The 40,421-nt window shown below is 71.2% G+C and carries 31 protein-coding genes and 1 pseudogene (1 of these 32 only partly in view); 18 read left to right on the top strand and 14 right to left on the bottom strand.

Annotation, left to right across the window (positions count from 1 at the left end; genetic code table 11):
• On the top strand, positions 1–192 hold a 192-nt coding region (locus tag N5079_RS29915; protein WP_261587508.1), incomplete at its 5' end, for a hypothetical protein.
• Positions 193–234: 42 nt separating this feature from the next.
• On the opposite strand, the gene N5079_RS29910 is transcribed toward N5079_RS29915, so the two are convergent.
• On the bottom strand, positions 235–1,308 hold the full coding sequence (locus N5079_RS29910; RefSeq protein ID WP_261587507.1) for a DUF3866 family protein: 1,074 nt from the start codon (positions 1,306–1,308) through the stop codon (positions 235–237).
• Between the two features lie 39 nt (positions 1,309–1,347).
• On the opposite strand from N5079_RS29910, the gene N5079_RS29905 reads away from it, so the two are divergent.
• From N5079_RS29905 to N5079_RS29885, 5 genes are all read left to right on the top strand, one after another.
• Positions 1,348–2,289, top strand: a complete 942-nt coding sequence (locus N5079_RS29905; RefSeq protein ID WP_261587506.1) for a helix-turn-helix transcriptional regulator — start codon at positions 1,348–1,350, stop codon at positions 2,287–2,289.
• Between the two features lie 44 nt (positions 2,290–2,333).
• Positions 2,334–3,287, top strand: coding sequence for a helix-turn-helix transcriptional regulator (locus N5079_RS29900; RefSeq protein WP_261587505.1), 954 nt, complete (start codon positions 2,334–2,336; stop codon positions 3,285–3,287).
• 306 nt (positions 3,288–3,593) lie between these two features.
• Entirely contained in the window at positions 3,594–3,929 is a 336-nt protein-coding gene (tatA, locus tag N5079_RS29895; protein WP_261587504.1) for a Sec-independent protein translocase subunit TatA, read from the top strand.
• A gap of 47 nt (positions 3,930–3,976) precedes the next feature.
• Positions 3,977–4,849 (top strand): twin-arginine translocase subunit TatC, encoded by an 873-nt coding sequence (gene tatC, locus N5079_RS29890; protein ID WP_261587503.1) that lies wholly within the window; start codon positions 3,977–3,979, stop codon positions 4,847–4,849.
• Between the two features lie 62 nt (positions 4,850–4,911).
• Positions 4,912–5,790, top strand: coding sequence for a diacylglycerol/lipid kinase family protein (locus N5079_RS29885; protein ID WP_261587502.1), 879 nt, complete (start codon positions 4,912–4,914; stop codon positions 5,788–5,790).
• 18 nt (positions 5,791–5,808) lie between these two features.
• Here the strand turns inward: N5079_RS29885 and N5079_RS29880 are convergent, their stop codons facing one another.
• Entirely contained in the window at positions 5,809–7,287 is a 1,479-nt protein-coding gene (locus tag N5079_RS29880) for an MFS transporter (RefSeq protein ID WP_261587501.1), read from the bottom strand.
• A 78-nt stretch (positions 7,288–7,365) separates the two neighbouring features.
• Between N5079_RS29880 and N5079_RS29875 the strand changes: the two genes are divergently transcribed.
• Positions 7,366–8,070 (top strand): TetR/AcrR family transcriptional regulator, encoded by a 705-nt coding sequence (locus N5079_RS29875; RefSeq protein ID WP_261587500.1) that lies wholly within the window; start codon positions 7,366–7,368, stop codon positions 8,068–8,070.
• Between the two features lie 52 nt (positions 8,071–8,122).
• Complete coding sequence (locus N5079_RS29870) at positions 8,123–10,837, top strand: DEAD/DEAH box helicase (protein ID WP_261587499.1); 2,715 nt, start codon at positions 8,123–8,125, stop codon at positions 10,835–10,837.
• 22 nt (positions 10,838–10,859) lie between these two features.
• Here N5079_RS29870 and N5079_RS29865 read toward each other — a convergent pair whose 3' ends face one another.
• Positions 10,860–11,525: a DsbA family protein gene (locus tag N5079_RS29865; protein WP_261587498.1), complete on the bottom strand. Its 666-nt coding sequence runs from the start codon at positions 11,523–11,525 to the stop codon at positions 10,860–10,862.
• 134 nt (positions 11,526–11,659) lie between these two features.
• Here N5079_RS29865 and N5079_RS29860 point away from each other — a divergent pair, with 134 nt between their 5' ends.
• Positions 11,660–12,346 (top strand): DUF429 domain-containing protein, encoded by a 687-nt coding sequence (locus tag N5079_RS29860; RefSeq protein WP_261587497.1) that lies wholly within the window; start codon positions 11,660–11,662, stop codon positions 12,344–12,346.
• Between the two features lie 96 nt (positions 12,347–12,442).
• Here N5079_RS29860 and N5079_RS29855 read toward each other — a convergent pair whose 3' ends face one another.
• The 3 genes from N5079_RS29855 to N5079_RS29845 all read right to left on the bottom strand — a co-directional run bounded on the left by N5079_RS29855 (position 12,443) and on the right by N5079_RS29845 (position 16,474).
• A complete protein-coding gene (locus N5079_RS29855; protein ID WP_261587496.1) occupies positions 12,443–13,954 on the bottom strand; it encodes an RNB domain-containing ribonuclease in 1,512 nt (503 codons plus the stop codon).
• A 182-nt stretch (positions 13,955–14,136) separates the two neighbouring features.
• Positions 14,137–15,039, bottom strand: coding sequence for a 5'-3' exonuclease (locus tag N5079_RS29850; protein ID WP_261587495.1), 903 nt, complete (start codon positions 15,037–15,039; stop codon positions 14,137–14,139).
• Positions 15,040–15,091: 52 nt separating this feature from the next.
• Complete coding sequence (locus N5079_RS29845; protein WP_261587494.1) at positions 15,092–16,474, bottom strand: PP2C family protein-serine/threonine phosphatase; 1,383 nt, start codon at positions 16,472–16,474, stop codon at positions 15,092–15,094.
• A gap of 349 nt (positions 16,475–16,823) precedes the next feature.
• Between N5079_RS29845 and N5079_RS29840 the strand changes: the two genes are divergently transcribed.
• Entirely contained in the window at positions 16,824–17,939 is a 1,116-nt protein-coding gene (locus N5079_RS29840) for a M24 family metallopeptidase (RefSeq protein ID WP_261587493.1), read from the top strand.
• A gap of 124 nt (positions 17,940–18,063) precedes the next feature.
• A complete protein-coding gene (locus tag N5079_RS29835) occupies positions 18,064–19,218 on the top strand; it encodes an acyl-CoA dehydrogenase family protein (protein WP_261587492.1) in 1,155 nt (384 codons plus the stop codon).
• Positions 19,219–19,637: 419 nt separating this feature from the next.
• Here N5079_RS29835 and N5079_RS29830 read toward each other — a convergent pair whose 3' ends face one another.
• Positions 19,638–20,507, bottom strand: coding sequence for an alpha/beta fold hydrolase (locus tag N5079_RS29830; protein WP_261587491.1), 870 nt, complete (start codon positions 20,505–20,507; stop codon positions 19,638–19,640).
• Between the two features lie 674 nt (positions 20,508–21,181).
• Between N5079_RS29830 and N5079_RS29825 the strand changes: the two are divergent.
• Positions 21,182–21,298 (top strand): annotated as a pseudogene (locus tag N5079_RS29825) (aquaporin family protein); the annotation flags it as partial.
• 146 nt (positions 21,299–21,444) lie between these two features.
• On the opposite strand, the gene N5079_RS29820 reads toward N5079_RS29825, so the two are convergent.
• Positions 21,445–22,290, bottom strand: a complete 846-nt coding sequence (locus tag N5079_RS29820; protein WP_261587490.1) for a helix-turn-helix domain-containing protein — start codon at positions 22,288–22,290, stop codon at positions 21,445–21,447.
• A 177-nt stretch (positions 22,291–22,467) separates the two neighbouring features.
• On the opposite strand from N5079_RS29820, the gene N5079_RS29815 reads away from it, so the two are divergent.
• The 4 genes from N5079_RS29815 to N5079_RS29800 all read left to right on the top strand — a co-directional run bounded on the left by N5079_RS29815 (position 22,468) and on the right by N5079_RS29800 (position 29,225).
• Positions 22,468–23,244: an SDR family oxidoreductase gene (locus N5079_RS29815; RefSeq protein ID WP_261587489.1), complete on the top strand. Its 777-nt coding sequence runs from the start codon at positions 22,468–22,470 to the stop codon at positions 23,242–23,244.
• 233 nt (positions 23,245–23,477) lie between these two features.
• A complete protein-coding gene (locus tag N5079_RS29810) occupies positions 23,478–27,575 on the top strand; it encodes a WD40 repeat domain-containing serine/threonine protein kinase (RefSeq protein WP_261587488.1) in 4,098 nt (1,365 codons plus the stop codon).
• Positions 27,576–27,581: 6 nt separating this feature from the next.
• On the top strand, positions 27,582–28,634 hold the full coding sequence (locus tag N5079_RS29805) for a hypothetical protein (RefSeq protein WP_261587487.1): 1,053 nt from the start codon (positions 27,582–27,584) through the stop codon (positions 28,632–28,634).
• Positions 28,635–28,709: 75 nt separating this feature from the next.
• Positions 28,710–29,225, top strand: a complete 516-nt coding sequence (locus N5079_RS29800; protein ID WP_261587486.1) for an Lrp/AsnC family transcriptional regulator — start codon at positions 28,710–28,712, stop codon at positions 29,223–29,225.
• 158 nt (positions 29,226–29,383) lie between these two features.
• On the opposite strand, the gene N5079_RS29795 is transcribed toward N5079_RS29800, so the two are convergent.
• From N5079_RS29795 to N5079_RS29770, 6 genes are all read right to left on the bottom strand, one after another.
• Positions 29,384–30,565 (bottom strand): N-acetylglucosamine kinase, encoded by a 1,182-nt coding sequence (locus tag N5079_RS29795; protein ID WP_261587485.1) that lies wholly within the window; start codon positions 30,563–30,565, stop codon positions 29,384–29,386.
• Positions 30,562–31,824: a 6-phospho-beta-glucosidase gene (locus tag N5079_RS29790; protein ID WP_261587484.1), complete on the bottom strand. Its 1,263-nt coding sequence runs from the start codon at positions 31,822–31,824 to the stop codon at positions 30,562–30,564. Before N5079_RS29790 ends, N5079_RS29795 begins: the two co-directional genes overlap by 4 nt.
• 112 nt (positions 31,825–31,936) lie before the next feature.
• Positions 31,937–32,821 (bottom strand): carbohydrate ABC transporter permease, encoded by an 885-nt coding sequence (locus N5079_RS29785; protein ID WP_261587483.1) that lies wholly within the window; start codon positions 32,819–32,821, stop codon positions 31,937–31,939.
• Positions 32,818–33,750 (bottom strand): carbohydrate ABC transporter permease, encoded by a 933-nt coding sequence (locus N5079_RS29780; protein ID WP_261587482.1) that lies wholly within the window; start codon positions 33,748–33,750, stop codon positions 32,818–32,820. The genes N5079_RS29785 and N5079_RS29780 overlap by 4 nt, the downstream gene beginning before the upstream one ends.
• Before the next feature lie 39 nt (positions 33,751–33,789).
• Positions 33,790–35,115 carry an extracellular solute-binding protein gene (locus N5079_RS29775; protein ID WP_261587481.1) on the bottom strand — a complete coding sequence of 442 codons (1,326 nt, stop codon included), beginning with the start codon at positions 35,113–35,115 and terminating at the stop codon, positions 33,790–33,792.
• Positions 35,116–35,145: 30 nt separating this feature from the next.
• Positions 35,146–36,426 carry an ROK family transcriptional regulator gene (locus tag N5079_RS29770; protein ID WP_261587480.1) on the bottom strand — a complete coding sequence of 427 codons (1,281 nt, stop codon included), beginning with the start codon at positions 36,424–36,426 and terminating at the stop codon, positions 35,146–35,148.
• A 348-nt stretch (positions 36,427–36,774) separates the two neighbouring features.
• Here N5079_RS29770 and N5079_RS29765 point away from each other — a divergent pair, with 348 nt between their 5' ends.
• Both N5079_RS29765 and lnt read left to right on the top strand, forming a co-directional pair.
• A complete protein-coding gene (locus N5079_RS29765; RefSeq protein ID WP_261587479.1) occupies positions 36,775–39,024 on the top strand; it encodes a HelD family protein in 2,250 nt (749 codons plus the stop codon).
• A gap of 850 nt (positions 39,025–39,874) precedes the next feature.
• Positions 39,875–40,421, top strand: the 5' portion of a protein-coding gene (lnt, locus tag N5079_RS29760) for an apolipoprotein N-acyltransferase (RefSeq protein ID WP_261587478.1). Its footprint extends 1,025 nt past the window's final position; 547 of the gene's 1,572 nt are visible here — the first part of the coding sequence; its start codon is at positions 39,875–39,877; the stop codon falls past the right edge of the window.

Here is a 40,421-nt window from a genome sequence, read left to right as displayed (position 1 = left end):
GGCACCGGATCCACGGCACCGGATCCACGGCACCGGATCCACGGCACCGGATCCAGGGCACGAGGGTCCACGGCGCAAGGTCGTGGTCGCGCAGGGCGGGCCGAGGGCCCGAGCCACGAAGCATTCACCTTCAAGGACTTCTACGAGCCCGCCGGGACCGGAGCTCAGGATCCCGCCGCGATCCTCGCGTAGGGCCCTCCTTGACCGGAGACCAAGGTCCGCCGGGATCGTCGCTCAGGCTCGCAACGCGGCCGCGTGCCTGCCGGCCGCGGCCGAGGCGAGGAAGTAGGCGAGGTCCTCGTCCAGGCCGCGGCCCATGGTGGACAGCCGCACGGGCGATTCGCGGAGCGCCTCCACCAGCCCGTCCACCGGCACGCCGACGAGCTCGTGCCGTACGGCCAGGGCCCGGGCCTGCTCGCGGACCAGCGCGCCGAACGCGCCGGGCAGCTCGGGCACCACGACCTGCGCCGGGGCGAGCGCGACCCGGCCGTAGGCCGTGAGCGAGTGGTGTGAGACCCCGATGTGCCGCTCGCGCTTGTCGCCCTCGCTGACCCGGAGCGCGGCGACCGGCCGCCCGGCCAGCACGGCCGCGGCGTTCACCGCCTCTCCGGCGGACACGCCCGAGAAGCCCCAGCGGGTGCCGGTGCCGAGGTTGCCCGGCCCCTGCGTGACGATCGCGACGTCGGCGCGCAGCACGTGCCTGGCGGCCAGCAGGCCGGTGTGGAGGGTGACCGCCTCGACGTCCCCGCCGAAGGCCTGGCCGACCGTCACGACGCCGCACAGCCAGTCGCGCGCCCGCAGTTCGGCGCACGACATGGAGAACCAGGCCGGGAGTGCCCCGCCGTCGAGCATCACGTACGCCACGCGAGGGCGCTCGCCGGGAGCCGAGGCGTAGAGGCCGCAGAGGATCGCGGGCAGCGCGGAGTGCAGGTCGGCGATGACGACGGGCATGCCGTCTATCGAGTCGGCGTCCTTCAGCAGCGCGTGGTGCGGAGAGTCCTGCTCGTCCGCGCCGAGCACGGTGGCCTGCAGCGGCGTGTAGCGGGCCTTCACCAGGTGGCCCGGCCCGGTCGGATCTTCCGGCAAACGGTCCGGAACGGCCACCACCATGGCGTACCCTCCCGTACCGAGGCCCATGGCGAGCGCGGTCGTGTTGAGCAGCACGGCGTCGCCCGGCTCCGGGCGGCCCACCAGCGAGGGGTAGGCCAGTGCTCGGCACTCGCCCTCCGGGAGGGTGACGTCCAGCTCCATCGCGCCCGGCCATTCGCGCCGGACCCGCGCCACCTCGCCCTTGCGCCATCTGATCACGCCGAAAAGGGTAGCGTTCTCGATTGGAGGGGAGGCCCGATGTCGCGGCGGAAGACCGAGCGGCTGCTCAATCTGGTGATCTGCCTGCTCGCGACCCACAGGCCGCTGAGCGCCGAGCAGATCCGGCAGGCCGTCCCCGGGTACGACCCGGACAACGACGAGGCCTTCCAGCGCATGTTCGAGCGGGACAAGAACGAGCTGCGCGAGATCGGCATCCCCATCGAGGTGCACAAGGACCCGTGGGAGGACGACCCCGGCTACCGGATCGTACGGCAGGCCTACGAGCTGCCCGAGATCACCCTGGAGCCCGACGAGGCGGCCGTGATCGGCCTGGCCGCCCAGGTGTGGCAGCGGGCCAGCCTGGCCGAGGCGGCCAGCGGCGCCCTGCTCAAGCTCCAAGCCGGGGGAGTGCGGACCGACCTCGCCGAGAGCCCCCTGGAGCTGCGGGTGGACACCCGCGACCCGGCCTTCCCGGCGCTGTGGGAGGCCGTCCGCGACCGGCGGCCGGTCACCTTCCCCTACCGGTCGGCGGGCAGCGAGTCGGTCCTGACGCGAGTCATCGAGCCGTGGGGCGTGGTGAGCCGCCGCGGCCGGTGGTATGTCGTGGGGCACGACCGCGACCGCGACGACGTCCGGGTCTTCCGGCTGAGCAGGATCACCGGCCCGGTGACCAGCGTCGGACGGCCGGGCACGGTCACCGTGCCGGAGGGCGTGGACCTGCGGTCCATGGTCGGTTTCCAGGAGCTGCCCAGCGAGAGGACCGCCCTCGTCAGGATCCGCCAGGGCTCCTGCCAGGGGCTCCGGCATGCCGCGCAGGCCGTGCGGACCGGGACCGACGGGTGGGATGAGGCCGAGGTCGCGTTCGCCGACCCCGAGCGGCTCGCGGGGTGGATCGCCAGCCTCGGGCCCGACGCCAAGGTCATCGACCCGCCGGACGCCCGCGAGGCCGTCATCCGCCGGCTGAAGGGCGCGCTGCAGTGACCTCCACGACGAGCACACCGCCCCGCGCGAGAGGGGACCGCCCGATGAGATCCGACCGGCTGCCGAGGCTCCTCGCGCTCGTGCCGTACCTGATGTCCCACCCGGGGGCGGAGGTGCCGGAGGTGGCGCGGCTGTTCGGCCTGTCCGAGAAGCAGCTCATCGACGACCTCCAGCTCGTGTGGATGTGCGGCCTCCCCGGGCACACCCCCGGCGACCTCATCGACGTGTCGTGGGACGGCGGCGAGATCACGATCGACAACGCCGACGCGATCGCCCGGCCGCTGAAGCTGGGCGTGGACGAGGCGAGCGCGCTGCTCGTGGCGCTGCGCATGCTCGACGAGCTGCCCGAGTTCAAGGGCCGCGACGTGCTGGCGAGGGTGATCGCCAAGCTGGAGCAGGCCGCGGGCGACGGGGCGGCGACGGTCAGCAGCCAGGTCCAGGTGGAGATCGGCGCGGCGCCGGACGCCCACGCCGTGATCACAGACGCCACCCGCCGGGGGAGGCGGCTGTCGCTGCGCTACTACGTGCCCGGCCGCGACGAGGTCACCCCGCGCGAGGTCGACCCGCTGCGCGTGGTGCTCGTGGACGGGCGGCACTACCTGGAGGGCTGGTGCTACCGGGCCGAGGCGATGCGGATGTTCCGCCTCGACCGGATCCTGGAGGTCGAGGTCCTCGACGTGCCCGCCGACCCTCCGGCCGAGGCCGAGCCGATGGACGTCGCCGAGGGCGTGTTCCGGCCGTCCGACAGCGACGAGCTCGTCGAGCTGGAGCTCACCCCGGCGGGCCGCTGGGTCGCCGAGTACTACCCCTGCGAAGAGGTCGCCGAGCTGGGCGAGGGCCGCCTGCGGGTGTCCCTTCGCGCCCGCGACCAGTCCTGGCTCGTACGGCTCGCGCTCCGGCTGGGCGACAGCGGCCGGGTCCTCACCCCGGCATCGCTGGCCGACCGGGTGGCCGCCACGGCCAAGGAGGCCCTGGCGAACTACGATTCGGTCTCGTGATCCGGTCTCCTGATCCGGGTCCGCTCCACGCGGACGGGGGTTAGCATGGCCGGTATGACGTGGATCTTCGCGGCCGTCGGCCTGGCCGTCGCCGGGCTCGCCGTTCTGGCGGTCCTGACGGCCCGGGTGTTCGCCGCCGCACGGGATCTCGGCCAGGAGGTCGACAGAACCCGGAAGCGCCTGAATCAGACAGGTGATGAACATCCTGTGAGGATTGGGGCGTTCCGAGACCGTGATGGGTAACACTGCCTCCAAGTGCGCGTACGATCGGCACTGAGGTACTCCACTGCGTGGTAAGGATGCATTATGGGCAACTTGGGCCCCACTGAGCTGATCATCATCGGCCTGATCGTCGTACTGCTCTTCGGCGCCAAGAAGCTGCCGGACACCGCCAAGGCTCTGGGGCAGTCCCTTCGCCTGTTCAAGAGGGAAACCTCCAAGCTGCGCGAGGAGGACGAGGAGGCGACCGTCGTCAAGGCGCAGGCCGAGTCCGTCCCCCCGCCACAGGTGACCGCGGCGTCGTCCGTCGAGGACCGGCTGCGCGCCCTGGAGGAGGAGAACCGGCGGCTCAAGGCCACGGCCGAGCCGACCGTCAACGGTGTGCCGCTGTCTCAGGCGCAGAACGAGCAGAGGCCCAGCTGACCCGTCAGGGGTCGCACAAGCCCCCATCCCGGAGCAGGATCACTTAGATGGCGCTGCTGAAGCGGTCGAGCCCGAAGGCTCCCATGGACGACGACGGGCGCATGTCGCTCATCGACCACATCCGTGAGCTGCGAAACCGCCTCGTCAAGATGATCTTGGCTGTCGTGCTGGGCACGGCCGTCGGATTCATCTTCTTCACGCCGATCTGGAACTTCATGGTGAAGCCGTTCTGCCGGCTCCCCGCGGCGTACCGGCTCGATCCCACGCACAAGAGCTGCCAGCTCGTCGTGCACGGCGTGCTCGACGGTTTCATGCTGAACCTGCAGGTCGCGCTCATATTCGGCGCGGTGGTCTCCGCGCCCATCTGGATCTACCAGATCTGGGCCTTCGTCACCCCGGGCCTCTACCAGAACGAGAAGCGCTACACCCTCGGCTTCCTCGGCATGTCCGTGCCTCTGTTCGCCGCAGGCGCCACCCTGGCGTACCTGACGATGGACCGGGGACTGGCCATCCTGTTCAACTTCGTCCCGGACAACACGGTGCCGTTGCTGGACGTGGGCGACTACGTGTCGTTCCTGACGCTGATGGTAGTGATCTTCGGCATCTCGTTCCTCATGCCTCTGCTGATGGCCTTCCTCAACGTCATCGGCGTGCTGAAGTTCTCCACCGTGGCCAAGCACCAGCGGACGGTCGTCTTCCTGCTGTTCGTCTTCGCGGCGGTCGCGACGCCGAGCCAGGACCCGTTCACCATGCTGGCGCTCGCCATGCCCATGGTCATCCTGTTCTTCGTCGCCGAGATCTTCATGTACTTCCACGACAAGAGGCGGGCGGCTGCGGACGCGGCGCATGCGCGGGCGATCGAGGAGGAGCTGGACGGGCCGTCGGCAAGCACGCTCGACTCGTTCGACACCAGGGACTGACCAGGGACCGATTCGCCGGGCATGCCTAGCCTGCCGGTGATATGTGCCGGTAGGTTCCGGGTGTGCCCGATGAGCTCGTCGTCTTGGTCAATCCCGCCGCCCGTGGTGGCCGTGCCCTGCGGCTGCTCGACCCCGTCATCCGGCGGTTGAAGCAGGGCGGGCGGCCCGTGTCTGTGATCGTCGGCACCTCGGCGCAGGACGCGCTCGAACGGGCCTGTACGGCTGTCGCGGAGGGGCCCGGCGCGCTGGTCGCCTTCGGCGGCGACGGCTTGGTCCACCTGGCCGTGCAGGCCGTCGCCGGGACCGGCGTGCCGCTGGGGATCATCCCCGCCGGCACGGGCAACGACATCGCCGACGCCCTGGGCATTCCCCGCAGAGACCCCCTCGCCGCCGCGGCCATCGTGGCCGAGGGAAGGTCTCGCGTGATCGACGCGGCCCGGGCCGGGGCCCACGAATGGTTCGCCGGAGTCCTCGCGTGCGGCTTCGACTCCCGGGTCAACGAGCGGGCCAACGGGATGACCCGCCCTCCGGGCATGGCGAAATACGTCGTCGCGCTCGTGGAGGAGCTGCGCTCGTACGCGCCGATCGGCTTCCGGATCACCCTCGACGGCGAGGTGATCGAACAGGAGGCGATGCTGGTCGCCGTGGCCAACACCCGGTCCTACGGCGCCGGCATGCGGGTCTGTCCCGACGCCAGCCCCGACGACGGCCTGCTCGACGTGTTCGTCCTCGGCGCGATGTCCAAGGGCGAGTTTCTCCGTACGTTCCCGAGGGTCTATCGCGGCAGCCACGTCAACCATCCCGCCGCGACGGTCCGGCGGGCCAGGAGCGTGACCCTGGAGGCCGACGGCGTCATCGCGTACGCCGACGGGGAGCGCGTCGGCCCGGCCCCGGTGACCTGTGTCGTCGAGCCGGGCGCGCTGCGCGTCCTCACTCCGTAATCTACGTTGTAAAGGCGCTCAGCCGGACGTGACCAGCTCCGCCACCCCTTCCGTGGGCTGCTCCCGATCGGCCTTCAACAGCGTGGCGAGAACCAGCGACACGAGCATGACGCCCGCGGCCGCGAGGAACACCGTGTCGATACCGGACACGAGGGCGTCGACGGCGCGGCGCCTGACGCCCTCGGGAAGGGACCTGAGCGCCCCCACGCCGATGGAGCCGCCGCCCAGCTTGGCCGACACCACCCGGGTGAGGACCACACCGAACACCGCCGTGCCGAAGGCGGACCCGAGCGTCTGGGCGAAGCGGATCGAGGTCGTGGCCACCCCGAGCTGGGAGACCGGCACCGCGTTCTGCGCCATCATGATCACGATGCCGAGCACCATGCCGAAGCCGGCACCGAGCAGGAACAGGTCCAGGCCGAGGATCAGACGGGAGGTGTCCGCGGCGAGGGTGGCCAGCAGCGCCATGGCGAGGGTGGCCAGGCCCATGCCGATCAGCAGCAAGGTCTTCGCTGGACGGCCGCGCGCGATGAGCGTGCCGGAGACCAGCCCGGAGACCGTCATCCCGGCGGCCATCGGCAGGAGGTACAGGCCCGAGTCGGTGGCCGGAACGCCGCGCACGACTTGCAGGTAGACCACGGTGTAGACGATCGAGCCGATCATCCCGAAACCGGACAGGAGTTGGAGCGGCAGCGCGATGCGCAGCGTGGCGTTCCGGAACAGCCCCAGCGGCAGGATCGGCTCGGCGGCGGTGAGCTGCCGCCAGACGAAGGCGGCCACCAGCACGGCCCCCGCGGCGGCGAGGGTGAGGATGGCCGCCGAGTCCCACGCGTACTTCGTGCCGCCCCACTCCGTGAGGAGCAGCAGGACGCTCGCGGCGGCCGCCACGAGGGCCGCCCCCGGGTAGTCGATGCGGTGCCGCAGGCCCCCGTCGGCCAGACGCAGCGCGGTCGCCCCGGTGAAGATGACGAACAGGCCGATGGGCAGGTTGACGTAGAAGATCCAGCGCCAGCTCAGGTGGTCGGTGAACAGGCCGCCGATGAGCGGGCCCACGACCATGCCGAGCCCGGCCATCAGGCCGCCGATCCCCCCGGCGCTCGCCCGCTTCTCCGTGGGGGTGAGGTGGGCGTAGACGACGAGCGTGACACTCATCAGGCCACCTCCGCCGAGGCCCTGGACGGCCCGGAAGGCGATCAGCTGGGCCATGTCCTGGGCCAGACCGCACAGCGTGGAGCCGGCCAGGAACAGCGCCACCGCGCCGAGGTAGACGCGCTTGGCGCCGTGAATGTCGCACAGCTTGCCGTACAGGGGGAGGGCGGCGGTGGCGGCCAGCGCGTACACGCTGATCAGCCATGGCAGCCGGGCGAGGCCGGTGGCCGGGTCGAGGTCCCGGACGATCGCGACGGAGGCCGTGGACACGATGTTCTGATCGAGGATCGCGAGGATCAGCGTGAGGAGGCAGCCGACGGCGGCGAGCTTCTTCTGGGTGTCGGTCATGCGTCCTAGACTGAGTCAAAACTTTTATCAGGTCAATACTTATTCAAGGTCTAAATATCGACCTGGTATGGTCCTGCTGTGGGCGAGACACTCGGGCTGCGGGAGCGTAAGAAGCTCCAGACACGGCAGGCGATCTTCGGCGCGGCCCTGGAGCTCTTCCGCGAGCGGGGCTTCGCCGACGTGTCGGTGGCGGAGATCGCCGCGAGGGCCGGGATCTCGAAGATGACGGTGTTCAACTACTTCCCCACCAAGGAGGACATCGTCATGGGCCCGATGGAGGAGCACCTCGGCGATCCGGCCGAGATCGCGTCCTCCCGGCCGCCGGGGGAGCCGGTCGTGGCGGCCTTCCGGCGGGTGTTTCTGGAACGGCTCGCGGCGCGCGCCCCCGAGACCGGGCTCAACGAGAACCCGGAGCTGCTCCAGGTGATCAATCTGGTGAAGGAGACGCCGTCGCTGCTCGCCCGGGTGTTCATGGTGCAGCTTCGCTCCGAGCAGTTGCTGGCGGCGGCCCTCATGGGGCGGGAGGCCGGCCCGCACGACATTCGCGCGCCGGTGACGGCCGGCGACCTGGCGGCGTTCCGGAGCGAGCCGGGCCGGCAGGACCTGCGGGCGCGGGTCGTCGCCGGCCAGATCATGGCCCTGTGGCGGGCGCTCCAGGTGGCCAACAGCCTCCGGATGGTCCTCGGAGAGCCGGCCGACGACGTCTACCCCGACGCGGTCGCCGCCGCGAACCTCGGCTTCGACCTGCTGGAGAAGGGGCTCGGCGACTGGGGTTCCCGCTGACGAGATCATGTCGGAGGGCGGCCCGGAATCCGGATATCGGTAGGGTGGCGCTATGAGTACGCCAGCGGAACGCTACGCCGCATTCCGTGAGGAGCAAGCCGGAAACGGACCCGCTCTCGCCTCGTTCCGCGGTCTCTACGACTTCGAGCTGGACGAGTTCCAGCTCGACGCCTGCCAGGCGCTGGAGGCGGGTGACGGCGTGCTGGTGGCCGCGCCGACCGGGTCGGGCAAGACCGTGGTGGGGGAGTTCGCCGTCCATCTGGCCCTGGAGCAGGGCCGCAAGTGCTTCTACACGACGCCGATCAAGGCCCTGTCGAACCAGAAGTACAACGACCTGATCAGAAGGTACGGCCCGGCCAAGGTGGGCCTGCTGACCGGGGACAACAGCGTCAACGGCGAGGCCCCGATCGTCGTCATGACGACCGAGGTCCTCCGCAACATGCTCTACGCCGGGTCGGGCACGCTCTCCGGGCTGGGCTACGTCGTCATGGACGAGGTGCACTACCTCGCCGACCGGTTCCGCGGCGCGGTCTGGGAAGAGGTGATCATCCACCTGCCCGAATCGGTCCGGGTGGTGGCGCTGTCGGCGACGGTCAGCAACGCCGAGGAGTTCGGCGAGTGGCTCGGCGAGGTCAGGGGCGACACCACGGTGATCGTGGATGAGCACCGCCCGGTCCCGCTGTGGCAGCACATGCTCGTCGGGCACCGGCTGTACGACCTGTTCGTCAACGAGGGCGACGACGCCCTGCGGATCAACCCGTCGCTGATGCGCATCTCCCGCGACGAGGCGCGGCTGGCGCAGACCCGCGGCAAGCGCGGCTACTCCAGGCCCGGCCGCGTCAACGGCCCCGCCCGGGCCGACGTGATCGAGAAGCTCGACGCCGAGGGGCTGCTCCCCGCGATCACCTTCATCTTCTCGCGGGCGGGCTGCGACGCCGCGGTCATGCAGTGCCTGTACGCCGGATTGCGGCTCACCAACGAGAACGAGCGGCACGAGATCCGCCAGATCGTCGACGAGCGGACCGCGCACCTCCCAGACGAGGACCTGGCCGTCCTCGGCTACCTGGAGTGGCGCGACTGCCTGGAGCGCGGCCTCGCCGCCCACCACGCCGGCATGCTCCCCGCCTTCAAGGAGGTCGTCGAGGAGCTGTTCACCAAGGGGCTGGTCAAGGCGGTGTTCGCGACCGAGACACTCGCGCTCGGGATCAACATGCCCGCCAGGTCCGTCGTGATCGAGAAGCTCGACAAGTGGAACGGCGAGACCCACGCCGACCTGACGCCGGGGGAGTACACCCAGCTCACCGGCCGGGCCGGGCGGCGCGGCATCGATGTCGAGGGCCACGCGGTCGTCGTCTGGCAGCCCGGCATGGACCCGCTGAGCGTCGCCGGGCTCGCGAGCACCCGGACCTACCCCCTGCGCTCCAGCTTCCAGCCGTCGTACAACATGGCGGTCAACCTCGTCGGGCAGGTCGGCCGCGAGCGGGCGAGGACCCTCCTGGAGGACTCCTTCGCCCAGTTCCAGGCCGACCGGGCGGTCGTGGGCCTGGCACGGCAGCTCCGCAAGGCCGAGCACGCCCTGGAGGGCTACGCCGAGGCCATGACCTGCCACCTTGGCGACTTCCAGGAGTACGCCGCGATGCGCAGGCGGCTGTCCGACCGCGAGGCCGAGCTGTCCCGTCAGCGCGGGGCGGCCCGCCGGGCGCAGGCCGTACAGTCCCTGGAGGTTCTGAAGCCCGGCGACGTCATCCGGGTGCCCGGCGGGCGGCGGGCGGGCCTGGCCGTCGTGCTGGACCCGGGGATGAACGTCCGCGGCGAGGGGCCCTCCCCGTTGGTGCTGACAGTGGGCAAGCAGGTCAAGCGGTTATCGCCCGCCGACTTCCCGGTGCCGGTCGAGCCCGTCGACAAGATCAGGATCCCGAAGAACTTCAACGCCCGGTCGCCGAAGGAGCGGGCCAACCTCGTCGCCACGATGCACGCCAAGCTGGGCGACCGCGACCTCGGCAAGCCCGCGAGGGCCCGCGACCACGCGACCGAGGACGAGGAGATCAACCACCTGCGGCGGGAGCTGCGCAGGCATCCCTGCCACGGCTGCGACGAGCGCGAGGACCACGCCCGCTGGGCCGAGCGCTACCACAAGCTGCTCAGGGAGACCGAGTCGCTGCGCCGCCGGGTGGAGGGCCGCTCGCACGTGATCGCCCGCACCTTCGACAAGGTGTGCGGCGTGCTCGACCAGCTCGGCTACCTGGAAGGCGAGACCGTCACCGAGGAGGGCCGCCGGCTCGCCCAGCTCTACACCGAGCTCGACCTGCTCACCGCGGAGTGCCTGCGCGCCGGAATATGGGAGAGGCTCGACCCCGCCGAGCTGGCCGCGTGCGTGTCGTCGCTGGTGTACGAGTCGCGCCAGTCGGACGACGCGCGCAGCCCGAAGATCCCGGCGGGCGCGGCCAAGGAGGCCCTCGCCTCGATGGTCCGCCTGTGGGGCGAGCTGGAGGGCATCGAGCAGGACCACGGGCTGTCGTTCATCAGGGAGCCCGACCTCGGCTTCGCGTGGGGGGCCTTCCGGTGGGCCAAGGGGCACAGCCTCGACGCGGTGCTCACGGACGGCGACCTGGCGGCGGGTGACTTCGTCCGCTGGGTCAAGCAGCTGCTCGACCTGCTCGGCCAGCTCAAGGACGCCGCGCCCAAGGGCAGCAAGGTCCGCGAGACCGCGACCAAGGCCATCGACGCCATGCGGCGGGGCGTCGTCGCGTACTCCTCGGTGGCCTAGAGCCCCGACCGGTCCGGCAGCGTCATACCGTCTGCTGCCGGTCATCGGCCCACGGCGTGCTCCAGTCGATGTCCCTGCCGTCCAGCCGCACGGTGGGCGTGCCTTCGACGCCGTGGGAACGGGCCGACCTCGACACCTGGTCGGCCCGTTCCGAGGTCTCCGGTGACTTCAGGCACGCGGTGAAGTCGTCCTCCCGGAGCCCGACCTTCCGGGCGTATCCCACCAGGTCCTCGATGGGGAACCCGCCCTCAGCCAGCTCGTCGGGCTGGTGGGCGTACAGCTCGTCGTGGTAGGCCAGCCACTTCCCCGGGTCGGTCACGCACAGGGAGGCCATCAACGCGCGATGTGAATTGGCGCGGGTGACGGGCTTGTCGTCGCCGAAGATCGTGAACGGGTAGATGATCACGGCGATCTCTCCCCGCATCGCGGCGTCCCTGACCGTGCGGCCGTTGATCCGTTCGAACTCCTGGCAGTACGGGCACTGGTAATCCTCGAACACCTCCAGAAGAGGTTTCGTCAGGCCCGCCTGCGCCATCACGACTGTGCCGTCCGGCCGCAAGGTGATCAGGTCTGACGGCGAGGTCGGAAGGGGCTGCCGATACTGCGGGGAGATCGCCCCCACGCAGACGACGGCGAGGGCCACCCCCGCCACGGCGAACTGGACCAATCGCCTCCGAGTCGCGGGCACAATCGGCCTCCCCATCGAGTTCGCGGATCGGTGACCATGATGATCACGTTCGGGCAGGCCACGTTACGGGATTCGCCCGGCACCTGACCAATCGCGCTCCTCTCAGGCGCACGATGGGGGCGGACGATGGACTCATGGGCCGGGTGCTGGGGATCGACGCGTGCAAGGCGGGATGGATCGGCATCGCGCTCGGGGACGGCGACCCGAGCGCCTACTTCGGGACCCGGATCGGCGAGCTGGTCGCCGACGCGGACGAGGACGGCGCAGTGGGTGTCGTGGCCGTCGACATGCCGATCGGCCTGCCCGACCGGGGACGGCGGCGGGCTGACGTGCTCGCCCGGCAGGCCGTGGGCCGGCGGTGGCCCTCGGTGTTCATGACCCCGGTCCGCGCCGCGCTGGAGGCGGACGACCATGTATCGGCGGTGGAGGCCAACCGGCGGCTCGCCGGGGAAGGGATCTCCCGCCAGGCGTTCGCGCTCAAGGAGAAGCTGCTACAGGTCGATCACTGGGTCCGCCGGACGACGCGCCGCGTCGTGGAGGTCCATCCCGAGGTCTGCTTCGCCGAGCTGGCGGGCGCGCCGCTCACGTCCCGCAAGTCCACGTGGGCCGGCGCGCGCAGCCGAGGCGACCTGCTCGCCGGCGCGGGGATCGTGGTGCCCGCCGACGTCGGGCCCGCCGGGGAGATGGCCGCCGTCGACGACGTCCTCGACGCGGCCGTCGCCGCCTGGACCGCCCTGCGCGTCGCCGACGGCCGGGCCCGCCGCCTGCCGGACCCGCCCGAGACGTTCAGCGACGGTGTCGAGTGCGCCATCTGGGTGTGACACCGGGCATGTCCGCGTCGCGGTGCCGCGCCCCCCGCCGCCCCCCGCCGCCCCCCGCCGCCACCTGGCGCTCGGCTGGTCCGGTCTGGGTCTCCGTCAGGCCAGGGTGAACCGGACCTCGCGAGTCCCGGGCTCGGCACGTGTGAGCCGCACCCGGACCCGCTCCCCGAGCGGCAGACGGTCCCCGTCGCAGCGGGCGATCACCGCGGGCTCGGTGACCTGGACCTGCCCGCCGGGCTTGCCCTCGTCGACGTCGATGACGACTGCGTCGAACAGGTCGCCCACCCGGTGCCGCAGGACGGCCGCCTCGACCAGGTCCACGCAGGCCCGCTCGACGCCGGCCGCCCGCCTGCCGGACACCGCCATCTGCTCGGGCAGCACGACCAGCGCCTCCTCGACCCGCTCGGGAACCGGCTCGCCCGCCGCGACCGCCAGGCAGACCTCGGTGGCGTACCGGTCGACCAGCCGTCGCAGCGGCGCCGTCACGTGCGCGTACGGCGCGGCCACGGCGGCGTGCGCGGCATGCGCCGGCGGAGAGCCGTTGAACGAGGCGTAGGCCGCGCCCCGCAGCAGGATCGTGGACTCGTGCAGGAAGGCCGCGTGGCCGGGGATCTTGGGGTCTAGCCCGTGGACGACTTCGCCGTAGGACGCCCCGTCGGGCCATGGCACGCCCAGTGCGGCGGCCACCCTGCGGACCTTCGCGAGGTCCTGCGGCCCGGCCTCCGGCAGGATCCGCAGCACCCCCACGCCCGCGTCGAGCATGAGCTGCGCCGCCGACATGCCGGTGAGCAGGGAGATCTGCGCGTTCCAGGCCTCGCAGGGCAGCGACGCGCGGAACTCCACCACGTAGCCGTCGCCGTCCGGGACCACCTCCTGCTCGGGCGTCGGCAGGGTCACCCCGCCCCGGGCCCGCTCCAGCGCCAGCAGCAGCGGCCCGACCTCGGCGAGCAGCTTGAGCGTCCCCTCGGCGGTGCCGGTGTCCACGGCGGCCTGCACGGTCTCATAGTCGAGCCGGTCGCGGCTGCGGACCATGGCCCGGCGCAGGTCGACCCCCACGGTCTCGCCGTCGGAATCGAGATCGACGCACCACAGCGCCGCAGGGCGGGTCTGCCCAGGGAGGAGGCTGGCCGCCCCCTCCGAGAGCACCGTCGGGTGCAGCGGGACCCGGGAGTCCGGCAGGTACACGGTCTCACCGCGAGTCCTGGCCTCCAGATCGACCGCTCCGCCGGGCCGTACGAACGCGGCGACGTCGGCGATGGCATACCAGACGCGGTAGCCGTCGGGCCGCTTCTCGATGCAGAGCGCCTGGTCCAGGTCCATGGAGCCGGGTGGGTCGATGGTGACGAACGGCAGCTCGGTGCGGTCCTCGCCCGGGGTGAGCGCAGCGCCGGCCGCCTGCCCGGCCTCCTCCAGCACGGAGGCCGGGAACCCGCCCGGCAGGTCGAAGTCGCGGCGGATGCGGGCGAAGCCGTCGAGAAGCCCATCCGCGCGGCTGCCCGTGGTCCCGGTTCCGGTCCCGTCCTCGGGCTGCTCGCCGGGCTCGTTCGCGGGCCCGTTCGTGAGCGTGTTCCTGCGCTGGCCCGCGAGGCGGATCGTTGTGTGCGGCACGCGCTCAAACTACTCCCGCGCGGACGATCCACTCGCATCCGGCACGCTCGCCTCGCCGGGTTCCGGCCGCGACCGGCCCCCCCGCGTGGCCACCGGTGCGGGTCACAGGGCCGTGGTGAGCCTCGCCCACCGGGGTGCGGTCAGCGGCCCGTGGTCACTGCGGCATGGTCACTGCGGCATGGTCACCGGTCGGCGAGCACGGCGAGCAGGCGGTTCAGCGGGCTGTCCAGGCCGTACCGGTCGGCGAGGGCGACCAGGCGCTCGGGGTCGCGGGGCTTGGCCGGGCAGGTGAGGTCGATGTCGGGGACCGGCGCGTCGTGGGCCACCTTGACCACCGCCGGCGCCACCGCGAGGTAGTCGCGGGCCGCCGCCAGCTTGGTGCGCGCCCCGGCGGGGAAGCCGTCGGCCGTGCCGCTGTCGAGCGCGGCAAGCAGCGCGGGAAGCGAGCCGAACCGGGTGATCAGCGCCGCCGCGGTCTTCTCGCCGATGCCGGGGACGCCTGGCAGGCCGTCGCTCGGGTCGCCGCGCAGGGTGGCGAAGTCGGCGTACGCCCGGCCGGGAATGCCGTACTTGGCCGTGACGAAAGCCTCATCGACCAGCTGAAGGTTACGAATGCCCCTTACTGTGTAAAGGGCGCGGCAGGGTTTCGCGTCATCGACGAGCTGGAACAGATCCCGGTCACCGGTGACGATGTCCACCGCGCCGGTCGCCTGGGTCGCCAGCGTGCCGATGACGTCGTCCGCCTCGTAACCGGGGACCCCGAAGCTGGCGATGCCGAGGGCGGCGAGGACCTCCTCGATGACGGGGACCTGGGGTGCCAGCGTGTCGGGGACCTCCTCCTCGTTGCCGCTCGCCACCCGGTGCGTCTTGTACGTCGGGATGGCGGCGACCCGGAAGGCCGGCCGCCAGTCGGCGTCCATGCAGGCCACGAGCTCGGTGGGGGAGTGATCGCGGACCAGGGTGGCGATCATGTCGATGAGCCCGCGGACGGCGTTGACCGGCGTGCCGTCCGGCGCGGTGATCGACTCCGGGATCCCGTAGAACGCGCGGAAGTAGAGCGACGGTGTGTCGAGTAGCAGCAGCACCCGTCCATTGTCGCGCCTGCCGCCCCGCCCCGCGCGCCGGTTCGTGCTCCCCTTACCTCTCGGCTCCGGGATTCCGGTCGCCGCCGAGGACGCTGACGGCCAGGAGGCAGGTGTCGTCCTCCGGGTTGGGGCCGCCGATCGCTTCGATCAGCCGGTCGAGGCCGGCGTCCAGACGGGCGTCCAGACGGGCGTCCAGACCGGCGTCGAGGCTGGCGTCGAGGCTGGTGCCGGGATCTGTGACCGGATCGTCCTGGTGGTGCGCGGCGGCGGCTCCGGCGGCCTGCAGGGTGAGGGCGAGGCCGTCGCCGATGTCGCGTGACCGCCGCTCGATCAGCCCGTCGCTGAACATCAGCAGCAGGTCGCCCGGCTCCAACCGGGTCTCCGCCACCGTGTACGGCACGCCGGACGTGGCGCCGAGCACGACGCCGTGGGGTGCGGCGAGCTGGCCCGCGATCCCACGCCGCACCAGGATGGGCGGCAGGTGGCCCGCCTGCGCCCAGGTGAACAGCCGCGTGGGCGGGTCGAAGTAGCCGCACACCACCGTGGCGGTGGTGTCGTCGAGCCGGTTGAGGACGAGGGCGTTGAGCCAGGCCAGCAGCCGGTCCGGGGAGGCGCCGGTCATGGTCAGCCCCACGAGCGCGTGCCGGAGTTGCGCCATCTCCGCGATGGCGGGCAGCCCGTGACCCGACACGTCTCCGACGGCGAGGAACATCCGGCCGTCGGGGAGCCGGGCCGCCTCGTACCAGTCGCCGCCGAGGCTGGCCGCCTTCTCGGCGGGCACGTAGCGGACCGCGATCCGCGCGTACGGGAGGGCCAAAGAGGCGCCAGGCTCGGGCAGGATCGCGTCGCGGAGCGCCAGCGTGATGTGGCGCTCCTCCGCGGCCTGCTCGCGCACCTCGAGCAGTTGCCGCTTGGATTCTGACATGATCTGCTCGGCCTGGCGCCGTCCCGTGATGTCCTGGATGATCCCGTGGACCCCCGAGGCCGCGGGTTCCAGGACGGCCCGCAGGTTCCGGATGCCCCCGCCTTTGCGTATCCGGAACTCCGCGTGGACCGGCTGCTCGCCCCTGGTCACCCTGGAGACGAGGTTGTCGAGCACGGGCCGGTCCGAGGGCTCGGCGTGCTTGGGGAGGTCGTGCAGCCGGATGGGGCCCTGCTCGGCGTCCCTGCCGAAGATCACGTACATGTGGTCGGACCAGGCGGTCTCGCCGGTGTTCAGGTTCCACTCGCTCCAGCCCATGTTGCCCAGCCGCTGAGCGTGGGCGAGCAGCCGGGAGCCGTGGTTGTGCGCGAGCCGGACCCGGAGGTGCCGCAGGCTCTCCGCGCGCGGTGCCGAGCCGCCGCCGGACGTGCCGTCCAGGACCTCCCCGAACGGCGTCGCGGACCCGTCCTCGGGCAGGTCGCGAAGGGCGCCGGCGGACAAGACGCCGGACACGGCACCCGATATGGCGCCGGATATGGCACCTGACCTGACGCCGGATGCGACGCCGGGCGGGGCGCCCGGTTCGCGGTCGTCCGCGGGGGGGAGGGGTGGCTGTGGGCCGCCCGCTACGCCGACCATGTAACTCGCTCTCAAAACACCGTGAATCCGGACATATGTTAAACGCATAGTGAGCGTCTTAACGCGGAGCGTAGCAGCGGTGGATGTCACTCGGGTTGGCTTTTCTTCTATCCAGGTGGAGAAAGACCAATGCCCTTGCTCGGGCCGGCCGTCGCGACCGGGTAGCCTCCGGGGCCGTGACCTGGGTGTGGTCATAGGGCGGTATCTCGCTAGATTGGGTCCCGTGACACCGACGTCCTCTGACCTTTATCCCGTGACCCGGCTGGCCGACGTCCGCGAGGCGACCGCCGGCTCCGGACTCGACGCCCTGCTGCTGACCCCCGGCCCCGATCTGCGCTACGTCACCGGCTACGACGCCATGCCGCTGGAGCGCCTGACCTGCCTGGCCGTACCGGCCTCGGGGGAGCCGTTCCTCGTCGTGCCGCGACTCGAGCTCGCGGCCGCCGAGCATTCGCCCGCCTCCCGGCTGGGCATCGAGTTCGTCGCCTGGAACGAGACGGAGGATCCGTACGCCGAGGTGGCGCGGCGGCTGGGCCCCATCGCGAAGGTCGGCCTGGCGGACCGGATGTGGGCGATGCAGTCGCTGCGGTTCCGCGCCGCGATGCCGGGGGCCGAGCAGGTGCTGGCCGGCAGCGTGCTGGGCGGGCTGCGCATGCGCAAGTCGCCCGCGGAGGCCGCGGCGCTGGCCGAGGCGGGGGCCGCGATCGACGCCGTCCACAGCCAGGTGCCGGCGTTCCTGAAGGCCGGGCGGACGGAGCGGGAGGTCGGCAAGGACATCGCCGAGGCGATCGTCGCCGCCGGGCACGCCACCGTCGACTTCGTGATCGTCGGGTCGGGGCCGAACGGCGCGAGCCCCCACCATGAGCTGTCCGACCGGGTGATCCAGCCGGGAGAGCCCGTCGTCGTCGACATCGGCGGGACGATGCCGAGCGGCTACTGCTCCGACTCCACAAGGGTCTACTGCGTGGGGGAGGCCCCGGCGGAGTTCGTCGCCTACTACGAGGTGCTCAAGCGCGCCCAGGAGGCCGCTTGCGCCCACGTGCGGCCGGGTGTGACCTGTGAGTCCGTGGACGCCGCCGCCCGCGAGGTGATCGCGGAGGCGGGCTTCGGCGACTACTTCATCCACCGGACCGGCCACGGCATCGGCCTGGAGACCCACGAGGAGCCGTACATCGTCTCCGGCAACACCGAGCCGCTGCGGCCGGGCTACGCCTTCTCGGTCGAACCGGGAATCTACCTGGCCGGCCGGCACGGCGCGCGGATCGAGGACATCGTCATCTGCGGCGAGACGGCCGGCGAGCGGCTGAACAACACGACGCGCGACCTGGTGATCGTGTAGCGCCGCCGTGTGACGGATCTGTGCGGGACATGTGGCGAGATGTCACAATCGGGGCGGCGGCGATTCCGGCCGCCCCGATCCGTGATCCTGAAAGCCGTACCTCACCGGGTAGGAGTGCACCGCCATGAGCGTCGACCGAGTTCTGCCCACGCCCGAGGCCCACGACCTTTTGGACCTGGTCCGCGAGCTGGCCGCCAAGGAGATCGTGCCGCGCGCTGCGGCCGACGAGGCGGCGAGCCGGTTCCCCCGTGACGTGTTCTCGCTGCTCGGCGCGTCGGGCCTGCTCGGGCTTCCCTATCCCGAGGAGTACGGCGGGGCCGCCCAGCCGTACGAGGTCTACCTGCAGGTGATCGAGGAGCTGGCCGCGGCGTGGCTGGCGGTCGGGCTCGGCGTCTCGGTTCACACGCTGTCGTGCTTCCCCGTCGCGGCCTACGGCAGTGACGCGCAGCGCGCCGAGCTGCTGCCCGCCATGACGGGAGGGGAGCTGCTGGGCGCCTACTGCCTGTCGGAGCCTCACTCCGGTTCCGACGCGGCGGCGCTGACGACCCGCGCGGTTCCCGGCGCGGACGGGTACGTCGTGGACGGCGTCAAGGCCTGGATCACCCACGGCGGCGTCGCCGACTTCTACACGCTCATGGCCCGGACCTCCGGCGACGGCGCCCGTGGCATCTCGTGCTTCCATGTCCCGGCGGGGGTGGACGGGCTGTCCTCCGGCACGCCGGAGCGGAAGATGGGCATGCGGTCCTCCCCGACCGCGCAGGTCCGTTTCGACGGCGTACGGCTCTCGCCTGACGCGCTCGTCGGCTCCCCGGGCGAGGGTTTCCGGATCGCGATGGCCGCCCTCGACGGCGGGCGGCTCGGCATCGCCGCGTGCGCCGTCGGCGTCGCCCAGGCGGCCTTCGACGCCGCGTCCGCCTATGCCCGTGAACGGCGGCAGTTCGGCTCACCGCTGACGGAATTCCAGGGGCTCGCCTTCATGCTCGCGGACATGGCGACCTCGATCGCCGCCGCGCGGGCGCTCTACCTGGAGGCGGCGAGACTGCGCGACGCCGGCCGGCCGTACGGCACGCAGGCGGCGATGGCCAAGCTCTTCGCCACCGACATGTGCATGAGGGTGACCACCGACGCGGTGCAGGTGCTCGGCGGCTACGGCTACGTGGAGGACTTCCCGGTCGAGCGCCACATGCGGGAGGCCAAGGTCCTCCAGATCGTCGAGGGCACCAACCAGATCCAGCGCCTCGTCATCGGCCGGGCCATCGCCAAGGGTTCCATCGGGTGACCCGCCCGGTCCCCCGCCGGTGCGGCCGGGCCGTACGCGCCGGGCGGTTTCATACCGTCGCCCGGTCTCATCCCGCCGGATGGCGGACACTCGCCGGCTGCTGCCCCGCATCGCCGAAGCAACCTGGCCAGTGCCGCCGTGGCCCGCAGCCGCGGCCTGCGCCGGATGCCGGGGACGGCCAGGCCGCGCTCGCGCAACGACCACGTAAGCGATACGCGGCACCCCGTGGCGGTGACGGCCGGAAGCAGCAGCCAGAACTCAGCACGCTTCCCAGTGTCGAGACGTGGAGATGGCTCCGTCCTAGGTGTACCAGGTCCGGTGCGGGCAGCTACCGCTCGCGCCCGCACCTATGGGTGATCGGCGCGGCATCAAGCCGGTTCCGAGTTCGCATCGTCGAACCGATGACGGGCTGGCTTTTGCTAGGCCTCGCGCACGTGCTCCAGGACATGCTCGGCCCAGACGTCGGGCGCTTCCAGCGGGCTGAAGTGCCCGACGTTCTCCATGAATTGGAGTTCGTAGTCGCTGTAGAAGTCGGAAAGGTTGTCGCTCCATTCCTGCGGAAAGAGCGGGTCCTTGTCCGGCCAGAGGATGGTGATGGGCTTAGAGAACCTGTCAGCGGGATCCGGCTTCTTCTCGTTGGCGTAATAGGAGATGGGGTTCCCCTCCGGGAAGCGGAACCACATGGCGCCGGCCACGAAAGCACCCGGGGCGGAGTGGTTCTCGGTCAGATGGTCCAGCAGTTCTTCCACGACCTCGGAGCCTGGAGCCGACCAGTTCTGCAGGTTCTCCTTCAGCGCAGCGCGGACGGCGTCCGGCTTGCCGTCGATGAGATCCTCTACCAGCGTCGTCTTGTAGAGGATGGCGTGGAGGAAGGCGTTGACTGCCTCCTCCTCCAGAATCCGCCGGCCAACCCCCATCGTCGGTGGCGCGATTACCAGAGATTTGGCGAGGTCGGGTCGCTTCACCGCGATCGTCTGGACAGTGAAGCTGCCCACGTCGTATCCGCACAGGACCGCGTTGCTGATACCGAGTTCGTCGATCAGAGCGATGACGCCGTCCACCTGCCCGGACAGGGCGTAGGCGTTGCCCACGTCCTTCAGGTGCTTGTCCGACTTGCCGTAGCCCCTCAGGTCGGGGACGACCACGTCAGCGTACGGTGTCAGCAGGGGCAGCAGCTTGGAGTACTCCTTGTTGTCGCCCGGATTACCGTGTACGAGGACTACCGGCTGGCCCTGTCCGGCGCGCAGGTAATGCAGCCGGAAACCATTGGTCGGCTTCGAGAACGGCATGGTCTCACCTCCCAATTTCTGTAGCCGTATTGGCCCGTGTGCGGCTCGGTTCCGCCGCCTGCTTCGCTCGAAGGGAGCAATTCGCGGTTACGTCTGAGACGTAGACATGCATGTGGAGGAGCACCGTATGGGGGGCGTGCGACCTTCGTGACGCAGGCATTCGCGCTCCGGGGAGACCACGGCAGACCTGGATGCGGAGATGCGGCCGCAGGTTTTGACGGGTGCCGCAGGTGGGGCAGGTCCATGATGGGCGCCGGCAATCGTGGCAGAGGGCTGGGACCGCGCTCGATGGCGAGGGCCTCGTACCCCCTCGCGGCGTGACCGTGGTCGTATTGGCCGCCGACGACACGGCGGCCGACCTGGGTGTTGGTCCACTCCTCGTGGGTCATCTCGGAACCCTCGGTACGGTCTCCGGGCAACTCGGCCGGCATGGTGTTCGGCAACAGGCGGTTATGACCCGAATAGCGCATGATCAGAAGTGTGCGAGGTTCCGACGACAGAACCCTTGACTGACCTTGACATTGGCAAGTCTACCGTACAGCGGCAGGAAGGCGCGGGCCGCCGCAATCCCCGGAGATCCGCCTTTCCTGCACGACGGAGTCTCGGGTGTCCGATCTCGACATATTCGGGGTGAGACCTCCGGCACCCCGCGCTGATCCTGCTCGGCAAACGGCGTCGTCGCCGGCGTGGTCGTCTCCCTCGGACTGTCCCTCGGTGGCCCCACCGAGTACGCCATCAACCCCACGCGCGACCTCGGTCCCCGCATCGTCCACGCCCTCCTGCCGCTTCGGGAAGGTCATTCGCTGGGAAACGTCAGTCACGTCGCTCATCAGGTGTCCTTCCTCGATCGGGAGGTACACCGCTTCTTTTTCGCGCCCTGCGGCGGCCGAGGACTCTGCGCATCAGACTGAGGGCAACATGGCGAGACGATTTGTGGTCAGGGGACCGGTGCGTTCCAGGACTCGAGCAGGCGCAGTGCCTGTTCGGTCGGTGAGCCCGGTTCTACGTTGTAGACGTACAGGGTCTGTTCCGCGTCTCCGGGAACTTGGAAGGACTCGAAGACGAAGTGCAGGTCACCGACGACGGGGTGATGATGGAGCTTTGCGCCGTGGGTGCAACGTAGCACCCGGTGGTCGTTCCACCAGGTCGTGAACTCCGGTGACCGCAGCATGAGTTCGCCCACCAGGTCTGCGAGTTGCCGGTCGTGGGGACGGCGCCCGGCCTCCAGGCGGAGGATCGCCACGGTTTCGGCGGCGATGCGTTCCCAGTCGCCGACGGTCTGCCGGGCGGAGGGGTCCAGCAGGTAGTAGCGGGCCAGGTTGCGGGCCGGCACGGGCAGGGCGTCGAAGTCGGTGAGGACGGCCCGGGCCAGTCGGTTGGAGGCCAGGACGTCGGTCCGCCGACCGAGGACGAACGCCGGCACGTGCTGCAGTGTCCGCAGCATCAGGTGCAGGCCTGGACGGACTCGCTGTGGGCCGGTGGGGGTGCGGCGATTGGCGGCGTTCGGCCGGGTCAGCAGATCCTGCAGGTGTTCCGTCTCGGACGCGTCCAGGTGCAGGGCCCGGCTCAAAGCCTCAAGGACTTCCGGTGAGGGGTTACCGGCTCGACCCTGTTCGAGCCGTGTGTAGTACTCGGTGCTCACCCCAGCGAGCCGGGCGACCTCGTCGCGACGCAGTCCCGGAACCCGGCGCGTGCGGCCGTCCTCGGGCAACCCTGCCTGGTCAGGGGTCAGCCGGCTACGCCGGGTGCGCAGGAAATCGGCGAGCTCGCTTCGGCTGTCCATACACCCAGTGTGGCGTCTCTCGTGGACGGTATGTCCGGTTTTGGGTAGCTTTGTCGGTACCAGTCTCGGCAGGGTGCGGCAGGCGTCCTTTGCGGTCGGTCCGGCCATGGTGTGCTGAATCAGCGGCCCGGGATGAGCGGACCGCCCCCAGAACATTCACGGGAAGGTACCTCCTCAATGACCTCGCAGACCTCTAGCACCCCACTTGCCGGCCGTGTCGCCGTCGTCACCGGCGCCTCCAGCGGCATCGGCGAAGCGACCGCTGAACATCTGGCATCGCTGGGAGCGAAGGTCGCCGTGCTGGCCCGGCGCGAGGACCGGCTCGCTGAGCTGGTCTCGCGTATCGAGAAGAACGGCGGCACCGCACTGGCGATCGCCGCGGACGTGACCGACGTCCAGGCCGTGCGTGCTGCCGCTGACCGGGTCAAGAACGATCTCGGTGGCGCGGACCTGCTGTTCAACAACGCGGGTGTAATGCTCCCGGCCCCGATTGAGGAGCTGGCCGCCGACCAGTGGCAGCGCCAGATCGACCTGAACGTCACCGGCCTGATGAACGTCATCGGCGCGTTCGTTCCGCAGCTGGTCCAGGCGGCCGCCGAGCGTGGCGTTGGTGACCTGATCAACACCTCCTCGATCGCCGCGCAGAACATCTTCCCGAACTTCGCCGTGTACTCGGCGACCAAGGCCTACGTCACGCACCTGTCCCGGCACCTGCGGACGGAGCTGGGCCCGAAGAAGGTACGAGTCTCTGCGATCGAGCCGGGCATCGTCGGTACGGAACTGCAGAGCCACGTTACCGACACCGGTGCGCTGGAGTGGCTGGCGGGTTCGAAGGAGACGATCGAGTGGCTGACGCCGGAGGACATCGCCCACACCGTCGGCTTCCTCGCCTCCCAGCCGGCACGCGTCAACCTTCAGCAGGTCACGATCATGCCCACCGGCGAGGCTACCTGATCACATCCCAGGCATTAGGCGCATAAATCTGGATAAGTTGCACGTCACTCCTGGATGTTTGGTCGAGCTCGACCTCACCGCCGCGCTGGACGGATGACCGCGCGCCTCCGTAGCGGGGGCGAACGCGTCGTGCGCGCCGCCGAAACCCCTTGGCTCGTCGAGGATGGCGTAGGACCATCGGGTCATGCCGTCCCGGGGGTGGGGGACGGCCGGAGGCCGTCGGGGAGGACCGGATGGCGATGGCGCCCCTGGCTCCGGGCGACCCGCGGAGGATCGGTGACTACTGGCTCGCCGGGAGGCTCGGCGAGGGTGGTCAGGGCGTGGTCTACGAGGCGTACGACGAGGCGGGGCGGCGCGTTGCCCTCAAGGCGCTCCGGCTGAGCTCATACGGCCCCTTCGGAGGCGTCCGGGCGGACGCCGCCGGAGACGCCCACGGCGACGGCGGCGGAGCCTCCGGCGGCTTCGACGGGTGGAGTCCCGGGGACGCGGACCTGAGGGCCAGGTTCGCCAGGGAGGCCGCCGCAGCCCGGAGGGTGTCGTCCTTCTGCACGGCCAAAATCATCGCGGCGGATCTCGAGGGGGCCCAGCCGTACATCGTCAGCGAGTTCGTCGGCGGGCCCAGCCTGCGGCGGGCGATCGAGCGGAACGGGCCGTACGGGCCGGACGATCTGTACCGGCTGGCCACGGGGATCGCTACGGCGCTGACCGCCATCCACGAGGCGTCGGTCATCCACCGCGATCTCAAGCCGGACAACGTCCTGATCGGCCCGGACGGTCCCCGAGTGATCGACTTCGGGATCGCCAGGACGACTGAGATGTCGCTGACGACTACTGGTCATGTCGCCGGCACGCCCGCTTTCATGGCGCCCGAGAGCGTCCTCGGTCAGCGGGCCGGGCCGGCCGTGGACATCTGGGCGTGGGGCGCGGTGACGCTGTACGCCGCCACGGGCCGCGAGCCGTTCGCACTGGACCCCGCAGGCGAGGCGGGCGGCGATTTCGCGGGGAATTTCGGGGGGAACAACGTCGCGGCGTTCCTGCACCGCATCCTGGCGGCGGACCCCGACGTGTCCATGCTCCAAGAGCCCCTGCGCGGCCTGGTAGTGGCCGCGATGGCCAAAGACCCGTCGGCCCGCCCGAGCTCGCCCGAACTGCTCATGAGGTTGCTCAGAGGCCAAGACGCGGACGGCCGCGAGGCGGGCGGCCGCGGTCCGGGTGACGGACCTGAGCGTGCGGGGGCGACGGGCGCTCAGGAGCCCGGTGGAGGAACGACGGGCGCGGGAAGGCCGGGCGCGGGAAGGCCAGGCGGTGTGGCCCGCCCGGCCGGGGGGCGAGCGGCGATCGGGGAAGTGCCGGGTAGAGGAACGCAGGACGGGGAAGTGCCGGGCGGGGAAGCGACGCGCGGCTGGCGAGAAGAGGAGAGGGCGGGCGCGACCGCGCTGCTGCTCGCGGAGGGCAGGCGCGCGGCGGAGGCGATGCGGCCGCCCGCAGACGTGGCGCCGCCGTCGCTGGCCGCGCTGGCGGAGGACATCTACACGAGCCTCGGCGCGGCCGACCAGGCGGTGGTGCCGCAGATCCTGCTCCGCATGGTCATGCCGGGTGAGGGGTCCGACGACCTGCCGAGGAAGGTGCGCGCCGACGAACTGCTCGACGGTGTGGTGGATCTCCCGACGGCCGACCGGGTGCTGTCCGGGTTCGCGCGGGCTGAGCTGCTGGTGCGTGAGGGCGACACGATGTCGCTCGCCAGCGCCGCGCTGCTGCGGGCCTGGCCGAGGCTGCGCGAATGGATCGAGGCCGACCGTGCCGGGCTGCGAGTACACCGGCAGCTCAGCGAGGCCGCCCGGCTGTGGGACGAGAACGGGCGGCGACCCGGAGATCTCTACCAGGGCACATCTCTGGACAACGCCCTGGGCTGGGCCGCGACCGGCCGCCAGCACGTCACCCTCAACCTGCTGGAGAACGCGTTCCTCGACGCGTCCGCCGCTCTCGGGCGGCTACGGGGGCGCCGCCGCCGCCAGGTCACCGCTGTGCTCGCCGTACTGCTCGCCGCGGCGCTGGCCTCGGCGGGGGTGGCGGTGGACCAGAAGGCCTTCGCGGACAGGCAGAGAGCGTCCGCCGAGAGGCAGCGGGACACGGCGGTGGCGCGCAGGACGGCCGCTCTCGCCGACTCCCTGCGCTCCGCCGATCCGGTCACCGCGATGGCGTTGAGCGTCGCCGCGTGGCGGCTCGCGGGAGTGCCGGAGGCGCGGGCCGCCCTCTACAGCTCGCTGGCGCAGCGGGAGCGGGACATCTCCCCGCCTCCGCCGGTGACGGCGGCGGCGCGGTTCGACCTCAGCGCCGACGGGCGGACGCTCGCCATTGCCGACCAGGGCCGGGTGGTCCTGTGGGACGTGGTGGCGCGCCGCCGGATCAGAGCCGTGGAGGGCGTCGGGGCCCGCGCGGCCGCCGTCGCCGTCAGCCCGGACGCCCGGCTGGTCGCCGTCGCGGGCGCGGGTTCGCTGCAGGTGTGGGACGCGGTGTCGGGGAGGCCGCTCGGTCCCCGGTTCGGGACCGGCGCGCTGGAGATGACGTTCGGACCGGGCGGGCGGCTGCTCGCCGTCGTCTCTCCCGGCCACCATGGTCAGGTGTGGGATCCCCGCACGGGCGGAAAAGTCCTTGAGGTCGCCCGTGACGGCCGCATCGAGGATGTCGTCGTCTCGGACAGGTTCGCCGCGGCGACCTTCCGCGACGGGCGAGTCCGGCTGTGGGACCTGGCCCGGCGCAGGAAGGTGCTCGCTCCCGGAGGCGGCAGGGGGGAGGCCGCCGCCTTCAGCCCGGACGGCACGACGCTGGCGGTGAGCCGGGCCGGGGACGTCCGATTCTGGGACCTCGCCTCTGGCCGCCACCGTGACGCCGTTCTGGAGGGCGCCGGGGCGGCGTGGCTGTCGTACAGCGACGACGGCCGCTATGTCATGACCTATGACCATAAGGGCATCGGGCTTTGGGACGCGGCCGGCGGGCGGCCGATCGTCTACCAGTCGTTGAGCGACACGTCCGGCATGCCGGTCATCAGGATGGGGCATGACCATCGGGCGCTGCGCTACCTCCTGGGCGGGGGAGGCGTCGCCACGGTCGATGTACGGCTCGGCACCCGGCCGGTGGCCGTGGCCTCCAGCGCCGTATCGGCGGCCTTCGCCCCGGGGGCGCGGACGCTGGCCGTACAGACCGGCGACCTCCTCGAACTGTGGGACGCGGGCCAGGGGCGGCGCCTCGGCTCCCTGCCGTCCTCCGCCGAGGCGCTCGCCTTCAGCCCCGACGGACGCACCCTCGCAGCCGGTACGGCAGAGCTGGCCGAGATGCCACCGGACCCACCGGCCGGTACGGCCGATCCCACGGCGGGCCCGGCTGCCCAGGCCACAACACAGCCCTCGGCCGGTACGGCCAACCCTCCGGCGGGGTCCGCCGGAGAGGCCGCGGCACTGCCCCCGGACGGTACGGCCACGCCTGGTGCGGGAGCGGGGCCGGGTGATCAGAGGCCGGATGATCGGGGCGTGGCCGCTGACGCCGATCAGACCGCCGGGTCCGGGGCCGTGACGCTGTGGGACGTGGCGGGGATGCGGCGCACGACGGCTGTGGCCGTGCCGGGCGCCGCCTCCGTGGGCGGGCTGGCGTTCGGGCCCGGCCTGGTCGCGGTCGCGCCGTTCTCGGGCGACTGGCAGCGGGTGCGGTTGTGGGACGCCTCCCACCACGCCTGGACGCGCGTTCTCCCGCGCGCCGGCGTGGACGTTATGGCGTTCCGCCCCGACGGGCGCGTGCTCGCCATCGGGGGCCAGAACAGCGCTCTCGTGGATCTCGCCACCGGAGCGGTGACCGACCAGCCCTTCGGGCCGAGCCTCGACGGGGTGCGGTCGATCGCGTTCAGCCCCGACGGCTCGACCGTCGCCGTGGGGTTCCACCAGCTCGGGGTGGGCCTGTGGGACACGAGAACCGCGCAGCCGACGGGCAGGCTGGCGCCGGACCCCGGAGACCTCGACGACGTCGTCGCGATCGCGTTCTCGCCCGACGGCCGCCTGGTGGCCACGGGCGGCACCAGCGGCGAGGTCCGGCTGTGGGACGCCGCCACCCACGTGCCGCTGGGCCGGCCGTACACCGCGCACACGGGCGTGGTGCTCGCGCTGTCCTTCGGGGGCGACGGGCGCTACCTCTACAGCGCGGGGGAGGACGGGACGCTCCAGCGCTACACCGTCGACCCGGGGCGGGCGACCGCCGAGGTGTGCGCCCGGGCGGGCGCCCCGCTGTCCATGAACGACTGGCGCCGCCTCATCCCCGAGGCGCCCTACCGGAAGGTGTGCTGAGGCATCGTGCGACTTCTCCTCCCTCCTCTCCTGAGGTTGTTACGCCGGGCTGACTTCGCGGTCATCGATTTCGTCGAGGTCACCCCCGACCCGGTCACCCTGGGGCGGCGAGAACCTGTCCGCGTCGAGGTCGTCACGGGCGGCGCGGGCGAGGCCGGTGACGCCCGCGGCGCCCGCGACCTCGTGCGCGGCGAGCTGACCGGCCCGGACGGGCCCCGGATCGAGCTCGATTTCGTCAAGGTGGACGGCTCGCCGTTCGAGGAGTCATGGGTCGCCGAGCACGTCCTCGACCCGGAGGTCCCGCCCGGGGAGTGGCGGGTCGTCGTGCGGGCCGGGGAGTCGGTCGAGCAGCGGGCGTTCCGGGTCGTCGCCGGAGAGGAGGCCACGGAGACGAGGATCACCGAGTTCGTCCTGTCGCCGGATCCGGTCGACGAGGGCGCCCCCCTGTCCTTCCGGGGACTGCTGGAGGCGGGCCGGGACAAGGATTGGGTGCGGCTCGGCGGGCAGCGGGTCGTGCTGACCTTCCGGGCGGACGGCATGTTCTCCCGCCGCGAGATGGCGGAGGCCGAGACCGACGAGTCGGGCGTCTTCGCCACGACCGTGACGGCCACCGAGTCGGGTTTCTGGCGGGCGGAGTTCCGCGCGGCGCCCCGGCGGCTCGCCCGCGCCGAGGCGGCAGCCGTCGCCTCCACCAGGAGCGCGGAGGTCCATTCGACCGTCCAGGGGTCGGGGGCCCAGACGAGGATCGCCTACTCGGTCAGCCCGATGACCGGCAAACGCGGCAGGACGGCCACGCACAAGGGCACGCTGGTCGTGTGGGTCGCCGAGGGGCCCGGCCGGTGGGACCCGCTCCCGCAGAAGGCGGTGCGGCTCCGTTTCGACCCGGCCGGGAACGCCGCCTCGTCGGCCCAGGGGACGACGATCACGGGGTCGCGGGGCCAGTTCACCTTCAAGAAGAAGGTGCCGTCCACGGGTGACTGGCGGGTGACATTCGACTCCGACGTTCCGGCCAAACGCAAGTCGGCCGAGTCGCCGGTTCGCCGGGTGACGGCCACCTGATCCGGGTTTCGGATGGAACCATGCCGTGACCACTTCGCCGCACGGTGTGGTCCCTGGCGGCGCTACCGTTCAGGGGTGGAGGAGATCGATCGCCGAATCGTGACGCTGCTGGCCAGAGACGGCCGGATGAGCTTCACCGACCTGGCCAAGGAGACCGGGCTGTCGGTTTCGGCCGTGCACCAGCGGGTGCGGAGGCTGGAGAAACGCGGCGTGATCCGCGGTTACGCGGCGCTCGTCGACTACGACGAGATCGGTCTGCCCCTGACGGCGTTCGTGTCCATCAAGCCGAACGACCCGGCCGCGCCCGACGACGCCCCCGAACGGCTCAGGCATCTGTCCGCCATCGAGGCGTGCCACAGCGTGGCGGGCGACGAGAGCTACATCCTCAAGGTGCGCGTCGCCTCGCCGCTCCGCCTGGAGGAGTTACTGCAGCAGATCAGGGCCTCGGCCAACGTCAGCACGCGGACGACGGTCGTCCTCAGCACGCCGTACGACCACCGCGCGCCGGAGATCCACGCCGAGGCCGACAAGAACGAGGCCGACAAGAATCCGGACAAGGGTCTCAACGGCGACCAGAAGGCCGGGCAGTGACGCCCGCACCCCGGCCGGGAACGCGGTGACGCCGGGCGCTGACGGCGACATGCGTCAGCGCCCGGCGTCCACGTCCCCCTGTGCGGCCCCCCCCGAAGGGGCTCCGCGGGTGACAGCGATGACGTCCAGGCTGCCGGTCGGGCTGCGGGTCCGGGGCCTCAGCCGACCGGGGCGGGCGCCGGGACGGCGTCCTCTCCCGAGCCGGGTTCCTCCTCGGCCTCCTGGGACGGGCTCAGGAAGTACTCCCGCACCCGGTCGTACGCCTCGGCGGGGGCGCCGAGACGGTCGAGCCCCAGCAGCGCGGCCCCCACGATGGGCGGCACGTCCGCGACGACGAGCCGGGCGTGCGGCGCCTTCTCCGCGAACCGCTGCTCGATCAGCGGCATCAGCAACGGGTCACCGGCGGTCATCACCCCGCCGCCGAGCACGACCTCGCACGGCACGCCGAGCAGGTCGATGCGGCGCATCGCGACCGTGCCCATCGCGACGACCTCGTCGGCCAGCCGTTCGATGAGCGACCGGGCGATGGCGTCGGTCCGCGCCGCCACGAGCAGGGGCGGCACGAGGTCGTGCACCCGGTCGATGGACAGGTCGCCGAAATGGATGGCGATGACCACCTCCTCGACCGTCCGCGTGCCGAAACAGGTGCGGACGACGTCGACCAGGGCGGTCTCCGGCCCCCGGCCGTCCTCGGCCCGGATGGCGTGGAAGATAGTCTGCTCGCCGAGGCCGTAGCCGCCGCCCCAGTCGCCGCTGAGAGTGCCCAGGGCGGGGAACCGGGCGACCTTGCCCGACGGGGCGACCCCCACCGCGTTGATCCCGGCTCCGCAGACCACGGCGACGCCCCACGGGGTGCTGGCCCCAGCCCGCAGCAGCGCGAAGGTGTCGTTGCTCACCGCGACGCTGCGGCCGTAGCCGCGGGCGAGCAGTTCGTCGCGGAGCCGGTCCTCCTCGATCGGCAGGTCCGCGCCCGCGACGTAGGCCGCGATGTGGTCGGCGTACGGCACGGCGACCCGCGTGCGGAGACCGTCGAGATGCCCGTCCACGTGACCATCCACGTGCCCGTCCGGCGAATGGCCGTCAAGCGCGCCGTCCGCCAGATCGGCCGTGAGATGGGAGTGGAGGCCCGGCCGGCTGGCCAGGGCCCGCCGTACGGTCTCGCCGACCACGTCGATGGCGGCGGCCACGCCGGCGCTATGCGGGACGAAGCCCGCGCCGCGGGCGCGCGCGAGGACGGTGCCGTCCTCGCGCACGAACGCGACGTCGGTCTTGCTGTTCCCCCCGTCGACCGCGAGAAGGGTGCGGAGGGGGCGATCGGTCCCGCTGCGCGCTCCGATCACAGGGACACCGCCCAGGGCAGATACGGGCGGTTGGCCTCGACCAGCCGCTGGGCGAGGTCGCCCGACAGAGACGCCTGCCCGATCAGAGGGTGGGCGAGCAGCGCGTCCTTGACCCGGTCCTCGCCGCCGCGGAGGGCCGCGTCGAGCGCCAGCGACTCATATGCGGAGACGTGAGCGATCAGGCCGCGATAGAGCGGCTCGACCGGGTCCACGGGCAGGGGCGTCGCCCCGCCCGCCCCGACGGTCGCGGGCACCTCGATGACCGCGTCGTCGTCGAGGAACGGCAGCGTCCCGTCGTTGCGGGCGTTGACGATCTGGACGTCGCCCCTGTCGTTCACCAGGGAGGCGATCAGCGCGACCGCCGCCTCGGAGTAGAACGCGCCGCCGCGCTTCTCCAGCAGCTCGGGCTTGGTGTCCACCGAGGGGTCGGCGTACATCTCCAGCAGCTTCGACTCCATGGCCGCGACCTCGGCCGCGCGGGACGGCGCGGCCTTCTGCTCCCTGACCACGAGGTCGTGCTCGTAGAAGTACCGCAGGTAGTACGACGGCACCACGCCGAGGTGGCGGATGAGCTCGGCCGGCAGGCCGATGTCCTCCGCGATGGCCTCGCCGTGGTCGGCCAGCAGCCGGGGCAGCACGTCCTCGCCGTCGAGGTAGACGGCCCGCTCCCAGGTGAGGTGGTTGAGCCCGACGTGGCCGAGCGAGATCCGGTCCGGGGAGACGCCCAGGTTCGCGGCGAAACGGCGCTGGAACCCGATCGCCACGTTGCATAGGCCGATGGCGCGGTGGCCCTCGTCCAGCAGCGCCTTGGTGACGATGCCGACGGGGTTGGTGAAGTCGACGATCCAGGCGCCCGGGGCGTGGGTGCGCACCTTCTCGGCGATGTCGAGCACCACCGGGACGGTCCGCAGCGCCTTGGCCAGGCCGCCGGCCCCCGTCGTCTCCTGCCCGACGCATCCGCATTCGAGTGGGAGGGTCTCGTCGACGTTCCGGGCCGCCTGGCCGCCGACGCGGAGCTGCAGCAGCACGGCTCCCGCTCCGGCGACGCCCTCCTCGACCTTGGTCGTCGTGGTCAGCTTGGCCGGGTGCCCCGCGCGGGCGAGCATCCGCGCGGCCATCCCGCCGACGAGGCCGAGGCGGTTCTCGTCCGGGTCGACCAGTGTGATCTCGGACAGGTCGAGTTCGTCGCGCAGGCGGGCGAAGCCGTCGATCAGCTCCGGCGTGTAGGTGGAACCGCCCCCGACAACGGCGAGTTTCATATGGTGTATGGCGCTCCGACCCGGCGTGGCCGGTGCCGGAGCGCCATCCTCCCTTCGGCATTCCGTGCTAACGATGCATGGCTGTGAGCTACTTCACGGAGCTACTTCACGGTTACTTCACTCCAGACAGCTTGACCCCTTCGATGAAGACCTTCTGGGCGAAGAAGAACACGATGATCACTGGAGCCATGGCGAGCATGGTGGCGGCCATCGTGAGGTTCCACTGGACGCGGTGCACCGACCGGAACGCGGCCAGGCCGAGGGACAGGGTCCAGTTGTCCAGGTTGGTCCCCGCGTAGAGGAGGGGACCGTAGTAGTCGTTCCAGCAGTAGAAGAACTGGAACAGGGCCACCGCGGCGATGGCCGGCTTCGCCATCGGCAGGATCACCCGCACCAGCGTCCGGAACTCTCCGGCCCCGTCCACCCGTGCCGCGTCCGAGTAGTCGCGCGGAATCGTGACCAGGAACTGCCGGAGCAGGAAGATCGAGAACGCGTCGCCGAGCAGCATCGGGATGATCAGCGGCCACAGGGTGCCGGTCAGGTGGAACCGGGCCCAGATGAGGTAGACGGGCACGGCCACGACCTGGGGCGGCAGCATCATCGTGGTGATGACCAGCAGGAACGCCAGCTTCCTGCCCGGGAAGCGGAACCGCGCCAGCGCGTACGCCACGGGGATCGACGACAGCAGCATGAACACCGTGGCCAGCACGGAGTAGAGCAGCGTGTTGCGGATCCAGGTGAGCAGCGGCGCCTTCTCGAAGATGTCGGCGAAGTTGCCCCACTCCCAGGTCTCCGGCCACAACTGCGAGGTCAGCGCCTGGTGGTCGCTCATCACGGCCGTGAGGCCGATGAAGACCAGCGGTCCGAGGAACATGATCGCCAGGGCGATGGCGAGCGCGTGCTTGGCGATCCAGTAGAGCGTCGCCCGCGTCTTCGACGCGTTGGCGGATGTTACCGGGCGGTGGGCGACCTGCTGCGGAGCGAGGGTCGTCGTCATGCCTCCTCCTCCGCGAAGCCGCGGAACTGCCGCAGCAGGATCAGGGTGAAAATCATCGAGACGACGAACAGCACGAGCGCGAGCACGCAGGCGTAGCCCATGGCGAAGTCGCGGAAGCCCTGCTGGAACAGCCACTCGGGGAACGTCAGGGTGGACTGGTCGGGGTAGCCGGGGGTGAACACCGAGCCGGCCGAGTCGGTGGCTCCGGAGGCGACCCGCGCCGCCACCATCGCCTGGGTGAAGTACTGCAGGGTCTGGATGACGCCCGTCACGGTGGCGAACATCAGCACGGGCCGGATGACCGGCAGCGTGATCCTGGTGAACTGCTGCCAGGCGGTCGCCCCGTCAAGCGAGGCGGCCTCGTAGAGCTGCTTGGGCACGTCGAGCAGGGCGGCCATGAAGATGACCATGAGGTCGCCGACCGACCAGAGGGACAGCAGCGTGAGGCCCCACTTGGACCACGCCGGGTCGCCGAACCAGTCCGGCGAGTGGATCCCGACCGCCCCCAGGATGGCCTGCACCGGCCCGGTGCCCGGGTTGAGCAGGAACACGAACCCGAGCGTCCCGGCGACCAGGGGCACGAGCGAGGGCAGGTAGAAGATCGTACGGAAGATCCCCTGGCCGGACTTCAGCTTCGTGACCAGCTGGGACACGCCCAGGCCGAAAAGCACCCGCAGCGGCACCATGACGACGACCAGCCACAGGGTGTTCTTGATCGAGGTCCAGGCGGCCTCGTCCTGCAGGAAGTACTTGTAGTTCAGCAGGCCGACCGGCTCCAGCGTGAACAGGTCGTAGCGCTGGAAGGAGAAGTACACCGTGGAGAGCAGCGGGTAGAGGAAGAAGACGGAGAACCCGATGAGCCACGGGGAGAGGTAGAGGAGCGCGCGGAGGTTGGCGCGGCGCCGTTCCCGCTTGTTACGGGACGGCACCGCGTGCCTCCGACGTCCCAGCGTCGTGGTTGCCATGGATCAGCCGCCCGCTGTCAGCTTCAGCTTCTCGTTGATCGTCTTGTCCACTTCGGCGAGCAGGGCGTTCAGGTCGGGCGCCCGGCCGGCCTCCCACTTGATCTGGGCCTCCGACAGCGTCTGCTGGTTGAAGACCGAGTTGATGTGGGCCGGCAGCGTCGTGCTGTTCGGGTTGGCGAAGATGTCGAGGAAGGTCTGGAAGTTCGGATCCTTCTTCAGCTTCGGCGACTGCAGCGCGGGCAGCGTGCTCGGCACGTTGCGGATCGCGTTGGAGAGCGTGACAAGGGCGTCGGTGTCGGTGGTCAGGTACTTGACCAGCTCCCAGGCCGCCTCCGCGTGCTTGGCGCCACGCGGGATGCCGATGACGGTGCCGGCGATGAAGCCCGCGCCGTACCGCTCGGGCTGGTCGTCGGCGACGGGCATCGGAGCGGTGCCGTAGTCCACCTCCGGCGCGTCAGCGGCGAGCATGGCGTTGCGCCACTCGCCGTCGATCGCCATCGCGACCTTGCCCTTGTTGAACGGGTTGTCGGCCGACCACTCGTCACCGAAGCTCTTGCGGAACTTCTCCAGCTTGTCGTAGCCGAGGGCGTCCGTGAGCTCCTTCTGCCACGTCATCAGCTTCTTCCACTGCGGGTCGGAGCCGACCGCGGAGGTGCCGTCCGGGTTGGTCCACTTGGCGCCGACCATGACCCCGGTGTGCAGCGGGGCGTTCTCGTACATCTGGCTGGTCGGGACGAAGCCGGCGACCTTGATGTTGCCCTGGGCGTCCTTGACGGTCAGCTTCTTGGTGAGCTCGGCCAGCTCGGTCAGCGTCTTGGGCGGCTGGTTGCCCTTCATCAGCTTCTTGTTGTAGTAGAGGCCGTAGGTGTCGGCCAGCATGGGCATCACGCAGCGCTTGCCCTGGTACTGGGTGTACTCCGCGATGACCTTCGGGAACAGCGTGTCGGCCTGGATCTTGCTGGCCGCGAGATACGGGTTGAGGTCCTGGAAGATGTTGGCCTTGCAGAACTGGGCGACGCTGTCGGTCGTGAAGGACAGGGCCACGTCCGGCGGGTTGCCGCCGCGGACGGCCTGCAGGATCTGGTCGTCCTGGATGGCCTTGGTGGCGTTCACCGTGATCCAGGGGTACTTCTGCTTGAAGCCGGCCAGCGTGTCGGCGAACGCCTTGAGCTCGTTGTCGGCGCTGAAGCCGTGCCAGAACTCGATGGTGACCGGGTCGTGGCTGGTCGGGCTCGCCTCGATCTTCGTAGGGCTGACCTCGGTGCCCGCCGTACAGGCGGTGAGCAGGGCGAGGCCGGCCGCGGCGGTTATGGCCAGCAATCGTTTCACGGAGATGCCTCCTACGTGCGTGGGGGAATTTCAGGAGGGAACGGATGAGTGTCTGCGGTCGCGCTCGCCGCGGGAGGCGTCGTGCGCTTCGCGTCTGGAGGGTCCCTCGCGGCGGTTCACCGCTCCGAAGACCTCGTCACGGGTGGTGTCGAGGGCGAGGTCGAGGGCACCGGCGAGGACGGGGTTGCCCTCCACGGTGGAAAGCCGCAGCGGGGGCCGCGGGATGGTGAGCGCGTGCAACTCCTGTTCGGTGAGCTCGCGCAGGATTTCGCCGCCGGCGAGCAGCACTCCGCCGGACAGCACCACGATCTCTGGATCGATCACCGCGGTGATCGCGGCGAGCCCGAGCGCGAGACGGCCGGCGATCTGGCGCAGCGCCTCGTGCCCCGTGTCCGCCTGCCCGCCACCGCGTTCGACGGCCTTGACCGCGTTGTGCATGGCCGCCGCCGGGGTCGATCCGCGCAGGCCGTGCGCCCGCAGGACCTTCAGTACGGCGGGGCCGCCCGCGAGGGCCTGGAACCCGTGCTCGGCCCGCTTGCCGATGTCACGGGGCGTCGGCGCCCCTATGGCCGGCATGTACCCGACCTCGCCCGCGCCTCCGGTAGCCCCCCTGTGCAACCTGCCGCCCAGCACCAGCGCCGAGCCGAGACCCTCGTCGGCCCAGAGCAGCACGTAGTCCTGGTGGCCCTGGGCGATGCCCCGGGACTGCTCGGCCTGGGCGACGAGGTTCACGTCGTTCTCGATGTCGACCGGCACGCCGATCCCGTCGCGCAGGGTCCCGACCAGGTCGGGGATGTGCCAGCCCGGGATGTGGGCGGCGTAGCCCAGCCTGCCGGTCGACGGGTCGATCGCGCCTCCGATGCCGATGACGACCCGGCTCAGCGCCGCGGGATCCACTTGGGCGTGCGCGCAGGCCCCCGCAAGCGCGGCGCGCACTCTCTCCACGACGTCGCCCGCGGCGCGGCCGGGTGTCGGCAGCCGGTGCTCGCCCACCACCGTTCCGGTGATGTCGGAGACGGCCACCTCGATCCGGGCCGGCGTGACGTCCAGCGCCGCAACGTACGCCGAGCCGGGGTTGATCCGGTACAGCTCCGCCGTACGGCCGGGCAGCCCCTCGCGGATGCCGTCGAGGACGACGAGCCCGGCGTCCTGGAGGCGGGCGAGGAGCTGGGAGGCCGTCGGCTTGGACAGGCCGGTCAGCGCGCCCAGCTCGGGGCGCGTGAGCGGCCCCCGCTCCAGGAGGACCATAAGGGCGGCGCGGTCGTTGATGGCGCGCAGGAGGCTCGGCGTGCCGGGGATCGGCTGGCTCACTTCCCGCCCTCTCGTGACGCCTGGCGGCCATGCCGCGGCCGGCTACCGGGTGATTGCGGGCGCGGCGCGTCAGGGCCGGCGTGCGGGGCGGATCCCTCGCTCATATGGCATGTTCGCTCGCTCACGGCTCGTCCTCCAGGACAGCGAGTTAGGAAAGTTTCCTAACTTGCAAAGGAAGGTATGGACACTCTTCATGCACGTCAAGGGGTGGACACGCCTCGAAACCGACTCGTGACCGTAATCGCCTCTCATCCGTTGCCCCATTCGCACGCTGGTGATCAAGAGGTGCCGCCGATGCTCATGCCGGAGGGTGGCGGGGGGTGGGGAGGACGTAGAATCCGTCGGTCTATGTCTGAGTCATCGGCGGGCGAGCTGGCCCGGGAACAGAAGTACGTCGCCGCGCTCTACGAGCGGCTCGACGTGCTGCGGGAGCGCACCCGCAAGCAGCTGGACGGCGTGCTCGCGCAGGGGGCCTCCGGCACCCATCAGAACCGCTCGGAGCGTGACTCTTTCGCCGGCATGTACGCGCAACGACTGGCCCGGCTCTGGGCCGTGGAGAACGGCCTGTGCTTCGGCCGGCTCGACCACGCCGACGAGACCAGGCTCTACATCGGCCGCCTGGGGCTGTCCGACGACGACCAGGACCGGCTGCTCATCGACTGGCGGGCGCCGGTCGCCCAGCCGTTCTACCGGGCCACCCCGGCGGCCCCGATGGGGGTCACCCGGCGGCGTCACCTGCACACCAGGGGCCGCACGGTCACGGCCGTCGACGACGACCTGCTCGACCTCGACCGCCTCACCGACGCCGACCGGGCCTCGCTGAACGGCGAGGCCGCCCTGCTGGCCGCGCTCGACGAGAAGCGCACCGGCCGCATGCGCGACATCGTGGCGACCATCCAGTCCGAGCAGGACAAGATCATCCGGAGCGACCTGAACGGAGTGCTGGTCGTCCAGGGCGGCCCCGGCACCGGCAAGACCGTGGTCGCCCTGCACCGCGCGGCCTACCTCCTCTACACCTACCGGGAGCGCCTGGAGAGGAGGGGCGTCCTCATCATCGGGCCCAACCCGACGTTCGTGCGCTACATCGAGCAGGTCCTCCCCTCGCTGGGCGAGACGGACGTGCTGCTGTCCACCGTCGGCGAGCTCTATCCCGGCGTGAACGGCACGCGCCACGAGACGCCGGAGGCCGCGGCCGTCAAGGGGGCCGCGGCGATGGCCGAGGTGGTGGCGAGAGCCGTACGGGACCGGCAGCGGGTGCCGGGGAAGCCGGTCGAGATCCGGCTCGACAAGTTCACACTCAGGCTCGACCGGCAGACGTTCGAGGCGGCGAGGTCGCGGGCGCTGCGCTCCCGCAAGCCGCACAACCAGGCGCGGGCGGTCTTCGTCCGGCACCTGCTGAACGCCCTGACCAAGCAGGCGGCACGGCACCTCGGCCGGGGCATGCTCGACGACGACGACTTCGCCGACCTGCGCGAGGACCTGCGGACCGAGGATCCGGTGCGGGCGGCGCTCAACAAGCTCTGGCCGTACCTGACGCCGCAGCAGCTCCTGATCGGCCTGTTCACCTCCAAGGAGCGGATGACGCAGGCCGGGCTGACTCCCCAGGAGCGGGACCTGCTGCTGAGGGAGCCGCCGCGGCCGGGGGAGCAGTGGTGGAGCGAGGCCGACGTGCCGCTGCTCGACGAGGCCGCCGAACTGCTGGGCGACATCGACGAAGGGGTGCTGCGGGCGGCGCGCCGGGCCGAGCGGGAGCGCGAGGAGCGGATCGCCTACGCCCGTGAGGTCCTGCAGCTCACCGGCCTGGCCGACGTCATGGACGCCGAGCGTTTCGCCGCCCGGCAGCAGGCCGACGACGTCTACCTCACCACGGCGGAACGGGCCGCCAAAGACCGCACCTGGGCGTTCGGCCACGTGATCGTCGACGAGGCGCAGGAGCTGTCGGAGATGGCCTGGCGGACGGTGATGCGCCGCTGCCCGAGCCGTTCGATGACCATCGTGGGCGACATCGCCCAGACCGGATCGTCGGCGGGCGCCGCGAGCTGGAGCCGGATGCTCGGCCCCTACGTCCAGGACCGCTGGCGGGAGGCCGGCCTGACCGTCAACTACCGCACGCCCGCGGAGCTGATGGCGGTCGCCGCCCGCGTGCTCGAGCTGGTCGGCCCCGGCCTGCGCGCGCCCGAGTCGGTGCGCGAGACCGGCGAGCGGCCGTGGGCGCTCCAGGTCGCGGACCTGGCCGCCGAGCTCCCGCCGGTCGTCCAGGGGGAGATCGTCGAGGGCGGGCGTCTGGTCGTGATCGTCCCGGCGTCCGAGGAGGGCGAGCTGGGGGCGGCGATCGCGGCCCGGGTGCCCGGCGCGGTCGCCGGTCCGGGCCCGGCGACTCTCGACGCTCCCGTGTCGGTGCTGTCGGTGGCCGACGCCAAGGGGCTGGAGTTCGACTCCGTCATCGTGGTCGAGCCGGACCGGATCCTGCGGGAGTCGCCGCGCGGGCCAAGCGACCTTTATGTGGCGCTGACCCGGGCCACGCGCCGCCTTGGCGTGATGCACACCGGTGGACTGCCACCCGTTTTGACAGCCCTTGATCAACGGTCTCCGGCATAGCTAACTGGTGCCTAAATAGCGTGAGATTTCCGACTATGAGGGATATCACTTGCAGGTCCCACATCGACGCCGGTCACGAAGCCTGTCCTAGCTGCGAAAACTTGGTATTTCCGCTGATCGGGACACGGTTGACATCTGCGCTGAGGTCGGTAGTTTGCTGCGCAGTCCAGCACGGGACTGACCGGTTGGCCGTCTAAGACATCGCCGGATTCTGCGTCCGTGACGGAGCGTGACTCCGTCTGCACAGCCAGGCGCAGGCCGGCGTTCCGTCGAGTCGGGGCACCCCAGCCGGCCGGGGGGTTGGACCCGGGGAGGGGTCCGGACACCCAGTAGACAACGGAGCTCCGCGCCCGCCGCCGACGGGACGGAACCGGTCCGAAGGGCCGTCCGGGCCCCCTTCCGCCCCCGTGCGTGGAGACCCTGCGTGGGAAACGAGCGTGGGGAGACACGCAGGTGATCCTTGGGTCCTCCGCGAGGGGCTCAAGGATCGTCGCCGCCCCAACTCCGCGTGATCATGCACACATTCCCGCGGCGGCACCATGAGGGCGGCATACGCCCTTCGTGATCAAGCGCGCCGTGAGAGGGTCGCCGCGCCCCACTGCCCGTGACCGCGCCCCACTGCCCGTGACCGCGCGCCGCGTGCCGTGAGCCGGTCTCCGCGCCCCGCAGGCCGTACGGTGGCCCGGTTTGGCGAGCGTCGGCGCCATCTGCGAAGCTGACCCAATCGGCTGACCAATCGGCCGGCTCATTCGGCTGACCGCTCGGCTGACCCGCTCGGCCGGTCCGAGGGCGTGCCGCCGCGCATACCGGCGCCGAGAGGCCACACTCACAGGCGAGGAGAGACCGCCCCGTGGCACTGGAAGTCGCAGACGAGACGGCGTCGCCCGCCCCGGCGGCCCGCGCGTCGCTGCTGCCGCGCGCCCCGGTCCGCCTCGCCGGGTCCGTAGCGGGCGGCCTCCTGCTCTTCCTCGCCTTTCCACCGGCCGGCCTGTGGTTCTGCGCGCCCGTGGGCGTCGCCCTGCTCACCCTGGCCCTGTACGGCACCCGCCCGCGCCGGGCGGCGTGGCTCGGCTACGCCGGAGGCGCCGCGTTCCTCCTTCCGGCGCTGTCGTGGGTGCGGCCGATCGGCGACGACGCCTGGCTGGCCCTGTCCGGCGTCGAGAGCCTCTTCTGGGCGGTCCTCGCGGTCGCGGCCGTCCTGGTCATGCGGCTGGGCCTCTGGCCCCTCTGGGTGGCCTGCCTGTGGGTGGCCCAGGAATGGGCCCGAGGCGTGTTCCCCGTCGGCGGCTTCCCCTGGGCGCGGGTCGCCTTCAGCCAGGGCCGGTCGCCCTACACCGAGTACGCCGCGCTGGGCGGCGCGCCCCTGGTGACCTTCGCCGTGGTGCTGTCCGGCACGC

It is taken from the genome of Planotetraspora sp. A-T 1434 (genome assembly GCF_025420585.1).
In the GTDB taxonomy this organism is placed as follows: domain Bacteria; phylum Actinomycetota; class Actinomycetes; order Streptosporangiales; family Streptosporangiaceae; genus JAOEGB01.
The sequence above is the reverse complement of the archived record's forward strand: the minus strand, read 5'-3'. Positions and strand labels throughout refer to the sequence as shown.

Coding starts and splice junctions, on each gene's coding strand:
- N5079_RS29905 (WP_261587506.1), top strand. CDS start 1,348: ATGTCGCGGCGGAAGACCGAGCGGCTGCTCAATCTGGTGATCTGCCTG.
- N5079_RS29900 (WP_261587505.1), top strand. CDS start 2,334: ATGAGATCCGACCGGCTGCCGAGGCTCCTCGCGCTCGTGCCGTACCTG.
- tatA (WP_261587504.1), top strand. CDS start 3,594: ATGGGCAACTTGGGCCCCACTGAGCTGATCATCATCGGCCTGATCGTC.
- tatC (WP_261587503.1), top strand. CDS start 3,977: ATGGCGCTGCTGAAGCGGTCGAGCCCGAAGGCTCCCATGGACGACGAC.
- N5079_RS29880 (WP_261587501.1), bottom strand. CDS start 7,287: ATGACCGACACCCAGAAGAAGCTCGCCGCCGTCGGCTGCCTCCTCACG.
- N5079_RS29870 (WP_261587499.1), top strand. CDS start 8,123: ATGAGTACGCCAGCGGAACGCTACGCCGCATTCCGTGAGGAGCAAGCC.
- N5079_RS29860 (WP_261587497.1), top strand. CDS start 11,660: ATGGGCCGGGTGCTGGGGATCGACGCGTGCAAGGCGGGATGGATCGGC.
- N5079_RS29835 (WP_261587492.1), top strand. CDS start 18,064: ATGAGCGTCGACCGAGTTCTGCCCACGCCCGAGGCCCACGACCTTTTG.
- N5079_RS29830 (WP_261587491.1), bottom strand. CDS start 20,507: ATGCCGTTCTCGAAGCCGACCAATGGTTTCCGGCTGCATTACCTGCGC.
- N5079_RS29820 (WP_261587490.1), bottom strand. CDS start 22,290: ATGGACAGCCGAAGCGAGCTCGCCGATTTCCTGCGCACCCGGCGTAGC.
- N5079_RS29815 (WP_261587489.1), top strand. CDS start 22,468: ATGACCTCGCAGACCTCTAGCACCCCACTTGCCGGCCGTGTCGCCGTC.
- N5079_RS29810 (WP_261587488.1), top strand. CDS start 23,478: ATGGCGATGGCGCCCCTGGCTCCGGGCGACCCGCGGAGGATCGGTGAC.
- N5079_RS29790 (WP_261587484.1), bottom strand. CDS start 31,824: ATGAAACTCGCCGTTGTCGGGGGCGGTTCCACCTACACGCCGGAGCTG.
- N5079_RS29785 (WP_261587483.1), bottom strand. CDS start 32,821: ATGACGACGACCCTCGCTCCGCAGCAGGTCGCCCACCGCCCGGTAACA.
- N5079_RS29765 (WP_261587479.1), top strand. CDS start 36,775: ATGTCTGAGTCATCGGCGGGCGAGCTGGCCCGGGAACAGAAGTACGTC.